This window comes from Thermostichus sp. MS-CIW-23 (assembly GCF_054059455.1).
In genome coordinates this window covers 54,590-109,247 of sequence record NZ_JBSSCC010000002.1, presented here as the reverse complement: position 1 = coordinate 109,247, position 54,658 = coordinate 54,590, and the positions used below count along the sequence as shown (strand labels likewise).

Below are 54,658 nucleotides of genomic sequence, written 5' to 3'. Positions count from 1 at the left end.
AGCGAGTAGATCTGGCGACTATTGAGAGGGGGAGCAGAAACCCGGCGGGCGCGGAACGTGGCAACCATCTCCGCAAAGGGGATCTGAACGGTCTGCTCTTCTCCCGGCGCAGTGTCGAACGCATAGCCGTAGGCGGGGCTGTCCCAGCCGCTTTCATCCCTCAGTAATATCTTATACCGCTGCCCATCCCCTCGCAGGCGCAGCTCCAGACCGGCAAACCCCGACAAGTCCAGCGGCGGCTGCCAATTGCGGGTGCGCGTGGAAACAAACCCCCCAAAGTTGGCCGTGGAAACCTGGCCTGCGAACAGCAGCTCCTCCTTTCCCCAGAGCAGTTGGCTTTGGCTCGCCCCGCCCATCACCACATCGTCCAAAATGCCCCAAAACCGATGCAAATCCGGGTTGGGCCGGCGAAAGTCGAACAGCATCCGCTCCGTTTGCCCACTGCTGCGCAATTGCTCCAGATAAGCCTTGGCCGTTGGTGGATCCCCCAAACCTAGGATCACGGTTGCTGTCGCCCAATCTGGCGTATGGCTCACCTCCACGCCCTGCTGCCGCAGGGCCTCCGCCAACCCGTCAGGCAAACCTTCCCCCACCACCCCTATCTGGATAGCGACCGGCTCGGAAAGAGAAGGTGGCACAAAATCATCCTCCACGGCCTGGAACCCATTTTGAACCCGACGCCACACCTCCGCCAAAGGCAGGGCCTCATAGTAGGTGAGCGTGTTCCAGAACCGCCCCAGATCCCAAGGCATGAGTCTACCTCATCTCTTCAGAGGTCTATCCCGGATCCCTAGCTTAGGGCAGCGCCGAAGAACTCCACCGCTTCTGCCAACACGTCTAAAAAGCGATCCACCTCCGCCAACGTGTTGTACAGGTAAACACTGGCTCGGGCAGTGGATTGTACTCCCAAATAGCGATGGAGGGGTTGAGTGCAGTGGTGCCCCGCTCGAACGGCAATGCCTTGCTCATCCAGCAAAGTAGACAGGTCATGGGGATGGACGGCCTCCACCGAAAAGCTAACCAGCCCTGCCCGTCGCGCCGGATCCTTGGGGCCATAAACCGTAATACCCGCTATGCGCTGGATCCCGTCCAACAGGTGGGTAATCAACCTTTGTTCATGGGCATGAACCCGCTCCAGACCGATCTGGCTCAAGTAATCTACGGCTGCCCCCAGCCCCACCGCCTGGGCAATCGCCGGCGTACCAGCCTCAAATTTGTGGGGGATATCCGCATAGGTGGCGTGATCCCAGTACACATCGGCGATCATCTCTCCCCCACCCAAAAAAGGGGGCATCGCTCGCAGCAGCTCCCGCCTGCCGTAGAGGACGCCAATCCCCGTTGGGCCACACATCTTGTGCCCCGAAAAGGCCAACCAATCGCAATCCAGCGCCTGGACATCCACAGGCATGTGGGGCACGCTCTGGCAGGCATCCAGCAAAACCTTGGCTCCGTAGCGATGGGCCAGCTCAGTCATCTCCTGGACGGGATTGATGGATCCCAGCATGTTGGAGACCTGGGTTACCGCCACCAAGCGGGTGCGGTCGCTGAGCAAAGATTGGTAGTGCTCCAGATCCAACTCTCCCTCTGGCGTGATCTGGATGAACTTGAGGTGGGCTCCCGTCTTCTGGGCCACCCATTGCCACGGGATTAGGTTGCTGTGGTGCTCCATCACCGAGAGGACGATCTCATCCCCCCGCTCCAGATGGCTCAAGCCCCAACTGTAGGCCACCAGATTGATGGCTTCGCTGGCATTGCGGGTGTAGATGATCTCCTGAGGAGAAGGCGCGTTCACAAACCGAGCGATCTTTTCCCGCGCCCCCTCATAGGCATCTGTGGCTTCGTTGCTCAGCGTATGCACCCCACGATGCACGTTGGCGTTGCAGTGTCGATAGTAATGATCCATCGCCTGCATAACCGCCAGTGGCTTTTGAGAAGTGGCAGCGTTGTCAAAGTAGATTAGCGGGTGGCCGTTGACCTGGCGCTGCAAAATCGGAAAATCTGACCGCACCTGGGCAGCCAGGTCGAAAGAATGATCAAGCTTGAAAGAAGAAAGGGGGGATACCGCCATAGTCTGCGCAAAAGGCCTGCTTCCCTCAGTATGACATCGCTTCCGGCCAGCCCTCGGCCAACCCCTCTGCCCAAACCGTTGCAACGGCCAGGGATCCCTTCCGCCCTGACCTGAAAGCGAAACTTGTCACAAAATGTAACCTGATGTTAAGATTAGTTACAGCAATCGATATGAGGTATTGACAATGCAATCTTCTCCCAGGATCCCTTCTCGCTTGGACTCCGCTTCTGTTGCCCAGTACTACGACACCACCAACGACTGGATCCCAGGCTGGACAGAGCAAGCGGAGCGTTGGAATGGACGCTTGGCCATGTTGGGCTTGGTGATCAGCATTGCTACAGAAGCGGTGCTGGGCCACAGTGTTTTTGCCAGCACTCTCGCCCAGTGGCTAGGTCTGCAATAACCTGCAATAATTTGTCGAAGAACTTTTCGGTAGAGCCACATTGGACATCTCACAGACTTTCTCTTCGGCTTTGAGATGTTACAGCTCTACCCTTTTTGGGAGCTTTTTCACCCTTCAATCCCTATCTCGACAGTCCGATGATGCTTGACAATCCCTTCCTCCCCTACATTGCCGTCATGGTGGCCGGGCTGGTGGCCGCTGTTGTGATTGGCTCGATGGCTTTCTTCAACTCCAAGCGCCCTGCTGGCTGGGAAGGCGCCGGTCGCCCGCGGTACGTGCCGCAGTACGGTCAAGACGGCGATACCCCGCCGGAGTGGGAGATTGGCTGGACGGAGAAGGCCGAGCGATGGAACGGACGGCTGGCCATGCTGGGGTTTGCCATCAGTGTTTTGGTAGAGGCCATAGTGGGCCACAGCGTGTTTGCCTCTGCACTGGGGATCCGCTGATCCCAGTTGAAAGCTGTCTGATGGCTGGAAGAATTGGAAAATGGCAGCCGGAGAGCTCCGCCTCTCTTCTTCTGGCTTTGACTAAGCCTTTGCCAGTACCCCAAGCTGGAGCTGGCCGCAGATGCAAGTCACTGCTGGCCTTCAGCCTTTACCACTGGATAATCTTTTTCTGAACAGCTGTCATGCACATGGCAACGCGGGCGTTGATCTCATCCTCAGAGCCGAAAATATCCAACTTTTCTTTGAGCCTCTGGATACAGTTTTGTACGGTCTTCTTGCTGGTGTGAATGCGATCGGCAATGGCTTGGTCGGTGAGGGCTTCTTTGCAGAGCAAATTCAAGACCTCAATTTCTCGTTCCGTCAGCTTCGTAAGACCGCGCAACTCCCGCGGCATGCGCAATTCTCCATTGAGGGCACTTTTGGCCCCCTCCAAAAACACGGTGCGCCGTTCCATTTTGTTGACCGCGGCAAACCCACCCTGGTGTTTGCTGATCAGGCCCACCAATGGAGTGAGCAGCAGCGGCTCGCTGGAATAGGCCATCACATTCAAGGTGGGGTAGTTCTCAAAGATATGGCGCAGGAACTCTAGGCCAGGCTCGGCAGACTGCTCTCCGCTGGTTTGACCATAGAGCAGATCGGCTACAACCAAGTCTGGTTGTTCCCGCTGCAGGCGCAGGATGGCGTCCATGGGATTGGTGACCGTAATACATTGAGCATCGGCTGCAATGCGTTGCAGCCACTCACAGTTGTTTTGAGCCACCTCTGGATGATCTTCGACGATCAAAAACTTGAGCGGGGCAGTGGGGCTTTCAACCTCGGGCATCAATCCACTCCTCTAAATCCTTATCTTGTAGTCCATTCTCTGCCGAGCGAGCTTGGCCGAGATGCGTTCGTCGGCAAGGGATCCGTCTGCATGCATAGCTCCCAGCCGACTACCCCAGTGTAGCCTCAGGTAGGGGCTTAGAGGTGAGCCTGGGGGGGTGGGAAAGGACAGGTTAGGCTAGAGGGTGACGTCAACCGGATCTGAACTGTGGTACCCCTGCAAGATCGCAACCCAACCACCCGCACAGCCTATGTCACTTATGCCCTGGTGATCGTTAACATCTTAATTTTTCTGTACCAGCTAACCCTGTCGCCACAAGAGCTGGCAGCTTTTTTCCGGGAGTGGGCAGTGGTACCGATAGAGTTGACGGCCAGTTTTCGAGGGGAGATCACCTCTTCGTCGCGTCCAGAATGGGTAACCCTATTCACCTCACAATTTCTGCATGGGGGCTTTCTCCACATTGGCGGGAACATGCTTTTTTTGTGGGTTTTCGGCAACAACGTTGAGGATCGCTTGGGCCATGTGCGTTACCTCATCTTCTACCTGACTTGTGGAGCTTTGGCTGCGCTAACGCAGTGGTTTTTCGATATGGGATCCCCCATTCCTTCACTGGGGGCAAGCGGCGCTATTGCTGGCGTATTGGGAGCCTATATTTTGCGTTTTCCACGGGCCGAGATTCTGACCCTGGTGCCCTTGGGTATTTTTATCACAACCCTCTACGTTCCGGCTTGGGTGTTCCTGGGCTTTTGGTTCATCCAGCAAGCCTTCTACGGCATTGCCAGCCTACAGACGCCTACCAACATCGGTATGCAGGGTGGGGGGATTGCCTATTGGGCCCATGCGGGCGGTTTTGTGTTTGGGGCCATTTTGGGGCCGCTGATGGGGTTGTTTTCCGGCAAAAGCCCTTATGACCGCCAAATGACTTGGCAACAACGTGACAGGGATCTGTTTTGATTTGATCAGCTTTGATACTTTCTCAGTCTATTGTTAATCGGATAGCAGCGTGATGGGAGAAAGCCATGGTCAGTCTATCTGCCAAGCCTCTAACTCTGGAAGACTTTCTACAACAGCCGGAAACTCAGCCCGCCAGCGAGTTCATCAAAGGAGAAATTATCCAGAAGCCCATGCCACAGGGAAAACATAGCCGTCTCCAACTAAAACTGGGTAGCTTCATTAACGAGATGTTGGAGCCTTCTCAACTGGGAATGGCATTTCCAGAGCTGCGCTGCACCTTCGCCGGATACGCGATTGTGCCCGATATTTCTGTGATCCCCTGGGATCGGATCCCTGTAGATGAAGATGGCACCATTCAAAATCTCATCCCCTTTTGCCCTGATTGGATGATCGAGATTCTCTCTCCCGATCAAAATCCAATGAAGCTGGTCAAAAAAATCTTGATCGGCCTGGATCACGGCTGCCAAATGGGGTGGATCGTGGCTCCCGAAGAAAGGGTTGTTTTCGCCTACCCTGCCGGGCAGCAGCCGACAGTACATGAGGATCCCCAAGAGGTGATCCCCGCTCCCGCCTTCGCCTCAGGGATCCAACTGACAATCGCAACTTTGTTCGGCTGGATGCAAGTTCAAGCTGGCGAGAGCCACAAGTCCAATGCGGGATAGAAAAAGAGTGGATCTCCTTCCATCCCTCAATTCTCAATTCAAATTCAACATTCAGTTGTTGTAGAGGGCAGGAGCTTGGGCAACCGTCTCACCAGTTTGGGGCAGTTCCTGCCGCAGCAGCGCCACCAAGGCGTTGGTGGATTGGTCGTAGAGGCTGGTCACCAGCTTGGGATAGAGGCCAATGCCGATGATGGGGATCAACAGGCAGGCGATGATGAACACCTCGCGTGGCTCAGCATCTACCAATTCTTCGTGTTCGGTGAGCTCTTTGTTCTCTGGGCCAAAGAAAATCTGCCGCAACATCGACAGCAGGTAGATGGGGGTCAGGATCACCCCAACTGCTGCCAGGAAAACCACCACCAACCGGAAGGGGAGAGAGTAGGCATCGGTGGTGGCCATGCCGATAAACACCATGATCTCGGCCACAAAGCCGCTCATGCCGGGTAGGGCTAGCGAAGCCAGGGAGCAGGCGGTGAACATGGAGAAGATCTTGGGCATCTTCAGGCCAACGCCGCCCATTTCCTCCAGCTCCAGCGTATGGGTGCGGTCGTAGGTAGCCCCCACCAAAAAGAACAGGCTGGCCCCGATCAGCCCGTGGGAGATCATCTGCAGCATGGCGCCGCTCATGCCGATCTCCGTCAGGGATCCGATACCGATGAGCACGAAGCCCATGTGGCTGATGGAAGAGTAGGCGATCTTCCGTTTCAGGTTGCGCTGGGCAAAAGAGGTGAGGGCGGCAAAGATGATGTTCACCACCCCCAACACGATCAGCACTGGCGCAAAGTAAAGATGAGCATCCGGCAGCATGCCCGCATTCATGCGCATCAGGGCATAGCCCCCCATCTTGAGCAGGATCCCGGCCAGCAACATGTGCACCGGCGCAGTGGCCTCGCCGTGGGCATCGGGCAGCCAAGTGTGCAAGGGGAAAATGGGCAGCTTCACCCCATAGGCAATGAGGAAGGCCCCATACATCAGCAGTTGGAAGGTGAGTGGATAGGTCTTGTGGGCCAGATCCGTCATGTCAAAGCTGATGGGATCCCCGTAGAAGGCCATAGCCAGACCTGCCACCAGGATAAACAGGGAGCTGAGAGCCGTGTAGAGGATGAACTTGGTGGCCGCATACAGGCGGTTGTATCCCCCCCAAATGGAGAGGAGCAAGTACACCGGGATCAGCTCCAATTCCCACATCAGGAAAAACAGCAACATATCCTGCACGGCAAACACCCCGATCTGCCCGCCATACATGGCCAGCATCAAAAAGTAGAAGAGGCGAGGTTTGAGGGTGACCGGCCAAGCGGCCAAGATGGCTAGGGTAGTGATAAACGCCGTGAGCAGGATCAGGGGCATGGAGAGGCCATCAGCCCCCACCGACCAACTCAAGCCCACTTGGGGTACCCAGGTGTAGCGCTCCAGCAGTTGCAAACCTGTCTGGCCGGGATCGTAGCCGACATAGAAGCCGGCCAGCAGAATCAGCAGATCCGTGACCGCAATGAACAAAGCAAACCAGCGGATCCGCTCGGCCAACTTTTGTGCGTAGGCGCGGGTACTGGGATCCCCAGCCGGTGCTGGGATCAGGGGAATAAATAGGGCGGCCAACACAGGGTAAGCGATGACCGTGGTCAGCCAAGGAAACTCGTGCAAGCTAGGCAGCGCCATGGATGTAACCTCGCTTGTGCCATACCATCAGGGGGATCCCCGCCGGCTGCAATCCGACAGCCCTTTACCAGAATCGCCCTTGAGTATCTATGCTTAGCAAATCTACAGGATTATCTTAAGGCTCCCTCTCCCTTTGCGTTGGGATCCCTGGGATGGAGCAGATGCATGGGTGGATGTTGTACCCGAAAATCAAAATATAGTCTTCCACTGTTCTCACAAGGTAACCGATCTCATCATGCCTCAGCCCAAACTGATCATCCACGGCGGAGCCGGCAGCGCCCTGGAAGGGGAAAGCAGCCTGGAAAAAGTGAGGGGATCCCTGCAGCAGGTGGTGGAGAGCACCTACGAGCTGCTGTTGGCTGGGCAGAGTGCCGAGGCGGCGGTGATGCATGCCTGCCAGTTGCTGGAGGATGATCCGCTCTACAATGCCGGGACGGGGTCGGTCTTGCAATCGGATGGGCAAATCCGCATGAGCGCCGCTCTCATGAACGGGGCCACCCAGTCTTTTAGCGGGGTGATCAACGTCAGCCGAGTTCAGCATCCCATCCTCATGGCCCAGGCTCTGCAATCAAGCCCGGATCGCGTGGTGGCCGAACAAGGGGCAGCAGAGCTGGCGCGGGAGCTGAAGTTGCCGGTCTATGATCCGGCCACTCTCAAGCGGGTTCAAGAGTGGGTGCAGTTGCGTCAAACCCATCCCCCGACCAGGGTTCTCACTGCTCTGGCCATGGGCACGGTGGGGGCGGTGGCCCTGGATCAACGGGGGCAAATCTGTGCCGGCACCTCCACCGGCGGGCGGGGGTTCGAACGGGTGGGGCGGGTGAGCGATTCGGCCACTCCGGCGGGAACCTATGCCAGTGCGGTGGCGGGAGTCAGTTGCACCGGTGTTGGGGAAGATATTTTGGATGAGAGCTTGGCGGCGCGGATTGTGATTCGAGTGGAAGATGGCCTCAGCCTGAAGGCTGCCATGGCCAAGTCTTTTCAAGAGGCCCGCCAACGTCGCCGCTCCTTTGGGGCCATTGCTCTATCGCGCTCGGGCGAGATTGCTTGGGATACCACCACCGACCTACTGCTGGCCGCCTATCACGATGGGCAGGGGATCGGCTTGACGATCTAAACTTCTAGCCGGGCTTGCGGGATTAGACCTGGACAAGCCTGAGGCGGTTGGATAAGAGTAGGATAAGAGTAGAAATAGTACTTAAACAAACCAAGTCTGCCCCCTGGCGGGCCACTGTAGAGCGTTTATGGCACTTCACGCGGAGTTGCACCGTCATTTGGGCGGTTCGGTTGTCCCCCGAATTCTGTGGCGCTATTTTCACCGCCAGGGATCCCCTTTGGCAGAGCGCTTTCCCACCTATGCCGAGTTTGAGGAGTTCTACACCCGCCCGCGCAACACCCTCGAGGATTACCTGGAGCTGCACACGCTGGTGGAACAGGTGCAGACCCTGGAAACCCTGCCCTATTTTATCTACCGCCTGCTGCGGGGAGCCTACATCTTTGAGGATCTGGCCTACCTAGAGATTCGCTACACCCCCTACCTGCGCACGGATCCCAGCCTGGATGAGGCGGAGCGCCTCAAGCAGATGCGCCAGGTGATCGAGACGGTAGGACAAGCCAGCCAGCAGCGGGAGTATCCCATCGTCACCACCCAGATCGTCTGTTTGCACTCGCGCTTGCCCAGCCACATCAACCGAGCCATGGTGGAAGCTGCCGCCGAGTCGGAGTATGTGTGTGCCATCGACCTGGCCGGAGGAGACAAGCCCTACGGCGAACGGATGGACGAGTGGATTGAGCTGTTCAAGTATGCGCTGGCCCGGGGCCTGAAAACCACTGCCCACCTGTACGAAACTTTGGATGGCTGCTACCCACAGTTGCTGCCCTATGTCTCGCGGATCGGCCACGGCATTCAGATCCCCCTCCACTATCCAGAATTGCTGCCGGAGCTGGCACGGCGAGGACAATGCCTAGAAGTTTGTCCCACCACCTATCTAAAAACGGGAACCCTGCCCAGTTTGGAGCCCCTCAAGATTGTCTTTGACCGCTGCTTTGAGGCGGGGGTGGATATCGCCATCTGCACCGACAACGCCGGCTTGCACAATGTACGCCTGCCGTTTGAGTACGAAAACCTGCTAACCCACGACATTATCGATTTCGAGCAGCTCAAACACTGCCAGGAAGCAGCCTTTCGTCACGCTTTTGCCTGGCCCTATAAGGGGCGTCCGGCCTCATTGTTGTCGGAGTTACAGCAGGGGGTATCTGCTTCTTTGGTGGCTCTCTGATCCCCTCAGCGGGACGGAGTCTTTATTCTTCATCCGAGCTTCTTGAGAATAGGGAAGGGATCCGTAACAGAGACAGGGGCAGCTTTCGCAAGGGAAATAACGGCTTGGATCCCTTGCCCAGAGCGATGTTGAGCGGCATCCGAGGGTGGATGAAGCCCAACAGAATCCAATGCTGAGTCTACTGAGCCAAGCATGAAGGTCTATATCAGTGCCGATATTGAAGGGATCGCCGGCATCAGCCATTGGGATGAGGCCACCATCGGCCAGCCGGGTTACGAGGCATTCCGAGAGCAGATGACCCGAGCAGTGATCGCGGCTTGTGAGGGATCCCTGGCTGCCGGAGCCACGCAGATCACAGTCAAAGATGCCCATGACTCCGGGCGGAACCTCATCCCCGAACGGTTGCCGGAGCCGGTGCAACTCATCCGCGGCTGGAGCGGCCACCCCTACTGTATGGTGCAAGAGTTGGATCGCAGTTACGATGCCCTGCTCCTAATCGGCTATCATGCCCGCGCCGGATCTGCTGCCAACCCCCTCGCCCACACCTACACCACCGAAGTTAGCCAAATCCGGCTGAACGGCCAGGCCATCGCCGAGTTTCACCTGGTCAGCCTCACGGCTGCCTATGAGGGAGTCCCAGTTGTGTTTGTAGCCGGAGATGCGGAGGTGTGTGCCGCAGCGAAAGCTTATGACGCCCACATCGAGACGGTGGTCACCCACAAAGGGATAGGCCAGTCGGTCATTACACCACATCCGCAGCAAGTTTTGCGGGCCATCCGCCAAGGTGTAGAGGGATCCCTGAGGCGGCTGCCGGCCTGCCGTCCTCGCCCACTGCCGGATCACTTTCAATTGGAAGTGGACTACAAGGATCCCGCTCGGGCCTACCGCAAGTCTTTTTATCCCGGCTGCCGGTGGATTGCCGATTCCACGGTTCGGCTGGAAGTTTCCGAGTGGTTTGAGGTGTTGCGGGCTTTGGAGTTTATCGTGCTCACCTAGCCAGGGATCCAAGCGGCATCTGGATGAGGCGAGCAGCAGCTTCCCTGAGGCTGGTCTCGGAAAGGTCAGACAGCTCAATCCGGGCCCGAAGGCGATTGAAGTTTTGCTGCAGCCCGTGTCGATAGGTAGGGTCGTAGTGCTGCTCCAGCAACTCCTGCACAAACTGCGGCCAGTCTTGGGCGTCGATCAGCTCAAACCAACGCTGCAAGCGGCCCTGGCCAAGACGGGACTTCAGAGGCAGCAATTTCCCCTTTAGCGCTTGGGGGTGAGCAATCCAGTGGGGATAGTGGGCGATTAACCCCTTCACCCGCTCCTCTAGAGGCAACTGCACTTCGACACAGTCGGCTTGGGTAAGGGCTTGCCAAAGGGCAGGCGGCAGATGGAGCTGGCCCACTTTGGCACTCTCAGCCTCCACCCAGACTGGCTTGGCGGGATCCCACTGGAGAAAAACCTGCACCAGTTGACTTTCAAAGCTCTTCTGACTGGGCTGTGGCACCCCCCACTCGGCCCCCAGGAGGGATCCCCGGTGACAGGCCAGCTTTTCCAGATCGAGAACTTGGGATCCCTGTTGGCGCAGATGGTGAAGCAACTGGGTTTTGCCGCTCCCTGTTGGTCCGCAGAGCACTCGGTAGGTAAATTCCTGGGGCAAGATCTGCAGCTGTCGGCGCACCCAGGCCCGGTAGGTTTTGTAGCCACCTTGCAAAACCGTAACCTGCCAGCCCACCTGGGACAACACCAATGCCAAGCTGGCAGAGCGCTGCCCTCCCCGCCAGCAGTAGATCAGGGGCCGGTAATCGCGATCTTTATCGGCAAAATGGGTTTGCAAGTGGCGACTGATGTTCTGGGCCACCAAGCTTGCCCCTCGTTTGCGGGCTGTAAAGGGATCCACCTGCTTGTAGAGCGTGCCCACCTCCGCCCGTTCTGTATCGTAGAGTACAGGCAAGTTGATGGCTCCCGGCCAATGATCCTCTGCAAACTCTGCCGGAGAGCGCACATCGATAATTTCGCTGTAGGTGTGCAGCCAGGGCTCTGCAGTGAAGTGAATCGGAGGAGACACAAACCTGTGGATGGAAATGGCAAGCTAGCGCAATCTTGAACAGTTTCTAGCTTAGCCAACGCTGCTGCTCAAGGAAGCCCAGGGCTAACCCTAGCCTATCCCCTCGCAGGTGGACTTCTCGCTTTTCCAGAAGTTTAGGCAAGGTCTCTGGAACATGCAGGATGCCATTTGCCGCTCTCAAAAAAGTTATAGAGGTTTTCAGGCTCTCCAGGTGCCACCTCAGATAGAAAGGTGAGCTCGGACTTTTTCTTCGTCCATTTGGTCAGTCGGCCCCTCCATGATAAGGGATCCATTCTCCATGAGATAAAAATAATCGGCCAGACTTTGGGCAAACTCAAAATACTGCTCCACCAGCAACACCGAAACGCCCCGCTCCTTTTGAATACGGGTGATGGCTTCTTCAATCTCGATGATGATGGAGGGTTGGATCCCTTCTGTAGGCTCATCCAGGAGCAAAAGTTTGGGCTCTGCCACCAAAGCTCTGGCGATGGCCAGTTGCTGCTGCTGCCCACCGCTCAAATCCCCACCCAGCCGTTTAAGAAAAGAACGCAGAATTGGGAATAGGTCATAGACAAACTCAGGTATGATCCGTTCTCTGTCCGGTGCCGCTTCTAGCCCCACCAGCAGGTTTTCCTCAACCGTTAGGCGGGGAAATATCTCTCGACCTTGGGGTACATAGCCAATACCGGCGCGGGCTCGCCAATTGGGAGGGTAATGGTTGATAGGACGGCCCTCAAAAGCAATTTTGCCTGTGCAGTCTTTCAGAAGTCCCATCAGGGCTTTAAGTGTGGTGGTTTTGCCCATACCATTGCGGCCCAGAAGGCAGACCGCTTGGCCGGGAAAGATCTTAAAAGAGAGATCCTTTACAATTAAACTCTGACCGTAGTAAACCCTCAAATCGGAGACCTCCAGGAGAGGCCCGGATCCATCTCGGGATAAGTTTTGTGTTGCGGTCGCGTTTTCCGTATTCATAGGCCTGCGCATGAGTCGATTAGATACAGAACTATAGCCTCTTTGCTTAGTTTTTCCCCTTGTGGGATCCGAGATAGACCTCAATCACTCGCGGGTCGTTTTTCACATCCTCAAAGGTACCTTCGCACAGCACCGAGCCTTGGTGTAAAACGGTAACCTTGCGGGCAATTTGTCGGACAAACACCATGTCATGTTCGATCACCAAAATGGTGTGGCTTTGGGCTAAGGATTGAATTAACTCTCCTGTAGCTTCTGTTTCTTTGTCCGTCATCCCGGCCACGCATTCATCCAGCAGCAGCAAATCCGGATCTTGAGCAATCACCATGCCGATCTCCAGCCATTGCTTTTCTCCGTGGGAAAGCAGCCCTGCCGGAACCCGATCCTTACGGCTGAGGCCAATGGTTTCCAAAAGAGCATCCGTTTCTTGTCGCAGATGCTTTTTGCCAAGTAGGGTGGAAAAAACCCTTTTGTCAGGGTTGAGGGATAGCTCCAAGTTTTCTCGCACGCTCAAGTTTTGATAGACCCGCGGCGTCTGAAACTTGCGCCCAACACCCAAAATCGAGATCTCGTGTTCCTTGAGCTTGGTCAGATCTTTTCCTTTAAACAGCACCCGGCCTCGAGTAGGCTTAACCTTGCCCGTCAGCACATCGAGAAATGTAGTCTTACCCGCCCCATTGGGACCGATGACCACCCGCAGCTCCCCTTCCTCCAGAGAGAAGTTCAGCCTGTCCAAAGCCTTGAAGCCGTCGAAGCTGACGGTGAGATCCTGAGTTTGTAAAATTTGTCGGGTGGCGGTGGGAGCTGCAGTGAGCATAGGGATCACATCCAAGAACGGAAAGGCCAAAGGTCAAACCGGATTCTCAACCCATCAAATAAACCCATCAAATAGGAGAGGAAACTTGGCATCGCTGGCTCACCCATGGGATCCTCTTACCTTAAACTTATATCTTGCACATAACTGACATCCTCAAGAGAAAGCCAGATTTAGGCTGGGGAAGTATCTGCCAAGCGCCTGCGCCAAAGCTGAACGGTGACCCAAAGCTGCCTGCCTTGGGTGCGCACCCAACCCACCAGTCCATCCGGCAACACCAGCACCACCAGCAGGAACAATCCCCCTTGGAAAAACAACCAAATTTCGGGAAAATTTTCGCTCAGCAAGCTCTTGGCAAAGTTAACCAACAGAGCCCCCAGCACCGCCCCCACCAAACTGGCCCGACCGCCCACCGCCACCCAGATTACCATCTCAATGGAAAAGGGAACGGCCATCGCATTGGGAGAGATGATCCCAGTTTGCAAGGTAAACAAAGCTCCGGCAATGCCTGCCAGGGCAGCAGACACGGCAAACACCAGCACTTTAAAGCCGGTGGGATCGTAGCCGGAAAAACGAACCCGTGGCTCGTCATCTCGAATGGCTACCAGGATCCGACCGAATAGGCCGCTGGTCAGCCAACGACAGAGAAGGTAAGCCAAAACCACCGCCAGAACTGTAGTGACATAGACAGCAAAGCGCATTTCGGACGAGTTGACATCTAGGCCAAACAAAGTCTGGAAGTTGGTCAGGCCGTTGGTGCCATTAATTAAGCGCTGTTGGCCGTTGAAGAAGTTAAAGAAAATAATCGTGGTGGCCTGAGTTAAAATGGAAAAATAAACCCCTCGGATGCGATTTCTCACCACCAAATACCCCAGGGCTGCCGCCACCAAAGCCGGGATCAAGACCACAGCAACAGCCGTAAACGGAAACGAATAAAAGGGATACCAAAACCAGGGCAATTCCGTTACCCCGTAGAGGCTGAAAAACTCCGGTATCTGACCTTCCGGCAATTGCAATTTCAGGTGCATCCCCAGAGCGTAGCCCCCCAAGGCGAAGAACACCCCATGTCCCAGACTGAGCATGCCGGTATAGCCCCAGATGAGGTCGATCCCCAAAGCTACAATGCTGAGGGCCAGAAACCGCCCCAACAAGTTGAGCCGAAAGCCAGACAGCACAGTTGGGGCCACAAAGATCAAGGCCAGCACCAAAACGATGAGGATCCCGGCCTCCCACAGAAGCTTGCGAGAAGAATTGGGATCCCCACCCGCGGCGGGAGCAGCCACTTCATGATCAGCACGGGGGGAATGAACCAGTTTCATGGGCTTTGTGAGGGAGTAGAAGATGGAGAGTCTGGTCCTAGAGTTTTCGCCAAGCGAGATCATTCCCTAGGCATCCACCATACGACCTTTTTCGGGGAAAAGGCCCCGAGGTCGCACCTGCAAAAAGGCCACGATCAAAGCAAAGACCATCACCTTGGCCATGCTCGTGGTGGCAAAAAAGTTGAGGGTATCGGTCAGGATGGGCACGTTGGAAAAGATCAAAGCCAGCGTCCCTGAGCCGATGACAAAGTTGGCAATCCCGATCCCAAGCGCTGCCACAATGCTGCCCAAAAGCTTACCGACACCCCCCACGACGACCACCATAAAGGTATCCACGATGTAGTTTTGGCCGGTGTTCGGCCCCACGGATCCCAGCAGGCTGACCGCTACGCCGGCCACTCCCGCCAGACCCGAGCCGACGGCAAAGGTGAGGGCATCCACCTTTTGCGTAGGGATCCCTACACAGGCGCTCATGGCCCGATTTTGGGTAACCGCCCGGATGCGCAGCCCCCAGCGGGTGCGTTGCAAGAAGAAGTACAGCCCTAGGATGCAGAAGACAGTGAGGGCGATGATAAACAGGCGGGTATTGGGCAAAAACAGGCTGCCCACCGGGATCCCACCCCCCAGCCAACGGGGAGCGGTCACATCTTTGTTCTGGGCTCCAAACCAGGGTTGAGTGACTGCTAAAGCATAGGTTTGCGCCAGCACCCGCCCCCCCACCGCTGCAATGGCCGTGGAAAGCACCAGTAGCAGCGCCAGCGTCCACCCTTTGAGGCGCGGCCAATCCGTTCGCCTGGACAAAAGCCACCAGCCGCCGAAAAAGAGCACCGCGAAGGCCCCCAAGCGGAAAGCCAGCACCCAATTGACGCTGCGCACAAACTGCTGCAGGATCAGGCTCACGCCCCAGGTGGCCAAAAGGGTCTCCAAGGGTCGGCCATACAAAAAGCGAATCACCCCCCGCTCCAGGGCTAGTCCCACCAGAGCCGTGACGGCAAAGGCAGCTACCAAAGCTGGAAAGATGTACAGATCCCGCCAGGGATCCCCTAGGGGACGAAAGGCATTTTGAACCACAAAAGTGGTGTAGGCCCCCAACATCATCAGCTCCCCATGGGCCATGTTGATGACCCCCATGAGGCCGAAAACAATGGCCAAGCCCAAGGCGGCTATTAGCAAGACGGTGCCAATGCTAATGCCGTTGAACAAGCTGTCCAGGAGCAAGGTCATGGGCAGGGAATCCTCCTTCCAACTAAACTAGGGAGGCTAACCGAGCATCTAGGCGGGATCCCCGACCCTATCCAAACGGCAAGGGATCCCAGCCCTGGCCAGGACTAGCTGACTTTGTAGCGACCGCCCTTGGCCGGATCTGACCAATCGCAGGCAAAGCCCTTGGTCTCTGCCACAAACTGGTTCCAGGGCTGCGGCTCCACGGCATCCGTAGAAAAGATGACATCAAACAAACCGTCAGAGCGCACCTGGCCGATCCGCACATACTTGGTCAGGTGGTGATTGGTGTTCATGGTTACCAAGCCTTCTGGGGCATCAAAGGTCTGGCCATAGGCTGCCTGCCGCACGGCGTCGATTTCCACTGTTCCCGCTTTTTCCACTGCCTGCTTCCAGATGTAAACCATGATGTAGGCGGCTTCCATCGGGTCGTTGGTGACGCGGTTTTGGCCGTATTCTGCCTTGAAAGCTTCCACAAACTTCTTGTTGGCAGGCGTATCCACCGTCATAAAGTAGTTCCAGGCGGCGAAGTGCCCTTCCAAGAATTCGGGGCCGATGGCCTGTACCTCTTCTTCAGCAATGCTGACGGACATGGAAGGATAGCGATCTGGCCCCAGCCCTGCCCCTTCCAGTTGTTTGAAAAAGGCCACGTTGCTGTCGCCGTTCAAGCTGTTGTAGATCACACCGCCATTGGGAAGAGCGGCCCGGATCTTGCTGATGATGGGGGTAACTTCTGTGCTGCCCAAAGGCAGATAGTCTTCACCCACCACTTTGCCCCCCAGGGCTTCCAACTGGGCCTTGATGATGGTGTTGGCCGTGCGGGGGAACACGTAGTCGGATCCCACCAGGAAGAACTCTTTGCCCTTGTTCTTGAGCAGCCATTCCACCGAAGGCTCGATCTGCTGGTTGGGGGCAGCGCCGGTGTAGAAGATGTTTTTGGAGCACTCTTGTCCTTCGTACTGCACGGGATACCAGAGCAGGTGCTGCTTGGATTCAAACACCGGCAACACGGCTTTGCGACTGGCCGAAGTCCAGCATCCAAACACCGTTGCCACCTTGTCCACATCGATCAATTTGGTGGCTTTCTCGGCAAAGGTTGGCCAATCGGAAGCCCCGTCCTCGATAATCGGCTCGATCTGCTTGCCCAAAACCCCACCGGCGGCATTGATCTCTTTGATAGCCAGCTTTTCCGCATCCACCACGCTGGTTTCTGAAATGGCCATGGTGCCGCTAAGGGAGTGCAAAATGCCAACGCGGATGGTCTCTCCCTGGGCGTAGGCGGGCACGGATCGCTTCACCCAGATCTGCGGCCCTAGGGCAGCCCCGGCTCCGGCCAGAGCGCCCATTTTCAGCACTTGACGACGATTAAATGATAGAGCCATCGGTGATCTCCGAAACGAAGTGAGTGCAAAGGGTGTTAAGAAGTCCAGTTGTTGCAGCAGCCCGGCCAACGGGGGGAAGCACTTAGCTCATCACCTCGCCCATGTGTTAAATTTGCCCAACTGCGCTCAGCTGAGGCTTTCACCGAATGCCTTCCCAACATCAACAGAGGAAAAGGCTAATCCTGCAGTCGAGAAAGCGTTGTGCATCCCTGTTGCCTTAACGTGTTCCATCAAACCCATTCGGCCCGGAGAGAATTGTATCGCGGGATACCTTTTCCCAGAATCCGAGCCCTTTCCCCACAGGCTGTAGGCAAAGGCAGGGATCCCTTGCTGCCGGCATAATAGGGGTTCTGGGGTCGAGAATTAGTTGAGAGTTAACAGCTTATGGTGCAACAGGCCGGCTATGGATCTTGGCGATCCCCGATTACCGCTGACCTGGTGGTGACGGGATCCCTGCGCTTGGGACAGATGGCTTGGGATCAGGGGGATCTCTACTGGACGGAGGGCCGCCCGCAAGAAAAAGGGCGCAATGTGTTGATGCGGCGCTCTGCCGACGGGATCCTGGTGGAGCTGACACCGGCACCTTTCAATGTGCGGACACGAGTGCATGAGTATGGGGGTGGAGCTTATTGGGTGTCGGCAGGGGTAGTGTATTTTTGCAACTTCGCTGACCAACGGCTCTACCGCCTGCTGCCGGGTTCAGATCCCCAGCCCCTGACGGAAGCAGGCCCCTATCGCTACGCCGACGGGGTGGTGGATCGGGCGCGTGGACGCATCCTCTGTGTGCGGGAAGATCACAGCCGCCAGGGAGAGCCGGAAAACAGCCTTGTCTCGATTGACTTAGCAAGTGGATCCCAGCAGATTTTGGCTTCTGGGCACGACTTCTACGCCAGCCCGCGCCTCAGTCCAGACGGCCAGACCTTGGTATGGCTGACCTGGGATCACCCCCAGATGCCCTGGGATGGGACGGAACTGTGGCGAGCAGAGGTGGCAGCAGATGGCACTCTAGGAGAGCCCCAAAAGCTAGCCGGTGGCCCTGCCGAGTCGATCTTCCAGCCCCAGTGGTCACCGGAGGGGGATCTCTACTTTGTTTCGGATCGCAGCGGCTGGTGGAACCTCTATCGCTGGGATCCCCAGGGATCCCTTCCCCTCTGTCCTATGGAAGCAGAGTTTGGAGAACCCCAGTGGGTGTTCGGCCTGAGCACCTACGGCTTCTGTGGCGATGGGCGCATCCTGGCCTGTTATGAACAAGACGGGCTGTCTCATCTGGCTTATCTGGATCCCCATTCAGGACAGTTGGCAGGGATCCCCTTGCCCTACACCCAGATCAGCGGTTTGCAGGTGAGTGGGGAAAAAGCCGCTTTCCTGGCCGGATCCCCGACGGAAGCCACTGCCTTGGTCTGCCTAGACTTACCCTCCAGCCAAGTGGAGGTGGTGGCCCGTTCCAGCAGCGTGGCGGTGGATCCCGACTATCTGTCGATCCCAGAGCCCATTGTTTTTCCCACCGGTGGCGGCAAGGAAGTGGCCTACGCCTTCTTCTATCCCCCCAAAAACCGAGACTTTGTTGCCCCTGCTGGCGAAAAGCCACCCCTGCTGGTGAAAAGCCACGGCGGGCCCACCGGGGCGACGGCAGCCGTGCTCAACCTGGGGATCCAATACTGGACCAGTCGGGGGATTGCCGTTTTGGATGTGAACTACCGGGGCAGCAGCGGCTACGGACGGGCCTATCGGGATGCTCTCAAAGGCCGGTGGGGCCTGGTAGATGTGGAAGATTGCATCGCCGGATCCCAATTTTTGGCAGAACAGGGCAAGGTGGATGGGGAACGGCTGCTCATTCAAGGGGGCAGCGCTGGCGGCTATACCACGTTGGCGGCCTTGACCTTCCACGCCGTCTTCCGAGCAGGTGCCAGCTACTACGGGGTGAGCGATCTGGAAGCCCTAGCCCAGGAGACCCACAAGTTCGAGTCTCGCTACTTGGACAGCCTCATTGGCCCCTACCCAGAGCGGCGGGATCTCTACCGGGAGCGTTCCCCCATTCATCACCTGGAGGGCCTCAATTGTCCGGTTATCTTCTTCCAAGGGTTGGAAGACGCCATCGTGCCCCCCAATCAGGCGGAGAGGATGGTGGCAGCCCTACGGGCCAAAGGGATCCCAGTGGCCTATGTGCCCTTCGAGGGAGAGCAACACGGCTTTCGCCAGGCGGCCAACATCAAACGGGCCTTGGAGGCAGAGCTTTACTTTTATGCCCAGGTTCTGGGGTTTCCGCTGGCAGAACCTCTTGAGCCGGTTCGGATCGAGAACTTGGACACCTGATGATGACTGCTCAATGGGTCGAATAGAAAGGGATCCCGTCCCATCTATGGCCCATTGTTGCTCCACAACGCTGTCGCGACAGAGCAGCCCCTCTATGATGGACTTACCAGCCAACCCGGATGGATTCATCGATATTGCTCCGCAACACTGTCGCGACTGCTGGTAAGAGAGCTGGTCATGAGCGTCAGTAGCCCTTCCTTCCGTGAACTGCCCATCTTAGAAAGCGGCGATCGTCTCACCCGCGATGAGTTTGAACGGCGCTATCAAGCCATGCCTCAGCTCAAAAAAGCCGAGCTGATTGAGGGAATTGTTTACGTGGCATCTCCCCTCAGATATCGCCGACGTGGCAGACCACACAGCCACATCATGGCCTGGCTGGGAGTTTATGAAGCAGCAACGCCGGGGGTTGAGTCGGCGGGCAATCCAACCGTTCGCCTGGACTTGGACAATGAGCCGCAGCCAGATGCCATATTGCGGATGCACGAATCTTGTGGGGGACAGTCCCGCATTAGCGAGGATGACTACATTGAGGGTGCACCGGAGCTGATTGTGGAGATTGCCGCCAGCACAGCTTCCTACGACCTGCATGATAAGCTGCGGGCCTACCGGCGCAACGGCGTGCGGGAATATCTGGTCTGGCTAACCCAAGAGCAAGCCTTTCGCTGGTATATCTTCCAGAGTGGCGAGTACGTGCAGCAGCAGCCCAATGAGCTGGGTGTTTTGCACAGTCGGGTATTTCCGGGGTTGTGGTTAGCCGTGGACGCGCTGCTGACCGGCAACATGCAGCAGGTTTTGAGTGTGCTGCAAAGGGGAATCGATTCGGAGGAACACCGGGAGTTTGCAGCGCAGTTGGCAGCCCGAGGAGCAGAAGGTGGGGCTTAGGCCAGGGGCTTGAGGGACAGCTTTTCGATCAATAAAAACCCCCGTTAATGGCTGTGGGCCAACAGGTTGGGCTCGAAGACATCCATCTCCAACCGAAACGGGATCCCCATGTGGGCGAGCCAGTCCTGCAGGGGATCATCGGCCAGCGCCAGGATCTGCCCTTGGGGGGAAACATAGGCCGGGCGGTGCCAATTGCCCAGTTGATGCATCACCTGGCCCATCTGGATTGGGTTTTCCGGTTGAATCAAGAGCACCGGTTCGGGTTGGGCTTTGACCCGAATGTGTCGCTGCGCATCCGCATAGAGCAGATCCCCATCGTGAAGATGGGTGCCCCGAGGCAGCATCAACTGGATCTCGGTGCCCCGGTCGCTCACCAGCCGTTGCCGGGATCGCTGACGGTCGTGCCAAGTGAGGGAAACCACTTCCAATTGGCCGGGGATCCCCTCTGACGGCTCGTCCAGCAGTTGCGTCACCGTAATGGCCGCGGGCTCCTCTCCCGCAGCATGGGCATCTTCGCTCATGTTAGGGACTCCAGATATTGGCTGAGGTCTTCTTGAAGGCGAGAGAACTCCACTTCGGTGGAAAGGCGCAGCACCTTGGTTTTCAGAGTCACCAGCACCTTGGCTGCGTGGGGGCCGACCCAGATGTTGGGGTTGCAGAACATCTCCAAGCTGAAATCTTCAGTAGGGTAACGAAACTCAACCGGCTCCTGAGGCTGCTGTCGGGAACGGATCTTGAGCCGCTCCAAGAGGATTTGCAGAGCCTTGTGCCATTGTTGTGCCGCCTCAGGCGAAAGGGAGAAACTGGCCGAGCCGGTTGCGAAGTTGAGGGCAAACTGAGGAAAATGGGTAGTCATGGAGGCCCGTACCGTTCGCGAAGTGTCCTTTGGAGGGCAGCATTGGACAACAACAGTATCTTACGTCAGCTCTTGCTAATGGGCGTGGGCACAACCACTCTGCTGGCAGAACAGTTGAGAAAGGCTGCCGACGACTTGGTGCAGAAGGGGCAGCTCAACCCAGAAGAGGCATCCAATGTCATCAACAACCTGCTCAACCAGGTGAAGGCCGAGCAGAGTAACTTTGAATCCTACGTTCAGCGGCAGGTGCGCAACGTCCTGCAGGATCTGGGCGTGCCCCGCCAATCGGAAATGGACGAGCTGCGGGGGCGGCTGGATCGGCTGGAGCGGCAGGTGCGCAATTTGGAAAATCAGGTTTACCGCCGGTAGCCGAGCTGAGCCTTCCCCTTTTGCCGGCTTTCCTTTGCCGTTGGGCAGGGTTTTGCCGAACGTTGCGATACCCTGAAGTCCTCTCTGGGAGAATTCATCAAGTTCCCATGTCAAGCGAAGTTTTGACCATCACAGGCCGAGGGATCCCCCTGCTGGGCAACGACATCGACACCGATCGGATTATCCCGGCCCGCTTTTTGAAGTGCGTCACCTTCGACGGCTTGGGCCAGCACGTGTTTGCCGACGACCGCGCCCAGGATCCCGGCCAACACCCCTTCGATCAACCCCAGTACCAGGGAGCCCAGATCCTCGTGGTCAATGCCAATTTTGGCTGTGGCTCCAGCCGGGAGCATGCCCCCCAAGCGCTGGCCAAATGGGGGATCCGCGCCCTCATTGGCGAAAGCTTTGCCGAGATCTTCTTCGGCAACTGCTTGGCTCTAGGGATCCCTTGTGTTACGGCACCCCCGGCTGTGATTCAAGCCCTGCAGAAGGCGGTGGCGGAAAATCCCCAGCTCCAGTTGACGCTGGATCTGCCCAACAAACAGGTGCGCTGGGAGGCAAATACCGCTGCTGTGGAGATCCCCCAGGGAGCCTGGCAAATGCTGGTGCAGGGCACCTGGGACGCCACAGGACAACTGCTGGCCGCCCAAGCCCAGATTCAGCAAGTAGCCGCTTCTTTACCCTACGTGCGTTGGCAGCGAGCCCGTTGAGCCATCCTCTCCCCCCTGATACCCATACATGGCTGGGCAGTGCTGACCCAGATTTTCTGGATTTGGCGATCCGGGAGATAGAAGCTGCGGATCCAGAGGCTGCCGTGCAGCGGCTAAAGGAAGCACCTGGCTTGGTGTGGGTATGCAGCCAACGCTCATTTGCCGACCTGGCTGGGGCTTGGCAAGCTGACCCGCCCATTTTTTTGCGCCACATCTGCCCCATTCACCAAGAACGGCGGCTGGCCGAGGGATCCTTAGTTGAATTGCGCCTTGATGGGGAAATGTTGGCAGCCATTGACCCCACCCTCAGCTTTTCGGTTCAGACGCGCCTGTTTGGAGAGCCGGCTCTCAAGCCCTTCCAGGTCAATGAAACCTTGGCAGAACAGGTGATGGCAGCGGTGGGATCCCCCCTGGAGGTCAAAGACCCACAGCAGGTGATCTCGGTGGTGATCCTGGCTCAACCGATGGGCATTCGCGCTTGGCTGGGCCTATCCTTGGCTGCCCAGAACCTCTCCAACTGGGCCGGTGGGATCCATCGCTTTCGGCGGGATCCAGAGCAAATCAGCCGCTCCGAGTTTAAGCTGCTGGAGGCCATCCAGGTGTTTCAGATTCCCTTGGTGCCGGGGGGACAGGCTCTGGATCTGGGGGCAGCACCGGGGGGATGGTCGCGCATTTTGCGTCTATATGGCCAGCAGGTCACAGCAGTGGATCCGGGGGACTTGCACGAGCGCCTCAGCCAAGATCCGGGGATCTGCCACCATCGCCTCAGCGCCCAAGCCTACTTGGCCCGTGGCCCAGGCCGGTTTCACCTCATCCTCAACGACATGCGGATGGATGGCCCGGCTTCTGCCCGCCTGATGGTGGCTTTTGCCCCCCATCTGCAGCCACAGGGGAGAGCTGTGATGACCCTGAAGTTACCTCGCCAACACCGCCTGCGGGTGCTGCGGCAAAGTCTGGAGATTTTGGGTAGTGCCTTCCCCCTGGTGAGAGCCCGCCACCTGTTTCACAATCGCAGCGAAGTCACCCTCTACTTGCAACAGGGGATCCCTGCCCCTTAATCTGCCGTTTCCACCACCTGAATCTCCCGACGGAGCACCATTTCGCGAATGGACTCCAGCAAGCCTATCTCTTCGGGGGAGATTTTGCCGTCCGACCGGATGGCGTTGACGATTTGATCCACCTCTGTGCGGGTGAGCTTTTTGTCTTCCAGCGCTCGATCCACCAGCGCTTGCAATTGCGAAAACTCCATAAGGCTCCTCTTGCTTGAACAGGTCTTGTCGCCTCATCTCCTCATCCAAGCTACCCGCCCTGACCCAAATCTCCTGCAAGCGCAAGATTCTCTTCAGGTATCCTAAAGAAAACGTGAAACCCACCGAGAGGAAGACATCATGGCTGGCCCGGATCCCAGGAGCACTGCGCACGATTGCGCCACCCTCTGTCGAGATGGCTGTGTCTTGGGAGAGGACTGCCCCCACCGAGAGGCGGCTCGCCAAGCCGTGGCCTTTGTCATGAGCACCGACTGGGAGACCTTGATGCGGATCGCCGAATCCAAGAACCTGCCCAAAAGCTCCCCTCAGGAAGAGATGGATCCCCTGCAGTTTTTGGAGAATTACCGCTTGGGCGGGTAAGCCCCAACCAGTCTCCCTAAGGACAAGGGATCCCTGCTGAGGATCCAGGGGTTTTGAGCCATACTGAGTTAGGTGGGATCCCTGGATTCTATGGTTTGGCCTTGGATCATCATCGGGTTAGTCCTAATTTCTGCCGAATTGTTTTTGCCAGAATTGGTTGCCAGCTCGGTGGGGCTGGCGGCGCTCTTGGCGGGGCTTTTGGCTTATTTGGGGCTGCCGATCTGGGTACAATTTGCCAGCTGGATTGGGGCATCGGTGGTGTTGATTATCCTCAGCCGCCGTCTGGTGCCCCATGGATCGGTTCAGGTAGAGGAATCTCGCGAGGCGCGGGCAATCACCCCCATTCCCCCAGGCGAACGGGGGCGGGTTTCTTATCTGGGTTCCACCTGGAACGCCAAGTGCAGCATTCCCAACCTGGAAATCCAAGCCGGACAGGAGCTCTACGTGGTGGAGCGACAGGGAAATACCCTCATTGTCATGCCGGCCAAGATGCTCAAGTCCTGACCTGGACAAATGTTTGTTTCCCTTGTTGCCTTGAGCGAGGGATCCCTGCTTGGGTGTGCATCGGAGGCGGGGATCTGGCATAATCACAAAAGCTAAGCCGGGATGTAGCGCAGCTTGGTAGCGCATCTGCTTTGGGAGCAGAGGGCCGCAGGTTCAAATCCTGTCATCCCGATCCTGCCTGCACCAAGAACAGAGCCATTCGCGTTCTTGGCCGATAGCTTCGCGCTTATCCAGGGCCCCAAAATCTTCCCATTGATGTTGCTAACTGCTAAAGCGGGCGTCTATTGGTGGAGGCGCAGTCTTTGTCTTGAAGGCGCAAGAAGCAAACTCTTCGATTCTTCGATGCCATGAAAGAAATGGGCGGATCAGGCAGCCAAGCGGGATCCCTCGTGGCCAGGCCAAGGAGAAGCAAGCACAAAAAAGGCAGGGTTAACTTGCCCCTGCCGAGAAGATCGAGAGTTGAGAGCTTGCTCTCGTTGTCGTAATCGTTGCATCAAGGCGCGGTTCCGCTTGTCCAGTTGGCGCTTGCGTGCCGATCCCCCACGACCGCGACGGTTTCTGCCCTGATGGCGAGGAGATTCATGAGATTTCAACAGCATGGGATTCCCCTGATAAACTAAACAGTCCTGCCTGATTCTAAACGAAACCTCAGCAACTGGCCACAAGACTGGCGGCGCAAGCTGCGGCATTCATGGCTGGGGACAGACCACCTTCGTCAACTCATTCGGATGGAGAACTCCACTTTGGGACAACCAGTCTTTTAGCCGATGGGTAGCTCGACAATCATCCTCGTTGTAGATGAGCGAGTGCTCCAAATATCTGCGCTCCCGAGTTTCCAGCCATTGGCTATACCAGTAAATGGACTGGGCGCCATTGGCATCCGGCAGACGCCATTGAAACCCCAACCAGCGGGCGATGTTTTTCAGGGAATAGCTCTCAATCGGTAACACCACCGAGCGTTGCACCCAGGCCTGTAAATCCACAAAGCGCTGCAACAACTGCCGCAGCTGTCGGGGATCCGTGCGGTATTGCTCCCCCAGCCGTCGGCAGGTCTGCACTTCAAAGCCGTGAAAGTGGTAGATGGGAGCGTCAGGATAGCGTTGTGCCAGTTGCAAGAATTGCTCCCAAGCTTGCCTTTCTTCCCGCGGCTCGGCGGCCAGGCAACTGTGATAGCTCGCAACCTTTTTCCCCTCGGCTTGCTCCACCACCAGCAGGCCCAGCAGATAGGCGACGTTGTGGCGGGGATCCGCCTCGATATCGAAGTACAGCTCTACGGGTGTGGTGGGCAGGGTTTCCGGGGGGGATTGAATCCAGAGAGGCTGCCGGCTGAGGGTGGCACGGGCTTGCAGCTGCAGTTGCAGGGCCACGCCGGATCCCAACTTGGGAATGGCTTGCAACCTGTCCAACTGAGCGTTAGCCAGGGCTTCAATCGAGTGGATCCCCGCCTCTTGCAAAAGGGGATAGCGGGATCCCGTTACGCCCGGCAGCAGGCTGAGGGGTTGAGCGGCGGCGTTCAACTGGCGACAATGCTCCCGCCAGTGGCAAAGATGGCAGCGGCTGCGGGCCATGAACACCTGCGGTGGTTCCGGCTGGTTGAGGGAGTGCAGATACTCCTGCAGCAATTGCCGCACCTGTGCTCGTCGGCGGCTCAGGTGGACGGGGTGCCACTTCCCATCTTTCAGGATCAAAATGCCCCGCTTGGGAACGTTTCCCTGCAGGGATCCGAGCAACTCTGCCTGCAAAGCCAGCAACAATTCGTATTCCGGTTTGGGGCGTTTGCCGATACGAATATGAACCGGCAGGTAAGAGGATCGGGCGGCGTGGCGACTTCTGCCAACGAGAGCGGGATCCCGAATCAGCAGATCCAGGGAGCTGCTCACCCAAACGGAATGAAATTGGGCATCCTCTTCTGACTCCCAAACCAGCTCTGCGGCAATCCGTCCGCCGTAGATCCGCTCCGCCCCGTCGGCCATGGCTGCCAAGAGAGCTTCATTGCCCGGCGCAACCCGTTCTCCGGGGAATTGCTCAAACACAGCGGCTGCCAGGGCTTGGCGATCCCGCCGCCATTGCTCCAGCAGGTTGTCCGGCGGCAGCTTGGCCTCTTGAGGGCCAAAGCGATCCAGGTAAGGCAAGCGTCGGCAACGAAAGAAAGCAAGCAGCTCCTCAGCCTCAACAGAACCCTGTCCTGCTGCTGCAACCTGGCACTCCAACGGCGGACAACCTCAGCTCTGCTGCCATTGTGGCACGCCCCCAGGCTGCCTTTGGGATCCCTCAAGACTTGGGATCCTGAGTGGGCAGGAGATGGGCAATAATGCGCTCAATCGTCTCAGATTGGCGACGAGCTGTATCGGCTTGCTGTTGACATATCGTCTTTAACTCTCCCAGCCAGGTGTTGTGCTCCTGGGATATCAGCACCTGTTGTTGAACAATGGCTTTCAGATGGGTCAGGTCATCCTTGACGAAGCTGACGGTCTCGGCCAAGGTCAACACAGCCCCAACCAGGCGATCCAGCCGGAAGTCAATTTGGTCGAACCGGTCTTTGCTCTGCATTTTGCCCAGATCAGATTCAGATTGGTTAGTAGAGGGTATCGGTGGGCGCTGAGGGAGGTCGCTTCACTGAGAAGAAAGCCCCAGTCTGACAGCCAGACCGCTCAAGCTTGTGTCTCTATTGTTACCCATAGGTACAAATACAGCACTAGCCATTTAGCACAACTTCCCCTATCTGCCGTACGATCACGCCCTGCCCTGCGGACGTAACTCACCCTTCAGATGCAATGTATACTATTTTGCAGAGCTTGGAGAAAAACCACAGGGAACGAGATCACAGCCACGCAAAAGCTCAAGAGACAACCCAGACTGCTGCCAGCAGCAGGGATCCCTGATAAGACCTGCAGCTTGCTGACACGGCTGGCGTATGCTGGAGAATAAAGATTTCTTTACACTTTACCGGAGCGGACTGTGACAGCTCTTTCGATGGCCCCAACCTTGCCCCAAACCAAGACGGTGGCGGTGGAAATGCAGGGGGTGTGGAAACGCTTTGGGCAGCAGGTTGCCGTTCAGGATTTGAGCCTGCAGATCCCGCAGGGGGAAGTGTTTGCCCTGTTGGGGCCCAACGGAGCCGGGAAATCCACCACCATTCGCATGCTCACCAGCCTTACCCGACCCAGCCAGGGATCCATCCAGGTGGGGGGCTACGATGTGGTGCGGGATCCCGTGTCGGTGCGGCGGCAGATTGGGGTAGTGTTGCAGCCCATCACCCTAGAGGCAGAGCTGACCGTTTGGGAAAGCCTGGAGTTTCATGCCCGCATGCACCACATTTCCAACCCAGAGCGGCAACGGCGCATCGATGAATGGCTGGAGTATGTGCGGCTGGCGGATCGCCGGCAAGACAAAGTGAAAACCCTCTCAGGGGGAATGAAACGACGCTTGCAGGTGGCCAGGGCGTTACTGCATCGCCCCCAGATTTTGTTTTTGGACGAGCCCACCGTCGGGTTGGATCCCCAGGCGCGGCGGCTGTTGTGGGAGATCTTGCGGGATCTCAATCGGCAGGGCATGACCTTGCTGATTACCACCCACTACATGGAGGAGGCAGAAGAGCTGTGCGACCGCATCGGCATCATGGATGGGGGAAGGTTGATCGAGTTGGGCAGCACCGAGCAATTGCGGGCTAAGTACGGAGAGGCTCTGTTGGTGCGCTCCTGTCCTGGCCGGGAGGTGGAGTACACCTTTTTCCCCAGCTTGGCGGAAGCTCAGCGGCAGTTGGAAGCTGAACCTGACAAAACCGGCCTCATGGTGCGCCCGGCCAACTTAGAAGACATTTTTGTGCGTTTGACAGGCCGCCGCTTGGATTAACGGGCCCTCACCCCTGGCCCCTCTCCCAACGTGAAGAGGGGAGCATGACTCTAGTCAATAATAAGCTCAACTATACTGAAAATAATGTATAATATGTTCAGTACGGATTACTACCAGTTGATCTTTCTGTTTACTTTCGAGTCTGCCAACATGGTAGCCAAAGCAAAGCAGAAAATTGGTAGTAAGACGACACGGAAACTGCGCTTTGGGTATTCTACTCAAAGCTTTGCGGGATACCGCCATTCTGTTTGGACTCCGTCCCGCTAACGCGAATGGAAACAAACAGAATGCTATCGCTGCATAGTTGAACAGTGATGTTCAGCAGTGTTCAGCGTAAGTGTATCAGAGTTATTTGGGGGTTAAGGTTTTTCCTCTCCCCATCCCTCCTTCGGAGCGGGGGGCTCAAACTTGTAGCCAACTCCACGCACGGTGCGGATCAACTCCGGTTGGCTGGTATCAGTCTCTAGTTTCTTGCGAATTTGGCCGATGTGGACATCGACCACCCGTTCATCTCCCTCGTGGTTAAAATCCCACACCTCTTGAATCAGCTCAGCCCGTCGCCAAACCCGCCCCGGATGTCGAGCCATAGCATAGAGCAAATCGAACTCCAGTGCTGTTAAGTTGATCAGGCGCTGCTCGCGGATGACTGCTCGGGTTTCCGGGTCGATTACCAAAGAGGCAAAGGTCAAGACCGGTGCGCTGGCAACTTCGGTCTTCATGCGTTGCCGCCGCAGAATGGCTTGCACTCGCGCCTGTAACTCCGGCAGGCTGAAGGGCTTGGTCAGGTAGTCATCTGCCCCCAACTGGAATCCGTGCAACTTATCAGCAGGGCTGACGCGGCTGGTCAACATCAACACGTACACGCCGGTCTCTTTTTGCATTTGCTGGCAGAGATCGTAGCCGCTCACATCCGGCAAGTTCAGATCCAAAATTACCAAGGCCGGCTGAAAAGCGCGCAACTGCTGTAAGCCCTCGGCCCCCGTCATCGCCACCTCAACCGAATACCCCTGCCGCTGCAAGTACCGCTGCAGTAGAGCACAAATGCTGGGATCATCATCGATGATGAGGATGCGTGACATGGCAGCTTGGCACTCTCGAAGTCAGCAGGAGACAAGGTTGCAGGGCGTTGGGGTGCGGGGATCCCTTCGGCAGCTCATGGGCAACAATCGTGCAGAGGCGATGGGCCCTCGGCTCGCGGGTGAATAAAGAGCCCTCTCAACAGGGCAAGCTTGACCCCAACCTCGGCTGGAAAGGGCAACAAACGCAGGTGATTCATGAGTTATTGAACACCTAAATCTTATTTCAAGTCTTTACGTATGGGGTCACAGGGGGAGTTCATCCTTGTCAAGGCTGCCCTTCTCTCCAAATTAACGGAGGCTTATCCAAGAATCTTGGGCATTATCTTACTGAGTTGCCCAAGGGGAAAAGTAGCGTAAGGAGGATCCGTCAAGCAAGATCCTTAGCACCTGGAGTTAATCTGGAAGCTGTGACGCTGCTGTTCCTGTCTCAAAGTCTCGCTTTAGTGTGGCAGGTGGCGGTTTATCCCGGAGGCTTATGTACACCAATCCCGATGAAGTCTTCCGCAAAGATGTCTGGTTGGCCCTCTTCACGTGGGGGATCCTGGAGCTGGCTTGTTTCGTGATTATCCCATTCACCGGAGCCTACGCATTCTCGCAAGTGGCGGCTTGGCTGTGGCCCTCTTTGGTTTTGGGGCCGGTGGGGGCGGTGGTGGTGGCTTTTTGTTCTAAAGTGGTGCTGGCTGCCAACAACATCCCGGATCCCAGGAGAAAACAAGCCCAGCGGCAAGTGGCTCAGGTGGTCAGTCTTTTTGGCTTTCTGGGCTTGGCATTGCCCCTCCTTCTGGCAGGATGGGTATTTGGCCGAGAGATTTTGACGACCGACTGGCAGAATAAGTTCACCAACACCAATAAGTAGAAGCTAATCTCCGACGCCCTTGCCCTCTGGGGTCGCGTCGCCCCGTCAGCGTTGCGATTCCTCTGCACAGGCCTAGCAAGAGCGCTGCGGAACACGATACATTGGGATGCAATCACGTCAGCGTTGCGCAGCAGTCGTGCTCTGGCTTTCGTAAATCCCCGGTTTTGACGGGGATCCCATCTTCTCTGTGGATTCTTGCCTGCAGCATTGCGGGAAGGTATTTCGGATGGCTAACTACCCGATGCGAGGCCGTTCTTCTCCTGCTTCTGGCGGTTTTCCCTTGGGCACCTTGGTGGTGGTGAGTGTCTCGGTTGGGGCTCTGGCCGCCTTGGCTTGGCAGTTGTGGCAGCTCATCGCCCCCATGTTGGCCCCCCCTGCCCCGCCTCAATTTCCGCAGGCGGTGCGCTTGGATCCCTTGCCCCGCCCAGCCAGTTTTCCCTCTCCCCCCTCTGGCCCTGCTGCAGGCACTGTTGACCCTGAGGGATTTCCCCCCGGCAGCCGCGGGCGGGTGATCGAGCCCATTGGCCTGGCCATCCGCAGCCAACCTTCTGCCGATGGAGCCTACCAAGGGGGAATTGTAGTGGGGGAAACGGTGACGGTGTTGGAGTACAGCGCCGATGGTCGTTGGCAACGGGTGCGGCGGGAGTTGAACGGACAAGAGGGCTGGGTGCGGGCTGGCAATTTGGGCCCTGTGGATGGTGTTTCAGCCTCAACTTCTCCAGCTCCCACAGTTGAACCCAACCCTGAATTAACTCCTTTGCCGACTCGACCCCCCACGGCAGCAGTGGTTTCCCCAGGTGAGCGGGGACGGGTGATCGAGCCCATTGGCCTGGCGCTGCGGGCCACTCCAGAGCGGGAGGGAACCTACATTGGCGGTGTGCCCATGAACGAGGTGGTGACGGTGCTGGGCCTCAGCGAAGATGGTCGTTGGCAGCGCATCCGCCGTCAGAATGGGCAGGAAGGTTGGGTGCGGGCGGGGAATCTGGCGCAGGAGTAGCCCTTGCCATAGGCATAGCCCTACAGATGCCCTGGTGGGGGATTGTGACGACCGGGAAGGCTGTGTTTCGGTAGAACAGTACCGATGCCAAGCTATGCTGGGGCTGCAGCTTGTTTACGCGACCGTGCTGGCAGCGCGGAGCAATGGTGAAGTGCGTCGGGGGATCTGCTTTCAGTGCTAGGAGGGCAGAGTTCTTGCCTCTGATCTCCTGGAGATCAAGCAGTTGCTGACCCCATCTTCGCCGCCCATGGACAGACCAAAACCCTGGATCCTTTCTCGTTCTTGCTTGCTACTGCTTCTTGGCTTGCTTGAGCCTGCTCCGGCTTGGGCCCATGGGGTGGAAGCCTCTCTTCGGGCTGTTCCCGCTTTTGAGATCGAGGCCCGCTACGATTCTGGGGAACCGATGGGATCCGCCCGGGTGACGGTATTTGCGCCAACGGATCCCACTACCCCTTGGCAAGAGGGACAGACGGATGTACAGGGACGATTTTTGCTGCAGCCGGATCCCAACCTGACGGGCCTCTGGCAGGTGCGGATTCGCCAGGCGGGGCATGGGGTGTTGGTCAACGTGCCGGTGGGCGAGGAGTTCCCTCAGACAGAAGGGATCCCCAGCGCTTCCCCACCCTTTGGGCCTTTGCAGCGGGGGGTTATGGCCGCCTGTGTCATTTGGGGCTGTCTGGGCACAGCTCTGTTCTTCTCCAGGCCCCGTCAATCTGGTTACGCAGCGGTGGAGAGCCCACCGGTTTCGGGATCTCCAGGGTCAGGAATCTCAGGCTCCCAGGCTGGCTCCTCTGCTCTGGAGTAGGACTGACCATGCACATCAGCGATGGCATTTTGCCAGCACCGCTTTGGCTAGGGGGTTATGGCATCACTGCTCTCATCACCGGCTACAGCTTGCGGCTTCTCCGTCGCGCCGGCGTTGCCGAGCAATGTCCTTGGTGGGAACGGGATCCCCGCCATATTGCTACGCAACGCTGTCGCGACCAGTTGCCCAAAGCGGCTTTGCTCACGGCTGTCTTTTTTGTGGCCTCTTCGATTCACCTGCCCTTTCCCCCGGCCAGCCTGCATCTGGTGCTGAACGGGTTGATGGGTCTGATGTTGGGGGCTTTGGCCTATCCGGCGATTGTAGTGGGCTTGTTTTTTCAGGCGGTGGCCTTTGGCCATGGGGGCCTGACCACATTGGGCATCAACGCCGCCATTATGGGGATCCCGGCGCTCCTGGCCGGTGGGATTTTTCGGGCAGGCCGTCGGGTGATGGGGGCCGGAGTGTCTGCCTTCTTGGCGGGAGCGGTTGGGGTGGGTCTAGCAGTGCTGTTGTTTTACGGGGTGGTCATGGCTGCTGTGGTTGACGCTGGCAGCGGGATCCTCTCCACAGAAGCCGGTCGCCTGGCTCTTGGGAGCTTGGTGGTGGCCCACATCCCCCTGATGGTGGTGGAGGGGTTGTTCACCAGTTGGGTGGTGCTGTTTTTGCAGCGGGTACAACCGGCGCTGCTGGGAGAGTATGGCAAGAGATGAAGCCGGCTCAGGGATCCCTTGCTGCTGGCGCGGTCAACAATCCCATCCTCACCCCTCCAAACCCCTTTCCTGGCTGCACCGGTGGCAACCTCTGCCCAAGGTGCTGGGCCTGATGGCGCTGATGGCGGCTTTCGCCTCGGTGAGGTGCCTGGCCCTCTTGCCGCTCATCTGGGCGCTGGTGGCTGGACTGTGGAGCCTGTCGGGATTGCCTTGGAGCCTCGGGCTGAGGCGGCTGGCAGCCCCAGGGCTGTTGGTGGCAGGGTTGATGGGGATCCTACCCTTCTGGGCGGGGGAAACCATCCTGTGGCGCTGGGGATCCCTGGCTCTGCGTTGGGAGGGGCTGCAGATGGCGCTTCGCATTGGGGGGAGAGGGCTGGCCCTATTTGCCCTCACGATGCTGCTGCTGGAGACCACCCCCACATCGGAACTGTTGGCAGCGTTGCGGGCCCTGGGGATCCCAGACCTCCTGCTGGAACTGGCCTGGCTCACCCAGCGCTATTTGCAGGAGGTGGCCGCTCAGTGGCAGCAGATGCAACGGGCAGCCCGGTTGAGGGGTTGGCGACCGCGGGGATCCCTGTGGCGTCCTGGGCCGTCTCTAAGACAAGATCTGCCCTTTCTGGCCGCTTCGGTGGGCACCCTGTTGGTTCGCAGCTACGAGCGCTCGCAGAGGGTTTATCAGGCTTTGCGCCTGCGGGGCTATGGACAAGCGCCTCTGTTTCCGACGGCGGCTGGCGGGGATCCCTACAGTTGGGCGGCCACCGCGTTGGCCGTGGCTACGGCTCTATTGCTCCGCAACGCTGATGCGGCCCTCAACTAGAATAGATAAGCCTCTGGCAAGCTGCCCCCTTTTTGATGCTCAGTCCATGAATGGGTTAGAAGCGACCGTCTCCAGTTTCCCATCCGTTAAGGACTCCGTCCCGCTTACGCGAACAGCGGTGCAGCGTACAAAGGCGTCGGTTGCCGTTTTACACCTGGGCTGCGAGAAAAACCGGGTGGACACCGAGCACATGCTGGGCTTGCTGGCTCAAGCAGGCTACCGGGTGGATGGGGACGAAGAGAGTGCTGACTATGTGATCGTCAATACCTGTAGCTTCATTGAAGCAGCGCGGCGGGAGTCGGTCAGCACCCTGATGGAGTTGGCAGTACAGGGCAAGAAAATCGTTATTGCCGGCTGCCTGGCGCAACACTTCCAAGAGGAGCTGCTGCAGGAGATCCCGGAGGCGGTGGCCTTGGTAGGTACCGGCGACTACCACCAGATCGTCCAGGTGATCGAGCGGGTGGAGCGGGGAGAGCGGGTCAATGCCGTTACTTCCAGCTTGGATTACATTGCCGACGAGACCGTACCTCGCTATCGCACCACCCATGCGCCTGTGGCCTACCTACGGGTAGCCGAGGGCTGTAACTACCGCTGCTCTTTCTGCATCATCCCCCACTTGCGGGGCGACCAACGCTCCCGCTCCATCGAGTCGATCCTACGGGAAGCAGAACAACTGGCCGAAGAGGGGGTGCAGGAGCTGATTTTAATTTCCCAGATCACCACCCACTACGGGATCGATCTCTACGGGGAGCCGCGGCTGGCAGATCTCATTCGCGCCCTGGGCAAGATCCCCATCCCCTGGATCCGCATGCTCTACGCCTACCCCACCGGCATCACGCCTGCAGTGGTGGAGGCCATCCAAGAAACTCCCAATTTCTTGCCTTACCTGGATTTGCCCCTACAGCACAGCCATCCGCAGATCCTCAAGGCCATGAATCGCCCCTGGCAAGGGCAGGTCAACGACCGGGTGATCGAGCGGCTGCGCCAGGCGTTGCCCAATGCCGTGCTGCGCACCAGCTTTATCGTCGGCTTTCCTGGGGAGACGGAGGAGCACTTCCAGCATCTACTAGACTTTGTCCAGCGCCATCAGTTTGACCATGTGGGGGTGTTTACCTTTTCTCCCGAAGAGGGCACCCCTGCCTACCACCTCCCCCATCAGGTTCCAGAGGCTGTCAAACAAGAGCGCCGCGCCCGTCTAATGCAACTGCAGCAAGGCATTGCCTTCCGCCGCAACCGCGAGCAGGTGGGCCGAGTGGTACCTGTACTTTTGGAGCAGGAAAACCCCAGAACCGGCGAGTGGATTGGCCGCTCCCCTCGCTTTGCCCCCGAGGTGGACGGGGTGGTGTATGTGCAGGGGCAGGGATCCCTGGGATCCCTGGTGCCGGTGCAGATCACCCACGCCGAGCCCTATGATCTCTTCGGTCGGGTGGTGGCAGCGCCGGAGGGTTTTAGCTGGAGCGGGCGGTAGCGGTGCAAAGCACTTTGGTAGGATCTTCATCCACGGGAGAGGAGCTGGGAATGACTACCCTTGGCGGCAGCGGGACCGAGTCTTTAGATGAGCTGAAACAGGCGGCAGCCCGAGCTGCAGTTCAAAAGGTGCAGTCGGGAATGGTGGTGGGGCTGGGCACGGGATCCACAGCCGCCTTTGCTGTCAGCGCCCTAGCAGAGCGGATGCAAAGCGAGGGTCTGCAGATCCTCGGTGTGCCCACCTCCGAGCGCACGGCTGAACAGGCCCGCTCCCTGGGGATCCCGCTGGCCACCCTGGAGGAGCAGCCCCGCTTGGATCTGGCCATCGATGGGGCCGACGAGATTGAAGTGGGATCCCTGAACCTGATCAAAGGGGCAGGAGGGGCCCTGTTGCGGGAAAAATTGGTGGAGGCCAGCGCTGCCGAGCTGATCATCATCGCCGATGCCTCTAAAAAAGTCCCGCAGTTGGGCATTCGCTTCCCGGTGCCGGTAGAGGTGGTGCGCTTTGGCTGGAAAACCACCTTGGCGCGGGTAGAGGCTCTGGGGTGCACAGCCACCTTACGGCGGAATGCCAACGGGGATCCCTACTTGACGGACGAGCAGCACTACATCCTCGACTGCCAATTCGGCCCCATGGTGGATCCTGCCAAGATCGCCGATCAACTCAAAGGGACGGTGGGGGTTGTGGAACATGGCCTGTTCATCGGCATGGCCAAAGAGGCAATCATCGCCCTCCCGACTGGGATCGAAACGCTGCAACCCAGCTGACAACTTCCTATACCCAGTCGTGTATTGGCGTTGCCCAGGAACTGGGTTTACAGCTTTTTCCGACTTCATGGGAGTTCCGTAGCCAAGCGGGAGCCTTCCCACGCAAGAGATTGATTGACACTGGCTGTGGTAAACAACGCTGAAAAAAGCTGTACAGCTATCCCCAACTCCCCTCTCCCCCTGGGAGAGGGGCTGGGGGTGAGGGGGAGCGCTTGGGAAATGTCTCAATCGGGTCTGAAATGACCATAGACGAAGAGACTGTAGGCGAATTGGAGTTTCTGCCCGATGCTGACCTTACGAACTGTGGCTGACCTGCTGCAAACTCCCCTGCAGGGGGATCCCCATTTGTTGGGTCTTCCCGTCCAAGCCATTTGCACCGACAGCCGCCAATTGCAGCCGGGGTCAGTCTTTGTGGCGCTGCGGGGGGAACGGTTTGATGGACACAACTTTATTCCACAAGCTTTGGCAAGGGGGGCCGTTGCCGTCATCAGCCAGCGTCCGGTGGCTGGGCCCCATTTTCAAGTCTCAGATACCCTAGCTGCCTACCAGCGCATTGCCAGAGGCTGGCGGGAGCAGTTTCCCCCCTCCGTAGTAGCCATCACGGGCTCAGCAGGCAAAACCACCACCAAGGAAATGCTGGCGGCTGCCCTATCCCGCTACGGCACAGTTCTCAAAAGTGAGGCCAACCACAACAACGACATCGGGGTTGCTCAAACCCTGCTCCAGATGCGACCGGAGCATCAGTTTGTGGTTCTGGAAATGGCCATGCGAGGCCCCGGAGAAATTCGCCGCCTGGCTCAGATGGCTCAGCCCACCCACGCCTTGATCACCCATATTGGCACCGCCCACATCGGCAGGCTGGGATCCCGCGCGGCCATTGCTGCTGCCAAGTGCGAGCTGCTGCAGGAGCTAGGGCAGGGGGTGGCTCTGCTGAATGGAGAAGATCCCTTGCTGTTGTCTACCGCCGCCAGCCTGTGGTCGGGACAAACCCTTACCTATGGTCTGGATCGGGGGGACTTACGGGGAGAATGGGATCCCCAAGCCCAAACGGTAACTGTGGAGGGCCTAACGCTGCCGGTGCCCTTGCCGGGAAGGCACCATGCCCTCAACTGGATGGGAGTGCTGGCTGCTCTGTGCAGCTTGGGGCTGGATTGGGAGCGGCTCCGAGAACCCATTGCTTTGCCTACCCCTCTGGAGGGGCGCAACCGCTATCTCAAGCTGGCAGGAGATGTGGAAATCTGGGACGAAACCTACAACGCCTCGCCGGAAGCGATGATCGCGGCTCTACACCTGCTGGCCCAAACCCCGGGAAAACGGCGCTGGGCCATTCTCGGCCCGATGCGGGAGTTGGGAGAGCATGCGCCTCAGCTCTATGCAGAGGTGGGTCGGGCGGCTGCCCCTCTGGGGCTGGATCGGATCTTGCTCTTGGATCCCGAAGGAGAAATGCAACCGCTGCTCGACCAAAAACCGGCAGCCCAGACAGAACGCTGCGAGGAGGTATCCGAACTGCTGGAAATCTTGCTCCATCACGTGCAAGCCGGGGATCGGCTGCTGTTCAAGGCAGCGCGGGCTGTTGAACTGGAGCGGGTGCTGCACCGCTTTTTGCAGGAGTGGCAGGCGTAGGCTAAGCTAAGAAACGGCTGATGAAAAGCCCGCGTCCCTCTGTTGAGAGGGGCTTAGCCCAAGCCGGGCTCATTCCTCGTCGATAGCTGCCTTCTGTACGGCATGTACTACCACAATCCCTCTCTGCGCGAAGAACCCCGCGATCAACCGCCAACGGTGGTGCCCTCTCCTAGCAGCCTCTCCATTCTTGACTGGTTGCGCAAAGAGGGCCGGTTGATCGAGCAGCCCATTGAGGTCCCTGAGATGATTTTGGAAGAAGACATCGACGATATCGACGATTTGATCGGGGACGACTACGACGAAGACTTCGAGCCGGAAGAAGAGTAAGCACAACTGCCAGGATTATTACGAGCTCGTTAACTCATTTATCCCTTTGCTCGGCACCGTGAGGGTGTTATTTTTTGTGCTGCCGCTGGATAGACAGCTCGAGCAAACAAAACAGTACAGTCGTTTCAGGTTAGAGTGAGACGCCTGAGCTACCAAGAAAAGTCTTCCAGCCCCGCGCATTCAACGCTTCAGGTGTGGGTGCAGCGTTTTAGTTTGAATCAGAATGACTATAGATGCAGACAAACGTAACTGATCCCTCAGCCTCAAGGGATCCTTTTTCAGCCTGTTTTGGATTGCTCACCACCACCCTGCGATGATTGTTGCAAATCTAACCTTAGTGGAAGATACCCCCGCAGCCTTTGTAAGAAAGCATCTTGGGGCAGTAGAAACATCTTTTTCGGGGACTTTTTTCGATTTCTCACTTACCATGCAGTGCCCGGCAAAGTTCTCTCTACCTCTTTGGAAGCTGGGGAAGTGGTTACGGTCGAGGGATCCCCTGTGGAAATCTCTTTGGCTGATGGTGTCAAGGTCAACGATGCCAATGTGGTAACAGCCGACATTGAAGCTTCCAACGGCGTGATCCACGTCATCGACAAGGTGATCCTGCCCCCGCAAAGCTAACCTGTCGGTACTGAGGTTCTAAATCCTGCGGGGTCTAGTCCTCTGGCAGCCCCTGCCCCTAGTGGTGGGGGCTTTGCGTTGTCAGCCCGGCGATACTCAAGGGATCCCTGACCTTGGTCTGCTCTATAGGCTCTATAGGTCGATGCCAACGCTGGAAGCGTAGATCGCCTCCACCGACACGCCGGACACCCGTTGAGGACGCACGATCATGTACTCATTGTCCATTTGCTTGGGCAAGGTGATGAACTCTTCGCCGCCCACCATGAGGTTGTTGATCAACTCCGTGTATTCTCTGGCTTCTTTGACCCGTACCTGCATGGTTTGTCCACCTTCCAGCATGATGTGGACAAGATATCCGTCAGGTTTTCTGGCCATGGATGCTCCTGCTGGGTGAACCGAAGGACGAGACGAGGGGTGTTCTTATGAACATTATTCCCCCTTTCGAGACCCCTAACCAACCCCTGACTCTTCCGTGAAATCTGGAATTGAGCTGCGCCAAACCGAATCCCAAGCCGTAGCATAGTGAAAGTGAAATGTGCTCATTTTAATCTTCCTCGCGCTCCATGCCCCATTTGCCTGATGTTTCTGCCGCCCACCGTGAGCTGGAGTGGAACGGAGTTCCTTCCACGCCGACAAACGACGCCCAACCCCTAAGCCGCCCTACTGTGAAGGATCCCATCACCGCCCGTTCCGACATCATCGCCGTCGGGGGAGCAGAGGATAAGGAAAATGAGCGCCACATCCTTTGGGAATTCTTCCGCCGAGCGGGGGGAAAGTCTGCCCACATCACCATCGTGCCCGCGGCTTCTGGGATCCCGGCGGTGCTGGGGGAGATCTACGCCAACATTTTTCAGCAGATGGGGGCAGCCAGCCTCCAAGTTCTGGATATCCGCAGCCCGATGGAGGCGAGGGATCCCGATAACGTTGAGAAAATCCGCTTCTCCACCGGCATCTACTTTACGGGTGGGGATCAGGAGCGGCTGGCGGAGGTGCTGGCCCACAGCGAGCTGATGGAGGCCATTCGACAGCAGTGGCAGCGGGGGCAGACGGTAATTGCCGGAACCAGCGCCGGAGCTTCTGCGTTGGGGCAGCAGATGATCTCCCGCGGCTACAGCGGAGAACCGCCCACGCCGGCAATTGTAACGGTGAAGACGGGCTTGGGCCTTTTGCCTCGCGTCATCATCGATCAACATTTCCATCAGCGCAATCGCCTGGTGCGGCTGGTTACGGCGGTGGCCCACTATCCCCAATGTTTGGGTATCGGCATTGATGAGAATACGGCGGTGGTGATCCAGGCCAACGATGTGATGGAGGTGATCGGCTTGGGCACAGTGACAATTGTGGACGGGACACAACTGTACTCGACTGTTCAGGAGGCGGCAGCGGATGAGTATTTTCGGCTGCACAATGCCCGCATTCACTTTTTGCCGCCGGGATCCCGATTCGATCTCAACACCTTGTCTCCACTCTGACTGCTGAAATGTGACCGGTGAAAACTTTGTCCTGCCAAGGCGGCTGGACTGGCGCAACCTCAACACCCTCTGGGGATCCCTATTGGCCGAAACCTTGAGTCGGCTGGGTTGCCGTTTAGCGGTGGTGTCTCCGGGATCCCGCTCAGCCCCCCTGACCTACGCCCTGGCCCAGCACCCCGACATCGAGGCGATCCCGGTGCTGGATGAGCGGTCGGCAGCCTTTTTTGCGCTGGGATTGGCCCAGCAAACCCGGCGGCCCATTCCCCTGGTGTGTACTTCCGGCAGCGCTGGCGCTCACTTTTTCCCAGCTCTCATCGAGGCGGCAGAAAGTGGCTGGCCGCTTTTGGTTTTGACGGCGGATCGGCCCCCGGAGCTGCGCCACTGCCGCGCCGGCCAAGCGATTGACCAGGTGAAGCTCTACGGCCATTACCCCAACTGGCAGGCGGAGTTGGCCCTGCCCAGCGCGGATCCAGAAGCCCTGGCCTACTTGCGCCAGACCCTGGTTCACGCCTGGGAGCGCACCCTTTACCCCTTCCCCGGCCCTGTGCATTTGAATGTGCCCTTCCGGGATCCCTTGGCTCCCATTGCCGATGGCAGCACTGCGCCGCTGCTCCATCTACAGGAAGATCCGGAGTTCGAGAAGACCTTTTTTCGTGGGGTTGCTCCTCCATGCACCGGCTCTTCCTTGCAGGCGGTGCGGAGCCCTTTTCAGACGGAGACGGTTTCTTTTTGGCAGGAGTGGCGCAGCTGTGAGCGGGGGGTGATCTTGGCGGGGCCGGCTCAACCGCTGGATCCCCAGCGCTATGTGGAGGCAGTGGCCCGTTTGGCGACGGCTTTGGGCTGGCCGGTGCTGGCGGAGGGGCTTTCTCCCCTGCGGAACTACGCTTCCCTCAACCCCTATCTCATCACCACCTACGACCTCATCCTGCAGCGGGATCGGCCCCAGCTTTGGCCGGAGCAAGTCATCCAACTGGGATCCCTGCCCACCAGCAAAGCGCTGCGGCAAACCCTGGCCAAGGTTGCTCCCCGCGTTTGGCGGTTGGATCCCCGTCCTGAGAATGGGGATCCCCTGCACAACCCCACCACCCACTTGCCTTTCGCCGTAGAGGAGTGGGTCGCCGGGATCCCAGAAGCACCGGCCAAGCAAACAACTTTTCTGCAGGGCTGGCTGACAGCCGAAGCGCAAATCCGGACCGCCTTAGACCAGGCTATGGCTGACCTGCCGGAGTGGTTTGAGGGTAGGATAGCCTGGTGGCTGGCCCGCCACCTGCCGCCAGAGACGCCGCTATTCATTGCCAACAGCACGCCGGTGCGGGATGTGGAGTGGTTTTGGCCCCCCAACGACCGCCGCATCCGGCCCTACTTCAACCGCGGCACCAACGGCATCGATGGCCTTCTCTCTACCGCCTTCGGGGTGGCCCACCGGCAGCGCCCGACGGTGTTGCTAACCGGGGATCTGGCCTTTTTGCACGACTGCGGCGGCCTGCGGCTTGGCCCTCACCTGCAGGGATCCCTGACCATTCTCCTCATCAACAACCAGGGGGGTGGGATTTTCGAGCTGCTGCCCATTGCTGAAGTGGGCCGTCAAGGGCCAGATCCGCCCTTTGAGCCCTACTTTGCTACTCCCCAGTCGGTGGATCTTGCCCTCCTCTGCCAAGCCCACGGCATTCCCCACCGGCGGGTGGAAAGCTGGCAGGAGCTGGCCCAAGCTTTGGATCCCTTGCCTGCCCAAGGGGTGCGGGTGTTGGAGATCCTTACGGATCGAAAAGCCGATGCTCAGCGGCGGCGGGACTGGTTTCAACAGTGGTCGGAGCTGCCATCCAAGCCTTGACCTGCTTCCAGATCTGCTCCGGCAAATCCTCAGCTTCGCAGTCCAGCCACTGGATCCCTGGCAGGGCCCGGAACCAGGTCATCTGCCGCTTGGCAAATTGGCGGGTGCGCCGCACAATCAGGGGCTGCAGCTCGGCTTCCGGGATCCGCCCCTCCAGGTAAGCGCCGATCTCCGCATAGCCCAAGGTCTGCAAGAGGGGTAAGTCTGGCCCGTAGCGCTCCCGCAGGGTTTTCACCTCCTCGATCCACCCCCGCTCCATCATCTCCGCCGTGCGCCGGGCAATGCGTTGTTCCAAACGGGGCATTGGGCAGCTCAGACCCAAGATCAAGATGGGGTAATGGGGGGGATGGGCCTGCCGTAGGCTGGAAGCCGGCTTCCCGGTGGTGTAAACGATCTCCAAAGCACGCAGCGTGCGCACCGCGTCATGGGGATGAATGTGCTGGGCGGCAACGGGATCCAACTGCTGCAGCCAGGCGTAGCGGATCTCAGGGGGCCAAGTTTCCAGTTGTCTTCTCAGTTGGGGCTGCGGGGGTACAGCAGGGATCCCTAGGCCAGCAGTCACCGATTGGATGTAGAGACCGGTGCCCCCCACCAAGATGGGAGTCTGTCCCTGCCGATGGGCCTCGGCGATGCGGGCTTGGGCCGCCTGCTGAAACTCGGCCACCGTGTAGGTGTGGCGGGGATCCACAAAGTCAATCAGCTCGTGGGGCCAAAGGGCCTGCTCGGCGGGGGTAGGCTTGGCTGTGCCGATGTCGAACTCGCGGTAGACCTGGCGAGAGTCCGCATTCAACAACGGGGATCCCAGCCGTTGGGCCAAAAGCAGTGCCTGTCGAGATTTCCCGGTGGCCGTGGGGCCGGCAATGACGATCAATCCCGGCCATTCTGTCCGGTCGGAAGCTGCTGCAGCGGGAATGCCATTCTCGAGGGTAATGCGCATTCGCTACCCAAACCATCGGCAGGGCAGACTGGCAAGCAACTTTCCTCAGAGACCAGATTAAGATTCTCGAAGAACCTTGTCTCTTTGGGTTAGGATCGGTTACTTACTACCCTGCTTTTTTGCTGTGCTGATCTCATCCTACATTCCTGCTTCGACGGTTTTGAGGGGCAATGGGCCACAGCCGCAGCCAGTGGCGCAGTTTTTACCTCTCCGGCTAGAGCTGTTCGCAAGGCGCGGCCTCAGCCAGATTGGACGGGCAATTGGAACAGGGTTGCTGATGGCTATGCTCATAGGTGTCCCTTGCTCGGCGCGGGGGGAGACCTTGGTGCTCAAGCAGGGAGAAGTGCGCACTCTGCCCCTGTTGCAAACCCGAGCCCGGCTGCCCTTGCAAATGGAAATGCTCTATCTGGGCATGGTCGAAGAGCGCTTCTTGAGCTACGCCCGCGCCAACAATTGGGAGACCATTTCCAGCGACCGGGAGGATCCCCGCTGGAGCCGCTGGCAACTGCGTCCTGGGGGTGAAGCCCTTTACCTGCCCGATTCCCCTTCATCTCAGAACTCCTTGGAGCCCCCCATCTATGCCCGTGGGTTTTATGTGCAAGCCTATTTTGTCGGCGGGCGCCTGGCGGGAATGCACCTGATTCGCAACCCTGAAGAGCCGGGCTTCAACTTGAAGGCCCTGCAAAGGCTTATCCGCGCCTGGTTTCCCGATAATCGCCTGATGTTGTATTACCAAGTGTTGCCAGAGGATCCCGAGCAGCAGGTGCTGGGCGCCTATTTGGGCACCATTCCTCCTCCCTACCTTGCCGATATTCAGCGCAATCGCGTGCCTTTTTGTCAGACTTTTCTCAGCCCCACTTCGCCGCAGCCGATCATCCCACCCTCCGTCGATGGGCCTCCCCATTGCTTGGGCACGACTGCTGCCAACAGCGGGACGGGGCCTCACGCTGCCCAGAAAGAGACTGCGGCTATGCGCTAGTTGCAACAGTGTTGCGTAGCAATAAGGTTGTGAGGCTAAAACCATTCCCCCTCTGTGGACGAAGAGCCGGGAGTGGGGGGCCAGATTAAGTCAGCGGCGCAAAGCGCCAGGGCCAAGCTGGATTTTAGAAGGGAGCAATTTCCTTCAAATCAAACTGTCACCAGCTCGGGACGGCGGCTGTTGCGAATGCTGCGAATGGCTTCGGCATAGTCTTTGGCTTTGAACACTGCCGAGCCGGCCACAATGGCGTTGGCTCCTGCCTCGATCACCTGCCAAGCGTTGCTTCCCTTCAAGCCACCATCCACCTCGATCCAGGGATCCAGGCCGCGCTCATCACACATGGCCCGCAACTGGCGAATTTTGGGCACCACTGCTGGAATAAAGCTCTGGCCGCCAAAGCCGGGGTTGACGCTCATGATCAGCACCAGATCCACCAGCTCCAGCACGTATTGGATCAGCTCCAGGGGGCTGGCCGGATTGAGCACCACGCCCGCTTGCTTGCCCAGATCCTTGATTTGGCTGAGGGTGCGATGCAGGTGGATGGTGGAGCTGGACTCTGCGTGCACGGAAATGATATCGGCCCCTGCTTTGGCAAAATCCGCCACATAGTTCTCCGGCTCTACAATCATCAGGTGGACGTCCAGGGGCTTGGCCGTCACCGGGCGCAGGGCTTCCACCACCAACGGGCCGATGGTGATGTTGGGCACAAAGCGGCCATCCATCACATCCACATGGATCCAGTCGGCCCCCGCCTCATCCACTGCCCGTACTTCCTCCCCCAAGCGGCTGAAATCGGCTGAAAGGATGGAAGGGGCGATCACAATCGGCTTTTGCCCAGAGGTCGCTGACGGCTGCACCATGGTGAGTCCTGGGGATTGAAAACAGAGAAACGGAGAAACCTGCTCCTCTATGGTACGGGGTTTGATCCCCTTTGCAAAGCGTTATATCCCCTCTCAGCTTGGCACTCAAGGCTCCAGGGGGGACGTGGACTCTCGCGACAGGATCCCGTTCGCGTTGGCGGAACGGAGTCCTTTCAAGCTCGCATCGCCGGGCCACAGACCCTGCAAGACTTGGGCAACACGGTGCCAGGGATCCAGCCGTTCCGCTCGCGGAAGCAGGACGGAGCCCTTGCTGCTTTGAGGCTCTGGAGAAGACTGCTCAGAGGGAGCGGGATCCCTTTCCTCCAGCCTCAGGGAAAGCTGCTGCAACTGCATGTAGATGCTGTTCACGGCCAGCATGGCCAAGACCGTGCCAAAAAACTTGGTGCGGGATCCCATGGGCCAACCCCTGTGCGAAAACAAAGATACGGTTGTCGCGGGTGCGCTAGCTCCACCTTAGCTTACGGGTTTGGCTTGCCGTTCGGAGAAAATATTGATGTTCGCGTCGGCCTTGCAAAGCCCCACGGTCAAGATTTCCCAACAAGACAATGACTGCCCCCCAAAAGCCAACCTATCATCACCTGCACACCGCCCTTTGGGTGAGCGATCTGGCCAGAGCCGAACATTTTTACGGGACAGTGCTTGGGATCCCCAAGGTGGAACGGTTGCCGTTTGACTTTCCCGGCGCTTGGTATCAAGTGGGTTCCTCCCAAATTCATTTAATCGTGGCCGAGGAGCCGATGGATCCACGGCAGCGAAGCGGAACGGGATCCTCAAAGTGGGGGCGTAATCCCCATGTGGCGCTGGGGGTAGATGACTTGGAAGCGGTGAAGGCTCGCCTGCGGCAGGAAGGGTATGAGGTGCAACCGAGCGCTTCCGGGCGAGCGGCAGTGTTCGTCCGGGATCCGGATGGGAATGTGATAGAGCTAAGCTCGATTAGCGCAACTTAGCCATGAGCCATCTCCCCTCAGCAATGCCGCCGGTTGCAACAGCGTTGCGTAGCGATATGGGTTCTCGTTGCCAGTTCGATCCGGCCATCAGCCTGGTCAGTTCCGCACAGATGCAGCGCATTGAGGAGCAGATCTTCTCTGCCGGCATGCCCGTTGCCGCTCTGATGGAGAAGGTGGGGCTGGCCGTTGTTGCTCAGTTGCAGAAGGATTTTCCGCAAGCCCATCGCATTGGGATCCTCTGTGGGACAGGGCACAACGGTGGCGATGGGTTGGTGGTTGGGCGGGAGCTATGGCTGGCCCAAAAGTCGGTGAAGGTGTGGCTGGGCAAGCCGGATCTCAAACCCCTGACGGCAGACCACGCCCGCTATCTCAAGGCGCTGGGGGCAGAGTTTGTGGAGAGTCTTGAAGAGCTGGCCGATTGCGATTTGCTCATCGATGCCCTGTTTGGGATCGGTCTGAACCGGCCTTTGGGGGAGCCTTGGGCGGGGGCGGTGGGGTGGGCCAATGGCAGTGGGATCCCCATCCTTAGCCTGGATTTGCCGTCTGGCCTCAACGACCAAACCGGGGAAGTCTGGGGCTGCTGCATTCGCGCCAGCCATACCTATACCCTTGGCCTTTGGAAACGGGGGCTGTGGCAGGAAGCAGCTCTGCCTTGGGTAGGACGGTTACATCGCGTTGATTTTGGGATCCCCGCTTGGGCCTGCCCAGAGGATGAGGTTCCCCGGTTGTTGCTGCGGCCTTGGCAGCACTTTCCTGCGGATCCCCCTTTGGATACCCACAAATACCGCCAGGGATCCCTGTTGTTGGTGGCAGGCTCGGCAGCCTATGCTGGAGCAGCGGTGTTGGCGGGGCTGGGATCCCGCGCCAGCGGGGTGGGCATGGTGACGATGGCGGCGCCGGCGGAGTTGAAAGGACTGATCCACAGCGCCTTGCCAGAGGTTTTGGTTCATGCCTGGGAAGGGATCCCTTCTCTGCCGCCGGTGGCTGATCGCGACAGCGGGACGAAGTCCTTGAAACCCTTTCAGGCGGTGGCCGTGGGGCCGGGCTTGGGAGAAACCCGCTTACCGCTGCTGGAACTCCTGCTGCGGGATTGGGCCGGGATCCCCTGGGTTATCGATGCCGATGGCCTCAATGCTCTGGCGGAGATGGGGGTAGAGCGCCTGCCAGAAAACGGGATCCAGGCCATCCTCACCCCCCACCTGGGGGAATTTCGGCGGCTCTTTCCAGGGATCCCGCTTGGGGATCGCATCGAGGCAGCCCAAAGGGCGGCAGCCCAGAGTGGAGCAGTGGTGGTTTTGAAAGGGGCGCGGACGGTGATCGCCTCTCCCACTGGGGAATGCTGGGTGAACCCAGAGAGCACACCGGCTTTGGCCCGCGGTGGCAGCGGCGATGTCTTGACCGGCTTAATTGGGGGGCTGGTGGCCTGCTCCCTGGGCCGTGAGGTGGGATCCACTCTGGACAGGTTGCGGGCGTCAGCAGGGGGCCGCAGCGTTGCCTCAGCAATGCACAGTACCATCCTCTCCAACTGCGCCTGTGCCGGGGTGTGGTGGCATGCCCAAGCGGCTATCCAGCTGGCGCGGGAACGCGGTCTAACAGGGGTGGATCCGGCCCACCTGGCGGAGCACCTGCCCAAGACGCTGCAGAGCCTGCGGGAGCAAGGGTGAAGGAAGGAGCTGCAAAACCCAGCCTAGGGTTTCAGGAACCCCAGGGCCAACCCCAAGAAAATGAACAGGCCAAAGCCAATCCGATAGACGATGAACAGCCAAGTGCTGCTGCGCTGCAAAAACTTAATCAGCCAATCGATAGAGAGATAGGAAAAGACAAAAGCAGAAAGAGTGCCCAACCCCTGCGGCAGCAGGGCCTCTGCCTCGAACTCGGAGATAAACTCCACAACCCCCGCCAAAAATAATGCCGGGATCCCCAGCAAGAAGGAGTAACGGGCGGCAGCCGGGCGTTGCAAATGGAGAAACAGCCCTGCCGTCAGCGTCGAGCCGGAGCGCGACACCCCAGGGATCAGGGACAAAGCTTGGGCCAGCCCCACCCAGATCCCATCCCCAATGCCCAAGCTGTGAAGGTCTCGCTGGCGTTTGCCCGTTTGCTCTGCCCAGCCCAACAACAAAGCCAAGCCAATGGCTGCGGTGGCGATCACCCACAACTGGCGGGGCGGGGATCCCCAAATGGCCTTGATGGCCCAGCCGGCAACCACAATTGGCACTGTTCCCACCAAGATCCCGACCGACAGCCGCCAAGGCTCCTGCTGAAAATCTCGTTCTCGCCAAGCCTTCCAAGAGCCCAGGATCAACTGGCGCAGGTCAGAGGCAAAGTAGATCAGCACCGCCCCCAAACTGCCCAACTGGATCACCGCCGTAAACGAAGCTCCCGCATCCGGCCACCCCACCAAAGCCGGAAACACCCGCAGATGGGCCGTGCTGCTAATGGGCAGAAATTCGGTGATCCCTTGCACCATGCCCAAAATTAGAGCCTGCCACCAATCGGGATACCAAGTGTCAGCAAGCAACAAGGTAAACACTCCCCCACCCAAACTTGCCGGATTTGCACAATCCCCATTCTTAGAAAAACTCAGAACTCCGGCTTTTTCCAGCAGCCCATACCACGGCTAACAAACACTTGCAGAGGGATCCCACCCCAACTGGCCGGGAACTTGGGTGTCGCTGTCCCAGACCCGCAAAAGGGCTGTGCCTATAGGATCGCCGCAAAGATCAACAGTAGGTCAGATCATCGGGTCAATAGATCAGAAGCCAATCCGCTCTGGGTCTTCAATGGTAATCAGCCAGTTGCCCACATTCCGGAAGAGGGGGTTGGGTTCCGTACCCCGTACCCGCGCCTCCACCCGATAGATGCCGGCAGACGAGGGGTTGCGCACATTGGAGAGCACCAGACGGATCTCCTGGCCGGCAGCAATGGGTTGACGGGCCACCACCTCCAGAGAGCGAAACTCCTCGTTCCAGTACACTTGATCCAGCTCTACAGGCCGGCCTTCTACCTCCAGGCGGACACTTTCCGGATCGATGCGGCCATCGAAATTCCTGTCCCCGTTGATCTGCACTTCTGCCACCGCCACATTCTGGGGGGGAATGGTCAGGCGATAGCGATCCAAACGACTGCGAACCCCGCCAAAATCGAGCCGATAGCTGAGGACAGGTACCCCTTCACTGCCGGTGATCACCAAACCCGACTGCGCCTCTGCAGAATGGGGCACCATCAGGGATCCCAGGCTCCCCATCAACAGGCCCGCCAAGGCCAGCCTCATTCCTCGCCGAGCAAGGCCAAGTTCCTGCGAACATTTCCCTGCTCTCATCACTGCTCTCAACACCCAAACCTCCGCTGGTTGAAACACCTCAGCACCTTCAAAGCTCACTAGCGCGGCCTGTAGACAGCCTGACCGATGGCAAGCAAGGCCGACGCCTCGCCGTCCATTGTAGGGGATGGGATCCCCTCTACCGAGAGAGCTTAAGGCTTATCGAGGTGCGGAAGTGCGTAGTTCGTCCAGGATCCCAGACAAAAACTTTGGGCCGCCACACCCACGGTGCAGCTCCCACGCAACGCTGATTGCGACCACAAGGTGACCTTCGGTGGATTGGCCCTCGCCCTTCTACGGCTTCACTTGAGGAAACTCAGCACCCCCACCCCGATCACCATTAGCACCCAGAGCAGGGATCCCACCAAAATCACATTTTTGGCCCGGCTCCAGTCGCTGGCTGAGCTGTAGAGCACTGGCACCGCCACCACCAAGAGCAAGCTGTAAAGCACCAACACCAACAAAGCAATTTGGAAAACAAGCATCATCTTGCGGATCCCTCACAAAAGTCTTGTCTTGGATAAAAGCTCCCGGCAACACCGGACGGCAGCAGGATAAATAGGATGACGCTCTGACTATACCAAAATAGGATCCCTCCCAAGGCCAGATCCGTTGAGGCGGCTGATGGATTCATCTAGACACAGGCTGGAGGCGGAAGGGGTTAAAGTCGGTTGCCACATCGAAGTAGTCTTCTTGTTCTTGCTGCTTTAGCCAGCCGGTAATGGCATAGGTCAGGGGCGTGAACGCCGCCTCAACGGCACACTTGAACACATAGTTGGAGAGTATTAAGCTGCCCAGGCCGGGGAACACCCCCCAGAAGGCCAAGGTGACAAACAGTCCAGTATCCACCGCTTGGCCCACCAGGGTAGAGCCGATGGTGCGTGTCCACAGCCACCGTCCCCGCGTCCACACCTTCATGCGGGCCAGTACATAGGCGTTGGCAAAGCTGCCTCCCCAATAGGCGATTAAGCTGGCCAGCACAAGGCGGGGCGTCAGGCCCAGAATCTGGTCGTAGGCTTCTTGATAGGGCCAGTCGGGGGCGGCCGGCAGGGATCCCACGATCATGAACGTTACCGACATGAGGGCCGCCGAGAGAAATCCCAGCCAGATCACCCGTCGCGAGCGGGCATAGCCATAGACCTCCGTGAGGATGTCGCCAAAGATATAGCTGAGGGGGAAGAGAATGGTGCCCCCGTCAAAGGTAAAGGGCCCCAGAAGAACGATCTTGGTCGAGGCGATGTTGGAAATCAGCAGCACGGCTACAAATAGAGCCGTCACCGCATCTAGGTGTCGATAAGCTCGCTCAAAAACCCTCTCAGACATCAGGATCCTCCTAGAAGTTTACGGATCTGTCGCAGCTCCTTGACGATCAAGGCCAAACCCTGGGCATGTCGCTCCACTTCGCCGGCGAGCTTGCTGATCTGGGCCTCCAGATTGCTGCTGCGGGATTCCTGACGCGCCAGGCGTTGGTTGATCCCAGAAAGCCGCGCCACCACCTCCCGCTGGATCAAGTTTTCCGTACCTTGAATCAGCAGCGTCTCGATAGCGGTGAGCCGGTTCAGAATCAGTTGGGTGTTGGTTTCGGATCCCGGCTCCGGTGCAGCGGCAGGGGCAACCTGGAGGACCTTTTGGATAAGAGCCAAAAGGGCATCTGCCTCAAACGGTTTCTCGATGAAATCAAAATCGACAAAGGGCTCAGGAATGCGGGCAGTCACCTGTTCCTTCAGCCCCGACATCATGATGATAGGAGTATTTTTCAGACTGTCTTCGCGGCGGATGGCCTGCAAGGTGTCGTAGCCATCCATCTTGGGCATGACAAAATCCAGCAGGATCAGGTCGGGGTGATGTTTTTTGGCCGCTTCCAGCCCTGTCAACCCGTCTTTGGCCTCCACCACTTGGAACTGATCGGCCAAGATGCTGGCCACCATCTTGCGAATCATGATGCTATCGTCAATGACCAACACCGTCTTGGTTGTCATGCTGAGGCGCTCCCTCTTCCCATTATCAAATCGACCTGATCAGCCCCTTCCTCCAGCTCATAGGGCAATCGGGGACATCCTTTTGAGGACACCACTAGAGTACTCCCCTGCTTGGCCAGATGGGGTGTGCTCAGGGATCCAATTCCGCCAGGTTTTCCCCGCGCCCAGCGGCTGCCGGCCCGGCGTGGCCGCCTTGCTATAATTTAAGTGTAAACAAACGTTAAGCCTTCATTCTTCATTCGCACCTTGCAGGGTTATGAGCCTACAACTAAGTCCTGAGCTGTCGCTGCCGATCCCATCTCCAGTCGGAGAAGCTGCCTACCGCGCTTTTCAGTGGGGCAAAAACATCTTCGGCTTTGCCCACAAAGCGCTCTCCACCCAAGCTTCAGATCTGATGCTCTCGGTGCTCAGGGATCTGCAAAGCTTCTCCTCCGGAAGAACCCCGCCGCCGCGGGCCAAGGTGCGGGTGAGCGCTGACACGCTACAGGTGTTGCGGGCCCGTTACGAACAACTCCTGCAAGCGGACTGGCAAGATGCTGAGGCAGGGTACTACCCTCACGCGCTCCTGTTCGACAACCCCTGGCTGGACTTTGCTCGCTATTACCCACAGGTGTGGTTGGATTTGCCGCAAATTACTCGGCGGGTTCACAGCAAGCGTTACCAAGAGTTTTCTCAAGACATCTCCACCGAGGGCTATCCGAAATACTACCTGCAAAATTTTCATTACCAAACCAACGGCTATCTGAGCGACAGCTCGGCTGAGCTTTATGACCTGCAGGTGGAGCTGCTGTTTGGGGGCACAGCGGATGCAATGCGCCGTCGGGTGATTCGCCTGCTCAAAGATGCGTTGGATCCCACCTTGGTCAGCCCCCACATCCTCGATGTAGCTTGTGGCACGGGGCGGATGCTGCGCCTACTGCGGGGATCCCTGCCCAAAGCGGCTTTGTACGGTCTGGATCTTTCCCCCGCCTATCTGCGCAAGGCCAACCGACTGTTGCAGGAGCTGCCGGGGGAGCTGCCCCAGCTTATCCGCGCCAACGCCGAGGCCATGCCCTATGCCGATGCCACCTTTGACGCCGTCATCAGCGTTTTTCTCTTTCATGAGCTGCCTGGCCCGGCCAGACAAAATGTCATCAACGAGATGAGTCGGGTGGTGAAGCCAGGGGGCGTGGTGGTCATCTGCGACTCGGTGCAACTGCTGGATTCGCCAGAGCTGAAGGAGACGATGGAAGCCTTTATGCAAACCTTCCACGAACCCTACTACCGCGACTATATCCACGACGATTTGGGGGCGCGCCTGCAGCAGGCAGGCTGTGCGGTGTTGCGCCGAGAAACTCACTATGTCAGCACCTACACCCTAGCCCGTAAAGGTTGAGCGCCCTTTCCACAAGCTTAAGAGGAAGAGTAAATCGGCGGTCACTTGTCCAGAGGGTGTATAGTAGTTTTAGACACGAAACCTTGGATGAGAAGACGGGCCACTGACTGGATAACCTTCAGGTGCAAGTCCGTCTGAACTCTTTTCTTGTACTTAGGCTCATGTCCCACCCCCATGGATCCCTCCGCGCCGGCATTACTGCTCTCAAGCAGGAGCGCTACCTGGAGGCGATCAACCTTCTCGAGTCGTTCTGCTACTGCTGTTCCATCCAAGAGAGACAGGAGCACCGCCTGAGCGAGCGCAATGGCTCGAGGGCAAATCCGGAAGAATGCGTTTTGGCTCGTGTGGCTCTGATTATGGCTTATCAGGGCAGCGGCGACTTGGAGCGCTCAACTGCCCTTTGCCAAGAGCTGTTGGAGGAGAAGGAAACTCCTGAGTCCGCTCCCTGGGCTCGGGAATGGGCAGCTCAGGCTCTACCGACCCTCAAGCAGGCTTCAGAACACTCCATGCCCCCTGAGGAAGTCATGGCGCGGCTACCCGTTCTCCGGCAGTTGGAAGACTGTCAGCCGCTGTGTAGCTCCCGCGATCCGGCTCCGCATCTGCTCAAATCTGCCCATCTCTAAAGGATAGAGCCAGAGCTCGCAGCGGAAGCCGTGGACGCCCGACTCTGGCCTTTACTCTTGCATAGTTTCACAGCTTGATAGTTTCACAGCGACCTAGCGATCTTAGTCTTATGTCTGCAGCCGAACTGGCCACCTATCATTTTGTCGTTGCCAGCCTGTCTTTCTTACGTTCTGAGCCTCTGGAAGAGGTGTTGGAGGAGCGTCGTCGATACTGCGAGGAGCACCATCACCCTGTCGATTTCTTCTGGGTGCCGCAGCCGGCCTTCATGGAGGCTCCAGAGTTAAAGCCCCTGCGGGACAAGTTGAAGGAGCCCCTGGGGGCAGTGGTATCCACCAACGCGGATTTTATTCGTTGGCTGAGCCTGCGCCTGACTTTTGTGGAAAAAGGCAGCTTTGTGGCTCCCAGCGAGTCGATCCCGGATCCCTTGCGCTCCTTGTCTGCCGCAGGAAGCTAGGCCTGCCGATTCCCAAGATTTGGGTTGGTGGATTGGAAGGCGGGCCAAGATAAGATCGGGGCACCCCATTTCCACTTTTGTTTGCTGACGGGATCCCATTCTGTTGTGGGGCCGACGTCGGGGAAATGGGCAGGTCACCTGGGGAGCATCATGACTTGGGAGCAACGATGGGATTGGCCACAAGGAGGGGCAGGGATCTGCCACCCCAGTTCCCCTCTCCGGGATCTACCTGCATCAACGCCAAGTTGGGGACTGAAGTCAGAAGCTCTCTCGCCTGAGCCGACAGCAAGCTCCACCCTCAGCTTGCTGGAGCATTCTTCCGGGGATCCCTTGCCAGGGCCACCCCCTGAGGATCCCGAAAAGGGGCAAAAAGCAGAGAAGGAAGATCAAGGTCTGTCTGAGCCGGGCCTGAGCAACTTTGTAACCGTGCTGCGCCGGCGCAATTTCCTGCTGCTGTGGATGGGGCAGGCGTGTTCCCAGTTGGCGGACAAGGTGTTGTTGGTGCTGCTGATTGGGTTGGTTGCCCGCGAATTTCAGCCGGAAGGGGCTTCCATCAGCGGTTGGGTCTCGGCCATCATGCTGGCTTTTACGCTGCCGGCGATGCTATTGGGCAGCCTGGCAGGGGTATTTGTGGATCGCTGGCTGAAAAAAGGGGTGTTGGTGCTCTCCAACCTGGGGCGTGGGATCCTAGTGCTGCTGTTGCCGCCGCTGCTCTGGCTCACTGCCGGGCGCGACCTTTGGCCGGGGATCCCCTTGGGGTTTGCGGGGCTGTTGCTGGTGAGCTTTGCCGTCTCGGTTCTGACCCAGTTTTTTGCTCCTGCCGAGCAGGCGACTTTGCCCCTGATCCTGCCGAAGCGAGAGCTGCTGGCGGCCAACTCCCTGTACACCACCACGATGATGGCTTCGCTGATCGTCGGGTTTGCCGTGGGGGAGCCGCTGTTAACCCTGGCAGATCGTTGGGTACGCCATTGGTTGCCGGGCTGGGAAGTGGGGCCGGAGCTGTTGGTGGGAGGAGCCTACCTCTTGGCGGGATCCCTGCTGTTGCTGCTGCAACCCCACGAGAAGCTGGAGCCCCGGCGTTGGGAAGTCCCCCACCTCTGGGAAGATCTCCGCTTGGGCCTGCACTATGTCGGCCAGGTGCCCCTGATCCGAGCTGCTTTGGTGCAGGTGGTGGTGCTTTACTCGCTGTTTGCGGCGCTGGCAGTTTTGGCGGTGCGCATGGCCGAAGTGATGGCAGAGCTGAAGCCGGATCAGTTCGGGGTGTTGTTGGCCGCTGCTGGCCTGGGCATGGGGATCGGCGCCTTTTGGGTGGGCCATACGGGCCGACGGGTGAGCCGCCGCGCCTGGATTGGGCTGGGATCCCTGCTGCTCTGTGGGGCTCTGGCAGCCCTCTCCTGGACGACCCACTGGCTGCTGCCCAGCTTGGGCTGGATTGCCCTGTTGGGCTGTGGCGGGGCTCTGGTGGCGGTGCCGATGCAAACCTTGATCCAAGAGGAAACGCCTGACCATCTGCGAGGCAAGATCTTTGGGCTCCAGAACAACGCCGCCAACATTGCCCTCAGTTTGCCGCTGGTGTTCACGGGATTGGCAGAAGCCCGCCTTGGCCTTCCCTGGATGTTTGTGGCCCTGT

General features: G+C 58.3%; 60 protein-coding genes and 1 tRNA gene (2 of these 61 cut by a window edge). 35 read left to right on the top strand and 26 right to left on the bottom strand.

Translation table 11 applies throughout. The annotated features are described in order from the left end of the window. Positions 1-752 carry the 5' portion of a CIA30 family protein gene (locus tag ACVW0B_RS01670; protein WP_457490786.1) on the bottom strand. Its footprint begins 310 nt before the window's first position, so 752 of the gene's 1,062 nt are visible here — the first part of the coding sequence; it begins with the start codon at positions 750-752; the stop codon falls past the left edge of the window. A gap of 38 nt (positions 753-790) precedes the next feature. After that, the gene (locus tag ACVW0B_RS01665) at positions 791-2,068 is read right to left on the bottom strand and encodes a cysteine desulfurase (RefSeq protein WP_457490785.1); all 1,278 of its coding nucleotides are present in this window, start codon (positions 2,066-2,068) and stop codon (positions 791-793) included. A gap of 184 nt (positions 2,069-2,252) precedes the next feature. On the opposite strand from ACVW0B_RS01665, the gene ACVW0B_RS01660 reads away from it, so the two are divergent. Both ACVW0B_RS01660 and psb35 read left to right on the top strand, forming a co-directional pair. Next, on the top strand, positions 2,253-2,471 hold the full coding sequence (locus ACVW0B_RS01660; protein WP_011433585.1) for a hypothetical protein: 219 nt from the start codon (positions 2,253-2,255) through the stop codon (positions 2,469-2,471). 137 nt (positions 2,472-2,608) lie between these two features. Continuing rightward, the gene (psb35, locus tag ACVW0B_RS01655; RefSeq protein ID WP_457466180.1) at positions 2,609-2,917 is read left to right on the top strand and encodes a photosystem II assembly protein Psb35; all 309 of its coding nucleotides are present in this window, start codon (positions 2,609-2,611) and stop codon (positions 2,915-2,917) included. 148 nt (positions 2,918-3,065) lie between these two features. Here psb35 and ACVW0B_RS01650 read toward each other — a convergent pair whose 3' ends face one another. After that, complete coding sequence (locus ACVW0B_RS01650) at positions 3,066-3,740, bottom strand: response regulator transcription factor (RefSeq protein WP_414408845.1); 675 nt, start codon at positions 3,738-3,740, stop codon at positions 3,066-3,068. A gap of 207 nt (positions 3,741-3,947) precedes the next feature. On the opposite strand from ACVW0B_RS01650, the gene ACVW0B_RS01645 reads away from it, so the two are divergent. Next, the gene (locus tag ACVW0B_RS01645) at positions 3,948-4,694 is read left to right on the top strand and encodes a rhomboid family intramembrane serine protease (RefSeq protein ID WP_414342387.1); all 747 of its coding nucleotides are present in this window, start codon (positions 3,948-3,950) and stop codon (positions 4,692-4,694) included. 65 nt (positions 4,695-4,759) lie between these two features. Then, a complete protein-coding gene (locus ACVW0B_RS01640; protein ID WP_414357524.1) occupies positions 4,760-5,356 on the top strand; it encodes a Uma2 family endonuclease in 597 nt (198 codons plus the stop codon). 51 nt (positions 5,357-5,407) lie between these two features. On the opposite strand, the gene ACVW0B_RS01635 is transcribed toward ACVW0B_RS01640, so the two are convergent. Next, positions 5,408-7,012: an NAD(P)H-quinone oxidoreductase subunit 4 gene (locus ACVW0B_RS01635; protein WP_414357523.1), complete on the bottom strand. Its 1,605-nt coding sequence runs from the start codon at positions 7,010-7,012 to the stop codon at positions 5,408-5,410. A 235-nt stretch (positions 7,013-7,247) separates the two neighbouring features. Between ACVW0B_RS01635 and ACVW0B_RS01630 the strand changes: the two genes are divergently transcribed. The 3 genes from ACVW0B_RS01630 to ACVW0B_RS01620 all read left to right on the top strand — a co-directional run bounded on the left by ACVW0B_RS01630 (position 7,248) and on the right by ACVW0B_RS01620 (position 10,284). After that, positions 7,248-8,126 carry an isoaspartyl peptidase/L-asparaginase gene (locus ACVW0B_RS01630; protein WP_457490784.1) on the top strand — a complete coding sequence of 293 codons (879 nt, stop codon included), beginning with the start codon at positions 7,248-7,250 and terminating at the stop codon, positions 8,124-8,126. A 127-nt stretch (positions 8,127-8,253) separates the two neighbouring features. Continuing rightward, a complete protein-coding gene (locus ACVW0B_RS01625; protein ID WP_414357521.1) occupies positions 8,254-9,288 on the top strand; it encodes an amidohydrolase family protein in 1,035 nt (344 codons plus the stop codon). Positions 9,289-9,480: 192 nt separating this feature from the next. Beyond that, positions 9,481-10,284, top strand: coding sequence for a M55 family metallopeptidase (locus tag ACVW0B_RS01620; RefSeq protein WP_457490783.1), 804 nt, complete (start codon positions 9,481-9,483; stop codon positions 10,282-10,284). Here ACVW0B_RS01620 and mnmH read toward each other — a convergent pair. From mnmH to urtA, 6 genes are all read right to left on the bottom strand, one after another. After that, complete coding sequence (gene mnmH / locus ACVW0B_RS01615) at positions 10,277-11,341, bottom strand: tRNA 2-selenouridine(34) synthase MnmH (protein ID WP_457490782.1); 1,065 nt, start codon at positions 11,339-11,341, stop codon at positions 10,277-10,279. The two genes, ACVW0B_RS01620 and mnmH, sit on opposite strands and share 8 nt — an antisense overlap. A 219-nt stretch (positions 11,342-11,560) precedes the next feature. Continuing rightward, positions 11,561-12,325: an urea ABC transporter ATP-binding subunit UrtE gene (gene urtE / locus ACVW0B_RS01610; protein WP_457466168.1), complete on the bottom strand. Its 765-nt coding sequence runs from the start codon at positions 12,323-12,325 to the stop codon at positions 11,561-11,563. A gap of 34 nt (positions 12,326-12,359) precedes the next feature. Next, positions 12,360-13,127, bottom strand: a complete 768-nt coding sequence (gene urtD, locus ACVW0B_RS01605) for an urea ABC transporter ATP-binding protein UrtD (protein WP_414374659.1) — start codon at positions 13,125-13,127, stop codon at positions 12,360-12,362. Positions 13,128-13,297: 170 nt separating this feature from the next. Continuing rightward, on the bottom strand, positions 13,298-14,506 hold the full coding sequence (gene urtC / locus ACVW0B_RS01600) for an urea ABC transporter permease subunit UrtC (protein WP_457411233.1): 1,209 nt from the start codon (positions 14,504-14,506) through the stop codon (positions 13,298-13,300). 3 nt (positions 14,507-14,509) lie between these two features. Continuing rightward, on the bottom strand, positions 14,510-15,667 hold the full coding sequence (locus ACVW0B_RS01595; RefSeq protein ID WP_457490781.1) for an ABC transporter permease: 1,158 nt from the start codon (positions 15,665-15,667) through the stop codon (positions 14,510-14,512). 104 nt (positions 15,668-15,771) lie between these two features. Beyond that, complete coding sequence (gene urtA, locus ACVW0B_RS01590; protein ID WP_011430744.1) at positions 15,772-17,046, bottom strand: urea ABC transporter substrate-binding protein; 1,275 nt, start codon at positions 17,044-17,046, stop codon at positions 15,772-15,774. Positions 17,047-17,430: 384 nt separating this feature from the next. Here urtA and ACVW0B_RS01585 point away from each other — a divergent pair, with 384 nt between their 5' ends. After that, the gene (locus ACVW0B_RS01585; RefSeq protein WP_457490780.1) at positions 17,431-19,359 is read left to right on the top strand and encodes a prolyl oligopeptidase family serine peptidase; all 1,929 of its coding nucleotides are present in this window, start codon (positions 17,431-17,433) and stop codon (positions 19,357-19,359) included. Between the two features lie 177 nt (positions 19,360-19,536). After that, entirely contained in the window at positions 19,537-20,241 is a 705-nt protein-coding gene (locus ACVW0B_RS01580) for a Uma2 family endonuclease (protein WP_457490779.1), read from the top strand. 44 nt (positions 20,242-20,285) lie between these two features. On the opposite strand, the gene ACVW0B_RS01575 is transcribed toward ACVW0B_RS01580, so the two are convergent. Next, on the bottom strand, positions 20,286-20,762 hold the full coding sequence (locus tag ACVW0B_RS01575; protein WP_457490778.1) for an urease accessory protein UreE: 477 nt from the start codon (positions 20,760-20,762) through the stop codon (positions 20,286-20,288). Then, positions 20,759-21,097, bottom strand: a complete 339-nt coding sequence (locus ACVW0B_RS01570; RefSeq protein WP_457490777.1) for a hypothetical protein — start codon at positions 21,095-21,097, stop codon at positions 20,759-20,761. The genes ACVW0B_RS01575 and ACVW0B_RS01570 overlap by 4 nt, the downstream gene beginning before the upstream one ends. Positions 21,098-21,139: 42 nt before the next feature. Here ACVW0B_RS01570 and ACVW0B_RS01565 point away from each other — a divergent pair, with 42 nt between their 5' ends. From ACVW0B_RS01565 to ACVW0B_RS01555, 3 genes are all read left to right on the top strand, one after another. Next, the gene (locus tag ACVW0B_RS01565; RefSeq protein ID WP_011433607.1) at positions 21,140-21,466 is read left to right on the top strand and encodes a phasin family protein; all 327 of its coding nucleotides are present in this window, start codon (positions 21,140-21,142) and stop codon (positions 21,464-21,466) included. A 107-nt stretch (positions 21,467-21,573) separates the two neighbouring features. Next, entirely contained in the window at positions 21,574-22,176 is a 603-nt protein-coding gene (gene leuD, locus ACVW0B_RS01560; protein ID WP_457490776.1) for a 3-isopropylmalate dehydratase small subunit, read from the top strand. Continuing rightward, the gene (locus ACVW0B_RS01555; RefSeq protein ID WP_457490775.1) at positions 22,173-23,234 is read left to right on the top strand and encodes an SAM-dependent methyltransferase; all 1,062 of its coding nucleotides are present in this window, start codon (positions 22,173-22,175) and stop codon (positions 23,232-23,234) included. Before leuD ends, ACVW0B_RS01555 begins: the two co-directional genes overlap by 4 nt. Here ACVW0B_RS01555 and ACVW0B_RS01550 read toward each other — a convergent pair. Beyond that, complete coding sequence (locus tag ACVW0B_RS01550) at positions 23,231-23,425, bottom strand: hypothetical protein (RefSeq protein WP_011433610.1); 195 nt, start codon at positions 23,423-23,425, stop codon at positions 23,231-23,233. The two genes, ACVW0B_RS01555 and ACVW0B_RS01550, sit on opposite strands and share 4 nt — an antisense overlap. Positions 23,426-23,564: 139 nt before the next feature. On the opposite strand from ACVW0B_RS01550, the gene ACVW0B_RS01545 reads away from it, so the two are divergent. From ACVW0B_RS01545 to ACVW0B_RS01535, 3 genes are all read left to right on the top strand, one after another. Continuing rightward, the gene (locus tag ACVW0B_RS01545) at positions 23,565-23,804 is read left to right on the top strand and encodes a hypothetical protein (protein WP_011433611.1); all 240 of its coding nucleotides are present in this window, start codon (positions 23,565-23,567) and stop codon (positions 23,802-23,804) included. 90 nt (positions 23,805-23,894) lie between these two features. Beyond that, complete coding sequence (locus ACVW0B_RS01540; protein WP_011433612.1) at positions 23,895-24,308, top strand: NfeD family protein; 414 nt, start codon at positions 23,895-23,897, stop codon at positions 24,306-24,308. Between the two features lie 98 nt (positions 24,309-24,406). Next, positions 24,407-24,480, top strand: a tRNA-Pro gene (locus ACVW0B_RS01535). Positions 24,481-24,673: 193 nt separating this feature from the next. Here ACVW0B_RS01535 and ACVW0B_RS01530 read toward each other — a convergent pair. The 3 genes from ACVW0B_RS01530 to ACVW0B_RS01520 form a co-directional block, all read right to left on the bottom strand. Next, positions 24,674-24,907 (bottom strand): hypothetical protein, encoded by a 234-nt coding sequence (locus ACVW0B_RS01530; RefSeq protein WP_457490774.1) that lies wholly within the window; start codon positions 24,905-24,907, stop codon positions 24,674-24,676. 90 nt (positions 24,908-24,997) lie between these two features. Continuing rightward, on the bottom strand, positions 24,998-26,518 hold the full coding sequence (locus ACVW0B_RS01525) for a TM0106 family RecB-like putative nuclease (protein ID WP_457490773.1): 1,521 nt from the start codon (positions 26,516-26,518) through the stop codon (positions 24,998-25,000). A gap of 61 nt (positions 26,519-26,579) precedes the next feature. Continuing rightward, positions 26,580-26,858, bottom strand: coding sequence for a hypothetical protein (locus ACVW0B_RS01520; RefSeq protein ID WP_414357373.1), 279 nt, complete (start codon positions 26,856-26,858; stop codon positions 26,580-26,582). 423 nt (positions 26,859-27,281) lie between these two features. Here ACVW0B_RS01520 and ACVW0B_RS01515 point away from each other — a divergent pair, with 423 nt between their 5' ends. Further along, positions 27,282-28,160, top strand: coding sequence for an ABC transporter ATP-binding protein (locus ACVW0B_RS01515; protein ID WP_457490772.1), 879 nt, complete (start codon positions 27,282-27,284; stop codon positions 28,158-28,160). Between the two features lie 359 nt (positions 28,161-28,519). On the opposite strand, the gene ACVW0B_RS01510 is transcribed toward ACVW0B_RS01515, so the two are convergent. Beyond that, on the bottom strand, positions 28,520-29,239 hold the full coding sequence (locus ACVW0B_RS01510) for a response regulator transcription factor (RefSeq protein WP_011433617.1): 720 nt from the start codon (positions 29,237-29,239) through the stop codon (positions 28,520-28,522). Between the two features lie 475 nt (positions 29,240-29,714). Between ACVW0B_RS01510 and ACVW0B_RS01505 the strand changes: the two genes are divergently transcribed. From ACVW0B_RS01505 to ACVW0B_RS01460, 10 genes are all read left to right on the top strand, one after another. Then, a complete protein-coding gene (locus ACVW0B_RS01505) occupies positions 29,715-30,095 on the top strand; it encodes a hypothetical protein (RefSeq protein WP_011433618.1) in 381 nt (126 codons plus the stop codon). 226 nt (positions 30,096-30,321) lie between these two features. Beyond that, positions 30,322-31,092 carry an SH3 domain-containing protein gene (locus ACVW0B_RS01500; protein WP_457490771.1) on the top strand — a complete coding sequence of 257 codons (771 nt, stop codon included), beginning with the start codon at positions 30,322-30,324 and terminating at the stop codon, positions 31,090-31,092. A gap of 304 nt (positions 31,093-31,396) precedes the next feature. Beyond that, the gene (locus ACVW0B_RS01495; protein ID WP_457490770.1) at positions 31,397-31,897 is read left to right on the top strand and encodes a hypothetical protein; all 501 of its coding nucleotides are present in this window, start codon (positions 31,397-31,399) and stop codon (positions 31,895-31,897) included. An 8-nt stretch (positions 31,898-31,905) separates the two neighbouring features. Then, the gene (cbiM, locus tag ACVW0B_RS01490) at positions 31,906-32,607 is read left to right on the top strand and encodes a cobalt transporter CbiM (RefSeq protein WP_414418680.1); all 702 of its coding nucleotides are present in this window, start codon (positions 31,906-31,908) and stop codon (positions 32,605-32,607) included. Further along, complete coding sequence (cbiQ, locus tag ACVW0B_RS01485) at positions 32,594-33,424, top strand: cobalt ECF transporter T component CbiQ (protein WP_457490769.1); 831 nt, start codon at positions 32,594-32,596, stop codon at positions 33,422-33,424. The genes cbiM and cbiQ overlap by 14 nt, the downstream gene beginning before the upstream one ends. Next, positions 33,408-34,892, top strand: coding sequence for a 30S ribosomal protein S12 methylthiotransferase RimO (gene rimO / locus ACVW0B_RS01480; RefSeq protein WP_457490768.1), 1,485 nt, complete (start codon positions 33,408-33,410; stop codon positions 34,890-34,892). Before cbiQ ends, rimO begins: the two co-directional genes overlap by 17 nt. A gap of 50 nt (positions 34,893-34,942) precedes the next feature. Continuing rightward, the gene (gene rpiA / locus ACVW0B_RS01475; RefSeq protein WP_457490767.1) at positions 34,943-35,659 is read left to right on the top strand and encodes a ribose 5-phosphate isomerase A; all 717 of its coding nucleotides are present in this window, start codon (positions 34,943-34,945) and stop codon (positions 35,657-35,659) included. 285 nt (positions 35,660-35,944) lie between these two features. Further along, the gene (locus tag ACVW0B_RS01470; RefSeq protein ID WP_457490766.1) at positions 35,945-37,282 is read left to right on the top strand and encodes a UDP-N-acetylmuramoyl-tripeptide--D-alanyl-D-alanine ligase; all 1,338 of its coding nucleotides are present in this window, start codon (positions 35,945-35,947) and stop codon (positions 37,280-37,282) included. A 102-nt stretch (positions 37,283-37,384) separates the two neighbouring features. Further along, positions 37,385-37,609, top strand: a complete 225-nt coding sequence (locus ACVW0B_RS01465) for a DUF3134 family protein (RefSeq protein ID WP_011433626.1) — start codon at positions 37,385-37,387, stop codon at positions 37,607-37,609. Positions 37,610-37,897: 288 nt separating this feature from the next. Continuing rightward, positions 37,898-38,230 carry a fasciclin domain-containing protein gene (locus ACVW0B_RS01460; RefSeq protein ID WP_011433627.1) on the top strand — a complete coding sequence of 111 codons (333 nt, stop codon included), beginning with the start codon at positions 37,898-37,900 and terminating at the stop codon, positions 38,228-38,230. A 132-nt stretch (positions 38,231-38,362) separates the two neighbouring features. On the opposite strand, the gene ACVW0B_RS01455 is transcribed toward ACVW0B_RS01460, so the two are convergent. Then, a complete protein-coding gene (locus tag ACVW0B_RS01455) occupies positions 38,363-38,605 on the bottom strand; it encodes a hypothetical protein (protein ID WP_011433628.1) in 243 nt (80 codons plus the stop codon). Positions 38,606-38,793: 188 nt separating this feature from the next. Here ACVW0B_RS01455 and ACVW0B_RS01450 point away from each other — a divergent pair, with 188 nt between their 5' ends. Together ACVW0B_RS01450 and menD are read left to right on the top strand one after the other, a co-directional pair. After that, positions 38,794-39,702, top strand: coding sequence for a cyanophycinase (locus ACVW0B_RS01450; protein ID WP_414357386.1), 909 nt, complete (start codon positions 38,794-38,796; stop codon positions 39,700-39,702). Between the two features lie 10 nt (positions 39,703-39,712). Next, positions 39,713-41,533 carry a 2-succinyl-5-enolpyruvyl-6-hydroxy-3-cyclohexene-1-carboxylic-acid synthase gene (gene menD / locus ACVW0B_RS01445; RefSeq protein ID WP_457490765.1) on the top strand — a complete coding sequence of 607 codons (1,821 nt, stop codon included), beginning with the start codon at positions 39,713-39,715 and terminating at the stop codon, positions 41,531-41,533. Here menD and miaA read toward each other — a convergent pair. Continuing rightward, positions 41,457-42,470 carry a tRNA (adenosine(37)-N6)-dimethylallyltransferase MiaA gene (gene miaA / locus ACVW0B_RS01440; RefSeq protein ID WP_457441636.1) on the bottom strand — a complete coding sequence of 338 codons (1,014 nt, stop codon included), beginning with the start codon at positions 42,468-42,470 and terminating at the stop codon, positions 41,457-41,459. The two genes, menD and miaA, sit on opposite strands and share 77 nt — an antisense overlap. A gap of 277 nt (positions 42,471-42,747) precedes the next feature. Between miaA and ACVW0B_RS01435 the strand changes: the two genes are divergently transcribed. Beyond that, positions 42,748-43,449, top strand: coding sequence for a hypothetical protein (locus ACVW0B_RS01435; RefSeq protein WP_457398111.1), 702 nt, complete (start codon positions 42,748-42,750; stop codon positions 43,447-43,449). A 149-nt stretch (positions 43,450-43,598) separates the two neighbouring features. Here ACVW0B_RS01435 and rpe read toward each other — a convergent pair whose 3' ends face one another. Both rpe and ACVW0B_RS01425 read right to left on the bottom strand, forming a co-directional pair. Further along, complete coding sequence (gene rpe, locus ACVW0B_RS01430; protein WP_414331302.1) at positions 43,599-44,309, bottom strand: ribulose-phosphate 3-epimerase; 711 nt, start codon at positions 44,307-44,309, stop codon at positions 43,599-43,601. 105 nt (positions 44,310-44,414) lie between these two features. After that, positions 44,415-44,726: a hypothetical protein gene (locus tag ACVW0B_RS01425; RefSeq protein ID WP_457441633.1), complete on the bottom strand. Its 312-nt coding sequence runs from the start codon at positions 44,724-44,726 to the stop codon at positions 44,415-44,417. Positions 44,727-44,875: 149 nt separating this feature from the next. On the opposite strand from ACVW0B_RS01425, the gene ACVW0B_RS01420 reads away from it, so the two are divergent. Further along, complete coding sequence (locus ACVW0B_RS01420; RefSeq protein WP_414342431.1) at positions 44,876-45,277, top strand: VOC family protein; 402 nt, start codon at positions 44,876-44,878, stop codon at positions 45,275-45,277. Positions 45,278-45,279: 2 nt separating this feature from the next. Continuing rightward, the gene (locus tag ACVW0B_RS01415; protein WP_457490764.1) at positions 45,280-46,941 is read left to right on the top strand and encodes an NAD(P)H-hydrate dehydratase; all 1,662 of its coding nucleotides are present in this window, start codon (positions 45,280-45,282) and stop codon (positions 46,939-46,941) included. 23 nt (positions 46,942-46,964) lie between these two features. Here the strand turns inward: ACVW0B_RS01415 and ACVW0B_RS01410 are convergent, their stop codons facing one another. The 5 genes from ACVW0B_RS01410 to ACVW0B_RS01390 form a co-directional block, all read right to left on the bottom strand. Continuing rightward, a complete protein-coding gene (locus ACVW0B_RS01410) occupies positions 46,965-47,807 on the bottom strand; it encodes an undecaprenyl-diphosphate phosphatase (RefSeq protein ID WP_457490763.1) in 843 nt (280 codons plus the stop codon). A gap of 222 nt (positions 47,808-48,029) precedes the next feature. Continuing rightward, complete coding sequence (locus ACVW0B_RS01405) at positions 48,030-48,548, bottom strand: DUF2808 domain-containing protein (protein ID WP_414331896.1); 519 nt, start codon at positions 48,546-48,548, stop codon at positions 48,030-48,032. 350 nt (positions 48,549-48,898) lie between these two features. Beyond that, the gene (gene psbZ, locus ACVW0B_RS01400; protein WP_011433643.1) at positions 48,899-49,084 is read right to left on the bottom strand and encodes a photosystem II reaction center protein PsbZ; all 186 of its coding nucleotides are present in this window, start codon (positions 49,082-49,084) and stop codon (positions 48,899-48,901) included. A gap of 142 nt (positions 49,085-49,226) precedes the next feature. Then, the gene (locus tag ACVW0B_RS01395) at positions 49,227-49,919 is read right to left on the bottom strand and encodes a queuosine precursor transporter (protein ID WP_414329328.1); all 693 of its coding nucleotides are present in this window, start codon (positions 49,917-49,919) and stop codon (positions 49,227-49,229) included. Next, positions 49,919-50,575 (bottom strand): response regulator, encoded by a 657-nt coding sequence (locus ACVW0B_RS01390; protein ID WP_011433646.1) that lies wholly within the window; start codon positions 50,573-50,575, stop codon positions 49,919-49,921. Before ACVW0B_RS01390 ends, ACVW0B_RS01395 begins: the two co-directional genes overlap by 1 nt. Before the next feature lie 256 nt (positions 50,576-50,831). On the opposite strand from ACVW0B_RS01390, the gene ACVW0B_RS01385 reads away from it, so the two are divergent. From ACVW0B_RS01385 to ACVW0B_RS01370, 4 genes are all read left to right on the top strand, one after another. Continuing rightward, complete coding sequence (locus ACVW0B_RS01385; RefSeq protein ID WP_457396159.1) at positions 50,832-51,950, top strand: class I SAM-dependent methyltransferase; 1,119 nt, start codon at positions 50,832-50,834, stop codon at positions 51,948-51,950. A gap of 161 nt (positions 51,951-52,111) precedes the next feature. Then, positions 52,112-52,573: a hypothetical protein gene (locus ACVW0B_RS01380; RefSeq protein ID WP_457490762.1), complete on the top strand. Its 462-nt coding sequence runs from the start codon at positions 52,112-52,114 to the stop codon at positions 52,571-52,573. A gap of 110 nt (positions 52,574-52,683) precedes the next feature. Next, positions 52,684-53,028 (top strand): MgPME-cyclase complex family protein, encoded by a 345-nt coding sequence (locus ACVW0B_RS01375; RefSeq protein ID WP_414413585.1) that lies wholly within the window; start codon positions 52,684-52,686, stop codon positions 53,026-53,028. A gap of 150 nt (positions 53,029-53,178) precedes the next feature. Continuing rightward, positions 53,179-54,658 carry the 5' portion of an MFS transporter gene (locus tag ACVW0B_RS01370; RefSeq protein ID WP_457490761.1) on the top strand. Its footprint extends 62 nt past the window's final position, so the window shows 1,480 of its 1,542 coding nt (coding positions 1-1,480); it begins with the start codon at positions 53,179-53,181; its stop codon lies beyond the right edge, outside the window.

Coding starts and splice junctions, on each gene's coding strand:
- ACVW0B_RS01425 (WP_457441633.1), bottom strand. CDS start 44,726: ATGGGATCCCGCACCAAGTTTTTTGGCACGGTCTTGGCCATGCTGGCC.
- ACVW0B_RS01435 (WP_457398111.1), top strand. CDS start 42,748: ATGGCTATGCTCATAGGTGTCCCTTGCTCGGCGCGGGGGGAGACCTTG.
- ACVW0B_RS01450 (WP_414357386.1), top strand. CDS start 38,794: ATGCCCCATTTGCCTGATGTTTCTGCCGCCCACCGTGAGCTGGAGTGG.
- urtD (WP_414374659.1), bottom strand. CDS start 13,127: ATGCTCACTGCAGCTCCCACCGCCACCCGACAAATTTTACAAACTCAG.
- ACVW0B_RS01595 (WP_457490781.1), bottom strand. CDS start 15,667: ATGACCTTGCTCCTGGACAGCTTGTTCAACGGCATTAGCATTGGCACC.
- ACVW0B_RS01650 (WP_414408845.1), bottom strand. CDS start 3,740: ATGCCCGAGGTTGAAAGCCCCACTGCCCCGCTCAAGTTTTTGATCGTC.
- ACVW0B_RS01545 (WP_011433611.1), top strand. CDS start 23,565: ATGGCTGGCCCGGATCCCAGGAGCACTGCGCACGATTGCGCCACCCTC.
- rpiA (WP_457490767.1), top strand. CDS start 34,943: ATGACTACCCTTGGCGGCAGCGGGACCGAGTCTTTAGATGAGCTGAAA.
- ACVW0B_RS01520 (WP_414357373.1), bottom strand. CDS start 26,858: ATGCAGAGCAAAGACCGGTTCGACCAAATTGACTTCCGGCTGGATCGC.
- ACVW0B_RS01540 (WP_011433612.1), top strand. CDS start 23,895: ATGGTTTGGCCTTGGATCATCATCGGGTTAGTCCTAATTTCTGCCGAA.
- psbZ (WP_011433643.1), bottom strand. CDS start 49,084: ATGATGCTTGTTTTCCAAATTGCTTTGTTGGTGTTGGTGCTTTACAGC.
- ACVW0B_RS01455 (WP_011433628.1), bottom strand. CDS start 38,605: ATGGCCAGAAAACCTGACGGATATCTTGTCCACATCATGCTGGAAGGT.
- urtE (WP_457466168.1), bottom strand. CDS start 12,325: ATGCGCAGGCCTATGAATACGGAAAACGCGACCGCAACACAAAACTTA.
- ACVW0B_RS01550 (WP_011433610.1), bottom strand. CDS start 23,425: ATGGAGTTTTCGCAATTGCAAGCGCTGGTGGATCGAGCGCTGGAAGAC.
- cbiM (WP_414418680.1), top strand. CDS start 31,906: ATGCACATCAGCGATGGCATTTTGCCAGCACCGCTTTGGCTAGGGGGT.
- ACVW0B_RS01380 (WP_457490762.1), top strand. CDS start 52,112: ATGTCCCACCCCCATGGATCCCTCCGCGCCGGCATTACTGCTCTCAAG.
- ACVW0B_RS01390 (WP_011433646.1), bottom strand. CDS start 50,575: ATGACAACCAAGACGGTGTTGGTCATTGACGATAGCATCATGATTCGC.
- ACVW0B_RS01575 (WP_457490778.1), bottom strand. CDS start 20,762: ATGAGCGAAGATGCCCATGCTGCGGGAGAGGAGCCCGCGGCCATTACG.
- ACVW0B_RS01635 (WP_414357523.1), bottom strand. CDS start 7,012: ATGGCGCTGCCTAGCTTGCACGAGTTTCCTTGGCTGACCACGGTCATC.
- psb35 (WP_457466180.1), top strand. CDS start 2,609: ATGATGCTTGACAATCCCTTCCTCCCCTACATTGCCGTCATGGTGGCC.
- leuD (WP_457490776.1), top strand. CDS start 21,574: ATGTCAAGCGAAGTTTTGACCATCACAGGCCGAGGGATCCCCCTGCTG.
- ACVW0B_RS01405 (WP_414331896.1), bottom strand. CDS start 48,548: ATGAGGCTGGCCTTGGCGGGCCTGTTGATGGGGAGCCTGGGATCCCTG.
- ACVW0B_RS01580 (WP_457490779.1), top strand. CDS start 19,537: ATGAGCGTCAGTAGCCCTTCCTTCCGTGAACTGCCCATCTTAGAAAGC.
- rimO (WP_457490768.1), top strand. CDS start 33,408: ATGCGGCCCTCAACTAGAATAGATAAGCCTCTGGCAAGCTGCCCCCTT.
- ACVW0B_RS01515 (WP_457490772.1), top strand. CDS start 27,282: ATGGCCCCAACCTTGCCCCAAACCAAGACGGTGGCGGTGGAAATGCAG.
- ACVW0B_RS01395 (WP_414329328.1), bottom strand. CDS start 49,919: ATGTCTGAGAGGGTTTTTGAGCGAGCTTATCGACACCTAGATGCGGTG.
- ACVW0B_RS01625 (WP_414357521.1), top strand. CDS start 8,254: ATGGCACTTCACGCGGAGTTGCACCGTCATTTGGGCGGTTCGGTTGTC.
- ACVW0B_RS01470 (WP_457490766.1), top strand. CDS start 35,945: ATGCTGACCTTACGAACTGTGGCTGACCTGCTGCAAACTCCCCTGCAG.
- ACVW0B_RS01630 (WP_457490784.1), top strand. CDS start 7,248: ATGCCTCAGCCCAAACTGATCATCCACGGCGGAGCCGGCAGCGCCCTG.
- ACVW0B_RS01620 (WP_457490783.1), top strand. CDS start 9,481: ATGAAGGTCTATATCAGTGCCGATATTGAAGGGATCGCCGGCATCAGC.
- ACVW0B_RS01385 (WP_457396159.1), top strand. CDS start 50,832: ATGAGCCTACAACTAAGTCCTGAGCTGTCGCTGCCGATCCCATCTCCA.
- cbiQ (WP_457490769.1), top strand. CDS start 32,594: ATGGCAAGAGATGAAGCCGGCTCAGGGATCCCTTGCTGCTGGCGCGGT.
- urtC (WP_457411233.1), bottom strand. CDS start 14,506: ATGATCTCGCTTGGCGAAAACTCTAGGACCAGACTCTCCATCTTCTAC.
- ACVW0B_RS01420 (WP_414342431.1), top strand. CDS start 44,876: ATGACTGCCCCCCAAAAGCCAACCTATCATCACCTGCACACCGCCCTT.
- ACVW0B_RS01570 (WP_457490777.1), bottom strand. CDS start 21,097: ATGACTACCCATTTTCCTCAGTTTGCCCTCAACTTCGCAACCGGCTCG.
- miaA (WP_457441636.1), bottom strand. CDS start 42,470: ATGCGCATTACCCTCGAGAATGGCATTCCCGCTGCAGCAGCTTCCGAC.
- ACVW0B_RS01505 (WP_011433618.1), top strand. CDS start 29,715: ATGTACACCAATCCCGATGAAGTCTTCCGCAAAGATGTCTGGTTGGCC.
- ACVW0B_RS01640 (WP_414357524.1), top strand. CDS start 4,760: ATGGTCAGTCTATCTGCCAAGCCTCTAACTCTGGAAGACTTTCTACAA.
- urtA (WP_011430744.1), bottom strand. CDS start 17,046: ATGGCTCTATCATTTAATCGTCGTCAAGTGCTGAAAATGGGCGCTCTG.
- ACVW0B_RS01465 (WP_011433626.1), top strand. CDS start 37,385: ATGTACTACCACAATCCCTCTCTGCGCGAAGAACCCCGCGATCAACCG.
- ACVW0B_RS01375 (WP_414413585.1), top strand. CDS start 52,684: ATGTCTGCAGCCGAACTGGCCACCTATCATTTTGTCGTTGCCAGCCTG.
- rpe (WP_414331302.1), bottom strand. CDS start 44,309: ATGGTGCAGCCGTCAGCGACCTCTGGGCAAAAGCCGATTGTGATCGCC.
- ACVW0B_RS01510 (WP_011433617.1), bottom strand. CDS start 29,239: ATGTCACGCATCCTCATCATCGATGATGATCCCAGCATTTGTGCTCTA.
- ACVW0B_RS01415 (WP_457490764.1), top strand. CDS start 45,280: ATGAGCCATCTCCCCTCAGCAATGCCGCCGGTTGCAACAGCGTTGCGT.
- ACVW0B_RS01585 (WP_457490780.1), top strand. CDS start 17,431: ATGGTGCAACAGGCCGGCTATGGATCTTGGCGATCCCCGATTACCGCT.
- ACVW0B_RS01530 (WP_457490774.1), bottom strand. CDS start 24,907: ATGCTGTTGAAATCTCATGAATCTCCTCGCCATCAGGGCAGAAACCGT.
- ACVW0B_RS01660 (WP_011433585.1), top strand. CDS start 2,253: ATGCAATCTTCTCCCAGGATCCCTTCTCGCTTGGACTCCGCTTCTGTT.
- ACVW0B_RS01665 (WP_457490785.1), bottom strand. CDS start 2,068: ATGGCGGTATCCCCCCTTTCTTCTTTCAAGCTTGATCATTCTTTCGAC.
- ACVW0B_RS01500 (WP_457490771.1), top strand. CDS start 30,322: ATGGCTAACTACCCGATGCGAGGCCGTTCTTCTCCTGCTTCTGGCGGT.